The sequence below is a fragment of the Deinococcus soli (ex Cha et al. 2016) genome (assembly GCF_001007995.1).
Lineage (GTDB): Bacteria > Deinococcota > Deinococci > Deinococcales > Deinococcaceae > Deinococcus > Deinococcus soli.
In genome coordinates, this window is record NZ_CP011389.1 from 1,284,564 (window position 1) to 1,340,376 (window position 55,813).

Annotated in this window: 51 protein-coding genes and 4 tRNA genes (2 of these 55 only partly in view); 24 read left to right on the plus strand and 31 right to left on the minus strand. The window is 71.1% G+C overall.

Annotated features, from left to right (window positions below; translation table 11 throughout):
- The 7 genes in view from SY84_RS16175 to SY84_RS06400 are tightly spaced (at most 45 nt apart) and all read right to left on the minus strand, a layout consistent with a single transcriptional unit that may run on beyond the window.
- Nucleotides 1-1,328: the 5' end (the start) of an N-6 DNA methylase gene (locus SY84_RS16175; RefSeq protein ID WP_046843318.1), read on the minus strand. 1,828 nt of this gene lie to the left of the window's left edge; 1,328 of the gene's 3,156 nt are visible here — the first part of the coding sequence; its start codon is at nt 1,326-1,328; the stop codon falls past the left edge of the window.
- A complete protein-coding gene (locus SY84_RS16455) occupies nt 1,325-1,792 on the minus strand; it encodes a hypothetical protein (RefSeq protein ID WP_157882910.1) in 468 nt (155 codons plus the stop codon). The genes SY84_RS16175 and SY84_RS16455 overlap by 4 nt, the downstream gene beginning before the upstream one ends.
- 36 nt (nt 1,793-1,828) lie before the next feature.
- Nucleotides 1,829-3,865 (minus strand): 3'-5' exonuclease, encoded by a 2,037-nt coding sequence (locus SY84_RS06380; protein WP_081424525.1) that lies wholly within the window; start codon nt 3,863-3,865, stop codon nt 1,829-1,831.
- An 8-nt stretch (nt 3,866-3,873) separates the two neighbouring features.
- Nucleotides 3,874-7,329: a BREX system P-loop protein BrxC gene (brxC, locus tag SY84_RS06385; protein ID WP_046843320.1), complete on the minus strand. Its 3,456-nt coding sequence runs from the start codon at nt 7,327-7,329 to the stop codon at nt 3,874-3,876.
- A 10-nt stretch (nt 7,330-7,339) separates the two neighbouring features.
- Complete coding sequence (locus SY84_RS06390; protein WP_046843321.1) at nt 7,340-7,888, minus strand: hypothetical protein; 549 nt, start codon at nt 7,886-7,888, stop codon at nt 7,340-7,342.
- Nucleotides 7,885-8,547 (minus strand): hypothetical protein, encoded by a 663-nt coding sequence (locus SY84_RS06395; protein WP_046843322.1) that lies wholly within the window; start codon nt 8,545-8,547, stop codon nt 7,885-7,887. Before SY84_RS06395 ends, SY84_RS06390 begins: the two co-directional genes overlap by 4 nt.
- A 45-nt stretch (nt 8,548-8,592) precedes the next feature.
- Nucleotides 8,593-9,246, minus strand: a complete 654-nt coding sequence (locus tag SY84_RS06400) for a hypothetical protein (protein ID WP_157882912.1) — start codon at nt 9,244-9,246, stop codon at nt 8,593-8,595.
- Nucleotides 9,247-9,501: 255 nt separating this feature from the next.
- Between SY84_RS06400 and SY84_RS06405 the strand changes: the two genes are divergently transcribed.
- The 4 genes from SY84_RS06405 (at nt 9,502) to SY84_RS15830 (ending at nt 14,570) form a co-directional block, all read left to right on the plus strand.
- Nucleotides 9,502-10,080, plus strand: a complete 579-nt coding sequence (locus tag SY84_RS06405) for a hypothetical protein (protein ID WP_157882913.1) — start codon at nt 9,502-9,504, stop codon at nt 10,078-10,080.
- A gap of 119 nt (nt 10,081-10,199) precedes the next feature.
- On the plus strand, nt 10,200-10,379 hold the full coding sequence (locus tag SY84_RS06410) for a helix-turn-helix domain-containing protein (protein ID WP_052751064.1): 180 nt from the start codon (nt 10,200-10,202) through the stop codon (nt 10,377-10,379).
- Complete coding sequence (locus tag SY84_RS06415; protein ID WP_046843326.1) at nt 10,376-13,087, plus strand: DUF927 domain-containing protein; 2,712 nt, start codon at nt 10,376-10,378, stop codon at nt 13,085-13,087. Before SY84_RS06410 ends, SY84_RS06415 begins: the two co-directional genes overlap by 4 nt.
- 274 nt (nt 13,088-13,361) lie before the next feature.
- Nucleotides 13,362-14,570 (plus strand): tyrosine-type recombinase/integrase, encoded by a 1,209-nt coding sequence (locus tag SY84_RS15830; RefSeq protein ID WP_052751065.1) that lies wholly within the window; start codon nt 13,362-13,364, stop codon nt 14,568-14,570.
- A 262-nt stretch (nt 14,571-14,832) separates the two neighbouring features.
- Here SY84_RS15830 and SY84_RS06425 read toward each other — a convergent pair whose 3' ends face one another.
- From SY84_RS06425 to SY84_RS06450, 6 genes are all read right to left on the minus strand, one after another.
- Complete coding sequence (locus SY84_RS06425) at nt 14,833-15,021, minus strand: hypothetical protein (protein ID WP_046843327.1); 189 nt, start codon at nt 15,019-15,021, stop codon at nt 14,833-14,835.
- A 226-nt stretch (nt 15,022-15,247) separates the two neighbouring features.
- Nucleotides 15,248-15,324, minus strand: a tRNA-Arg gene (locus SY84_RS06430).
- Between the two features lie 151 nt (nt 15,325-15,475).
- Nucleotides 15,476-15,552, minus strand: a tRNA-Arg gene (locus SY84_RS06435).
- Nucleotides 15,553-15,591: 39 nt separating this feature from the next.
- Nucleotides 15,592-15,679: transfer RNA gene (locus tag SY84_RS06440), tRNA-Ser, on the minus strand.
- Between the two features lie 18 nt (nt 15,680-15,697).
- Nucleotides 15,698-15,785 (minus strand) — tRNA-Ser (locus SY84_RS06445).
- 80 nt (nt 15,786-15,865) lie between these two features.
- A complete protein-coding gene (locus SY84_RS06450) occupies nt 15,866-17,134 on the minus strand; it encodes a nitrilase-related carbon-nitrogen hydrolase (RefSeq protein WP_046843328.1) in 1,269 nt (422 codons plus the stop codon).
- 107 nt (nt 17,135-17,241) lie between these two features.
- On the opposite strand from SY84_RS06450, the gene SY84_RS06455 reads away from it, so the two are divergent.
- Together SY84_RS06455 and SY84_RS06460 are read left to right on the plus strand one after the other, a co-directional pair.
- Nucleotides 17,242-17,874: a 5-oxoprolinase subunit B family protein gene (locus tag SY84_RS06455; protein ID WP_052751066.1), complete on the plus strand. Its 633-nt coding sequence runs from the start codon at nt 17,242-17,244 to the stop codon at nt 17,872-17,874.
- Nucleotides 17,871-18,854 carry a biotin-dependent carboxyltransferase family protein gene (locus tag SY84_RS06460; RefSeq protein WP_245621421.1) on the plus strand — a complete coding sequence of 328 codons (984 nt, stop codon included), beginning with the start codon at nt 17,871-17,873 and terminating at the stop codon, nt 18,852-18,854. Before SY84_RS06455 ends, SY84_RS06460 begins: the two co-directional genes overlap by 4 nt.
- Before the next feature lie 43 nt (nt 18,855-18,897).
- Here the strand turns inward: SY84_RS06460 and SY84_RS06465 are convergent, their stop codons facing one another.
- Complete coding sequence (locus tag SY84_RS06465) at nt 18,898-20,340, minus strand: S41 family peptidase (protein ID WP_046843329.1); 1,443 nt, start codon at nt 20,338-20,340, stop codon at nt 18,898-18,900.
- Between the two features lie 41 nt (nt 20,341-20,381).
- Between SY84_RS06465 and pxpA the strand changes: the two genes are divergently transcribed.
- The 3 genes from pxpA (at nt 20,382) to SY84_RS06480 (ending at nt 23,102) form a co-directional block, all read left to right on the plus strand.
- The gene (pxpA, locus tag SY84_RS06470; RefSeq protein WP_211117129.1) at nt 20,382-21,125 is read left to right on the plus strand and encodes a 5-oxoprolinase subunit PxpA; all 744 of its coding nucleotides are present in this window, start codon (nt 20,382-20,384) and stop codon (nt 21,123-21,125) included.
- A gap of 83 nt (nt 21,126-21,208) precedes the next feature.
- On the plus strand, nt 21,209-22,342 hold the full coding sequence (locus SY84_RS06475; protein ID WP_046843330.1) for a GGDEF domain-containing protein: 1,134 nt from the start codon (nt 21,209-21,211) through the stop codon (nt 22,340-22,342).
- A gap of 100 nt (nt 22,343-22,442) precedes the next feature.
- Nucleotides 22,443-23,102, plus strand: a complete 660-nt coding sequence (locus SY84_RS06480; protein ID WP_046843331.1) for a potassium channel family protein — start codon at nt 22,443-22,445, stop codon at nt 23,100-23,102.
- 102 nt (nt 23,103-23,204) lie between these two features.
- On the opposite strand, the gene SY84_RS16460 is transcribed toward SY84_RS06480, so the two are convergent.
- Genes SY84_RS16460 through lptB form a run of 4 tightly spaced genes read right to left on the minus strand, consistent with a single transcriptional unit; the run spans nt 23,205 to nt 27,102 of the window.
- Nucleotides 23,205-23,360 carry a hypothetical protein gene (locus SY84_RS16460; RefSeq protein WP_157882914.1) on the minus strand — a complete coding sequence of 52 codons (156 nt, stop codon included), beginning with the start codon at nt 23,358-23,360 and terminating at the stop codon, nt 23,205-23,207.
- 17 nt (nt 23,361-23,377) lie between these two features.
- A complete protein-coding gene (locus SY84_RS06490; protein WP_046843333.1) occupies nt 23,378-24,577 on the minus strand; it encodes an ABC transporter substrate-binding protein in 1,200 nt (399 codons plus the stop codon).
- Nucleotides 24,578-24,634: 57 nt separating this feature from the next.
- The gene (locus SY84_RS06495) at nt 24,635-26,314 is read right to left on the minus strand and encodes a DUF3084 domain-containing protein (RefSeq protein ID WP_046843334.1); all 1,680 of its coding nucleotides are present in this window, start codon (nt 26,312-26,314) and stop codon (nt 24,635-24,637) included.
- A 17-nt stretch (nt 26,315-26,331) separates the two neighbouring features.
- A complete protein-coding gene (gene lptB, locus SY84_RS06500) occupies nt 26,332-27,102 on the minus strand; it encodes an LPS export ABC transporter ATP-binding protein (protein ID WP_046843335.1) in 771 nt (256 codons plus the stop codon).
- Nucleotides 27,103-27,290: 188 nt separating this feature from the next.
- Here lptB and SY84_RS15835 point away from each other — a divergent pair, with 188 nt between their 5' ends.
- The 6 genes from SY84_RS15835 (at nt 27,291) to SY84_RS06530 (ending at nt 34,576) form a co-directional block, all read left to right on the plus strand.
- Complete coding sequence (locus SY84_RS15835; RefSeq protein ID WP_052751067.1) at nt 27,291-29,645, plus strand: DUF11 domain-containing protein; 2,355 nt, start codon at nt 27,291-27,293, stop codon at nt 29,643-29,645.
- 47 nt (nt 29,646-29,692) lie between these two features.
- On the plus strand, nt 29,693-30,868 hold the full coding sequence (locus SY84_RS06510) for a phosphopentomutase (RefSeq protein ID WP_046843336.1): 1,176 nt from the start codon (nt 29,693-29,695) through the stop codon (nt 30,866-30,868).
- Between the two features lie 17 nt (nt 30,869-30,885).
- Entirely contained in the window at nt 30,886-31,485 is a 600-nt protein-coding gene (locus tag SY84_RS06515; protein ID WP_245621461.1) for a hypothetical protein, read from the plus strand.
- A gap of 139 nt (nt 31,486-31,624) precedes the next feature.
- Nucleotides 31,625-32,935, plus strand: a complete 1,311-nt coding sequence (gene hisD, locus SY84_RS06520; RefSeq protein ID WP_046843338.1) for a histidinol dehydrogenase — start codon at nt 31,625-31,627, stop codon at nt 32,933-32,935.
- The gene (gene yedA, locus SY84_RS06525; protein WP_046843339.1) at nt 32,932-33,834 is read left to right on the plus strand and encodes a drug/metabolite exporter YedA; all 903 of its coding nucleotides are present in this window, start codon (nt 32,932-32,934) and stop codon (nt 33,832-33,834) included. Before hisD ends, yedA begins: the two co-directional genes overlap by 4 nt.
- A gap of 154 nt (nt 33,835-33,988) precedes the next feature.
- Nucleotides 33,989-34,576, plus strand: coding sequence for an antibiotic biosynthesis monooxygenase (locus SY84_RS06530; protein ID WP_046843340.1), 588 nt, complete (start codon nt 33,989-33,991; stop codon nt 34,574-34,576).
- A 54-nt stretch (nt 34,577-34,630) separates the two neighbouring features.
- Here SY84_RS06530 and SY84_RS06535 read toward each other — a convergent pair whose 3' ends face one another.
- From SY84_RS06535 to SY84_RS06550, 4 genes are all read right to left on the minus strand, one after another.
- Nucleotides 34,631-35,779 carry a VanW family protein gene (locus SY84_RS06535; protein WP_046843341.1) on the minus strand — a complete coding sequence of 383 codons (1,149 nt, stop codon included), beginning with the start codon at nt 35,777-35,779 and terminating at the stop codon, nt 34,631-34,633.
- A 78-nt stretch (nt 35,780-35,857) separates the two neighbouring features.
- A complete protein-coding gene (gene purK / locus SY84_RS06540; RefSeq protein ID WP_046843342.1) occupies nt 35,858-37,006 on the minus strand; it encodes a 5-(carboxyamino)imidazole ribonucleotide synthase in 1,149 nt (382 codons plus the stop codon).
- Complete coding sequence (purE, locus tag SY84_RS06545) at nt 37,003-37,488, minus strand: 5-(carboxyamino)imidazole ribonucleotide mutase (protein WP_046845000.1); 486 nt, start codon at nt 37,486-37,488, stop codon at nt 37,003-37,005. The genes purK and purE overlap by 4 nt, the downstream gene beginning before the upstream one ends.
- A 160-nt stretch (nt 37,489-37,648) precedes the next feature.
- Entirely contained in the window at nt 37,649-37,906 is a 258-nt protein-coding gene (locus SY84_RS06550) for a hypothetical protein (protein ID WP_046843343.1), read from the minus strand.
- 167 nt (nt 37,907-38,073) lie between these two features.
- On the opposite strand from SY84_RS06550, the gene SY84_RS17010 reads away from it, so the two are divergent.
- From SY84_RS17010 to SY84_RS06565, 3 genes are all read left to right on the plus strand, one after another.
- Nucleotides 38,074-39,066, plus strand: a complete 993-nt coding sequence (locus tag SY84_RS17010) for a hypothetical protein (RefSeq protein WP_046843344.1) — start codon at nt 38,074-38,076, stop codon at nt 39,064-39,066.
- The gene (locus SY84_RS06560) at nt 39,059-40,156 is read left to right on the plus strand and encodes a [LysW]-lysine hydrolase (RefSeq protein WP_046843345.1); all 1,098 of its coding nucleotides are present in this window, start codon (nt 39,059-39,061) and stop codon (nt 40,154-40,156) included. Before SY84_RS17010 ends, SY84_RS06560 begins: the two co-directional genes overlap by 8 nt.
- A 100-nt stretch (nt 40,157-40,256) precedes the next feature.
- The gene (locus SY84_RS06565) at nt 40,257-41,993 is read left to right on the plus strand and encodes an SLC13 family permease (protein WP_046843346.1); all 1,737 of its coding nucleotides are present in this window, start codon (nt 40,257-40,259) and stop codon (nt 41,991-41,993) included.
- Nucleotides 41,994-42,057: 64 nt separating this feature from the next.
- Here SY84_RS06565 and SY84_RS16710 read toward each other — a convergent pair whose 3' ends face one another.
- Nucleotides 42,058-42,216: a hypothetical protein gene (locus SY84_RS16710; RefSeq protein WP_168927151.1), complete on the minus strand. Its 159-nt coding sequence runs from the start codon at nt 42,214-42,216 to the stop codon at nt 42,058-42,060.
- Between the two features lie 82 nt (nt 42,217-42,298).
- A complete protein-coding gene (locus SY84_RS06570) occupies nt 42,299-43,582 on the minus strand; it encodes an MFS transporter (RefSeq protein ID WP_046843347.1) in 1,284 nt (427 codons plus the stop codon).
- 163 nt (nt 43,583-43,745) lie between these two features.
- Here SY84_RS06570 and SY84_RS06575 point away from each other — a divergent pair, with 163 nt between their 5' ends.
- A complete protein-coding gene (locus SY84_RS06575; protein WP_046843348.1) occupies nt 43,746-44,798 on the plus strand; it encodes a C40 family peptidase in 1,053 nt (350 codons plus the stop codon).
- 155 nt (nt 44,799-44,953) lie between these two features.
- On the opposite strand, the gene SY84_RS06580 is transcribed toward SY84_RS06575, so the two are convergent.
- Entirely contained in the window at nt 44,954-45,178 is a 225-nt protein-coding gene (locus tag SY84_RS06580) for a hypothetical protein (RefSeq protein WP_046843349.1), read from the minus strand.
- A 285-nt stretch (nt 45,179-45,463) separates the two neighbouring features.
- Here SY84_RS06580 and murA point away from each other — a divergent pair, with 285 nt between their 5' ends.
- A complete protein-coding gene (murA, locus tag SY84_RS06585; protein WP_046843350.1) occupies nt 45,464-46,747 on the plus strand; it encodes a UDP-N-acetylglucosamine 1-carboxyvinyltransferase in 1,284 nt (427 codons plus the stop codon).
- Between the two features lie 145 nt (nt 46,748-46,892).
- Here the strand turns inward: murA and SY84_RS06590 are convergent, their stop codons facing one another.
- Genes SY84_RS06590 through SY84_RS06605 form a run of 4 tightly spaced genes read right to left on the minus strand, consistent with a single transcriptional unit; the run spans nt 46,893 to nt 50,130 of the window.
- Nucleotides 46,893-47,906, minus strand: a complete 1,014-nt coding sequence (locus SY84_RS06590; RefSeq protein ID WP_046843351.1) for a 4Fe-4S dicluster domain-containing protein — start codon at nt 47,904-47,906, stop codon at nt 46,893-46,895.
- Nucleotides 47,907-47,915: 9 nt separating this feature from the next.
- Nucleotides 47,916-48,338 (minus strand): YbaN family protein, encoded by a 423-nt coding sequence (locus SY84_RS06595; RefSeq protein WP_046843352.1) that lies wholly within the window; start codon nt 48,336-48,338, stop codon nt 47,916-47,918.
- A gap of 41 nt (nt 48,339-48,379) precedes the next feature.
- Nucleotides 48,380-48,910 carry a ribonuclease E activity regulator RraA gene (rraA, locus tag SY84_RS06600; RefSeq protein ID WP_157882915.1) on the minus strand — a complete coding sequence of 177 codons (531 nt, stop codon included), beginning with the start codon at nt 48,908-48,910 and terminating at the stop codon, nt 48,380-48,382.
- Between the two features lie 35 nt (nt 48,911-48,945).
- On the minus strand, nt 48,946-50,130 hold the full coding sequence (locus SY84_RS06605) for an XdhC family protein (protein WP_081424527.1): 1,185 nt from the start codon (nt 50,128-50,130) through the stop codon (nt 48,946-48,948).
- Between the two features lie 109 nt (nt 50,131-50,239).
- Here SY84_RS06605 and SY84_RS15840 point away from each other — a divergent pair, with 109 nt between their 5' ends.
- Nucleotides 50,240-50,920: a hypothetical protein gene (locus SY84_RS15840; RefSeq protein ID WP_052751068.1), complete on the plus strand. Its 681-nt coding sequence runs from the start codon at nt 50,240-50,242 to the stop codon at nt 50,918-50,920.
- Between the two features lie 58 nt (nt 50,921-50,978).
- Here the strand turns inward: SY84_RS15840 and SY84_RS06615 are convergent, their stop codons facing one another.
- Nucleotides 50,979-51,764, minus strand: coding sequence for an enoyl-CoA hydratase-related protein (locus SY84_RS06615; RefSeq protein ID WP_046843353.1), 786 nt, complete (start codon nt 51,762-51,764; stop codon nt 50,979-50,981).
- 56 nt (nt 51,765-51,820) lie between these two features.
- Between SY84_RS06615 and ruvX the strand changes: the two genes are divergently transcribed.
- The 3 genes from ruvX (at nt 51,821) to SY84_RS06630 (ending at nt 55,441) form a co-directional block, all read left to right on the plus strand.
- Nucleotides 51,821-52,240: a Holliday junction resolvase RuvX gene (gene ruvX / locus SY84_RS06620; RefSeq protein ID WP_046843354.1), complete on the plus strand. Its 420-nt coding sequence runs from the start codon at nt 51,821-51,823 to the stop codon at nt 52,238-52,240.
- A 336-nt stretch (nt 52,241-52,576) separates the two neighbouring features.
- Nucleotides 52,577-54,280 (plus strand): long-chain fatty acid--CoA ligase, encoded by a 1,704-nt coding sequence (locus tag SY84_RS06625; protein ID WP_046845004.1) that lies wholly within the window; start codon nt 52,577-52,579, stop codon nt 54,278-54,280.
- Nucleotides 54,281-54,436: 156 nt separating this feature from the next.
- Nucleotides 54,437-55,441, plus strand: coding sequence for an alpha/beta hydrolase (locus SY84_RS06630; RefSeq protein WP_046843355.1), 1,005 nt, complete (start codon nt 54,437-54,439; stop codon nt 55,439-55,441).
- Nucleotides 55,442-55,504: 63 nt separating this feature from the next.
- Here the strand turns inward: SY84_RS06630 and SY84_RS06635 are convergent, their stop codons facing one another.
- On the minus strand, nt 55,505-55,813 hold the 3' end of the coding sequence (locus SY84_RS06635) for a TerC family protein (RefSeq protein ID WP_157882916.1). 690 nt of this gene lie beyond the right edge of the window; 309 of the gene's 999 nt are visible here — the last part of the coding sequence; its start codon lies beyond the right edge, outside the window; it ends in the stop codon at nt 55,505-55,507.

Consider the following 55,813-nt stretch of genomic DNA (forward strand, 5'->3'; position numbering starts at 1 on the left):
TTCAAGAGGTGGGCCGCTTTGGCGACACCCTCTACTGTTTCCCCAAAAATTGCGCTTGCCGGATCCTCTTTCTTCTCGCCTTTCCCCAATTTGTCCATTAGGCCCGCAAGGTCTTGCAAAGCATCCTCACCAAACATTCCCAGCGCTTCTACAGTTTGCCTCGGGTTGATGAGGCTGCCGAGGTCGGTGGCGTTTTTGAATTCGGCGTGCAGGTCGCGCAAGACCATCTTCGTGTTGGTGTCGTCTACCAGGGCAAGCCAGTCGTTGACGTCCGCGCCGACGGGGATGCCGCTGCAGGCCACGTGTGGCACGGGCACTTCGCGGTAGCCGCCGGCCTTCCAGGCCTCCAGGGTGAGGTTGAAGGCGGCGAGCTGGGTGCAGCGGGGGTCGAGTTCCAGGCCGTGCAGGTTGTCGCGCAGGACGGCCTCGGCGGCTTCGGCTTCGCTCAGGCCTTCCTCGATCATCCGCAGGCGCCGGAGCAGGGCGAACGCCGCGACGAGGAAGTGCCCGCTGCCGCAGCAGGGGTCGATGACCTTCAGCTCCTTCACGGTGGCAGGCCAGCCGTCGAAGGTGCCTGCGGCGGGGGTGCCGTCCTCCAGCGTCCGCAGGTAGCTTTTCTCGGTGGGGAGGGGCTGGTCGGGGTGCCGCGCCGTCCACCACGCGCCGATGGTGTTGTGCAGCATGAACTGCACCATGTAGTGCTCGGTGAAGAGCTGCGTGACCGGGCTGATGTCCGCACCGGCGATCTTGCGCCCGCTGTCGTTGACCTGCTTCTTGCGGCGGGCCTGCCAGAACTGGTACACCCAGCCCAGGCCGTCATCGGCGGTGTAGGCGGGCTTGGGGATGCCGTCCAGCAGGGCTTCGAGCGTCTGCCGGTGCTCGGGCGCGAAGCGCACCTGCAGCAGGGGGTCCTGCGGGCGGAAGATGCCGGGCAGCATCAGCGCGGCGTACTTCGCGGCGACCGCGTAGGCGTCCGGCTCGCCCTCATCGGCGGCCAGCTCCGCGCAGTCAGTCAGGCTCACGCTGACGCCCTCGGGGTGCATCAGCAGGCCGTTCGCCTCAAGGAAGCGCGCGAAGAGCATGGTGTGCCACTGCTCGTACGCGCACTCCCGCACGAGAGCCTCCCGCCCCCCGAGCTGCTTCTCCTTGGCCTGGAGGCGGCGCCGCAGCTTGCGCGCGTCGTCATCCAGGTGATCCAGGTCACCCGTGCGCTGGTTGTGCAGGAGGAGGGTGTCGAGGGCCTGCCGCGCCGCTTCCTCGGCCGCGTCACGGGCTTCGATGATGGCCCTTTCCAGGGTTCGGCGCAGGGCAGTGTCAAGTGCGGTCATTTCGTCCTCCAGTCCGCCAGATCATCCACGCGAAGGGTCCAGGTGTCTCCACGGAGATATTTAACTAAGTACTCGTACAGTGCCGAATCTTCACGAACATAAAGCTTTAACCCATGTCGCATCGGAAAGCCATTCTCATGGTCCGATTTGCTGGTAAGCCAACCAAAATCAGATACGTCTCCGCTTCTTTTGAATTTTTGATCGATTATTCTAACTAAAAATGGATTTATGGATGACAGGAAAAACAGCTGGAATTTTCTTGGAGTAGCTGCACACTCAATACATTTGTGATCTAAACCATAATCTGGATCCATATCAATGAAATGCACATCTTCGTGACCTAATTCTTTCAGAACAGATATACCCATAGGCCTTAAGGAGCCAGCAAGGCATCGCTCACATATACAATCAGATCCATCTTTTTTAATCCCATTTTTCCAATTAGATTCATCAATTTCGTACATTATGTTATCGAATCCACCCATTAAGTCCTCCGATCTTCATCCTTTAAGCATTTCCCAGTGGCTCTCTTGCAGTTCGTACAACAACTCCGACTCCTCGCCCTCTCGGGTGAACACCGCGAGGTGGCGCATGGCGCGTGAGCATCCGACGTAGAAGAGGCGGCGGTCCTTGAGCTGCTCCTCGGTCTGCTCCTCACTCGGCAGTTCCGTCACGTCGCGGGGCATGACGCCATCCACGACGTTCCAGAGGATGACGATGGGGAACTCCAGGCCCTTGCTGGTGTAGAGGTTCAGCACCTTGATGCAGTCTGCGTCGAGGCGCAGGCCGCGGCTGGACATGTAGTTGGCTTTGACCTTGTGCGCCTTCAGGGCCTTCGCGAGGCTGACGCCGACATCCTGCGCCTGATGCTGGGTGCCGGCGACGAGGATGGCGACGTTGCGCTGGGGTTGCTTCTGAGTGCGGCAGGCTTCGCGGATCTCGTCGAGCAGCCGCTGTACCTCGGTCTCCGCTGTCACGGTGATCACGCGGGGTTTGGGGCCGCTGGCGAGGCCTTCGGTCAGGGCGGCTTCACTGTCCTCGAGGGCGAGGCTCTCGCGGATGTCGGCGACCGCCCGGACGATCTCGGCGGAGTTGCGGTAGTTGCGTGTCAGGACGTGCACCTGCGCCTGGGGCCAGCCCTCCTTCAGGGCGTCCCAGGTGAAACTGCTCTCGTACAGCGTCTGATTCGCGTCGGCTGTGACGTACAGCCCGCCGGGGGTCTTCACCATGCTGGCGAGCATGCGCAGCGTGATGGGGCTGAGGTCCTGCGCTTCGTCGATGATCAGGAAGTCGAAGTCCGGGGTCAGGCGGCCGTCCTCGTAGGCGGTGAGGGTCCGGCGGCGCAGCGTCGCCCAGGTGAGCGCCCCTTTGTCCTGTACGGCCACCTGGAAGTCGGTGTACAGCCGCCAGATCAGCTTGCGGTGCGCGGCGGAGATGGGGGATTTACGTCCGGCGCGGGGCGAGGCGAGGTAGGCCTCCTCGCTGTCGACCCCGGTCAGTTCGATCACGTCGAAGAACTCGGTGAGCAGGTAGCGGGCACTGAATCGGCGCAGGGCCGGGGGCTTGTTCGCAGCGATCCCGTCGAAGATCTGCGCCGTGAGGGCGTCGGTCGGGCCGAGGATCACCCCGATGTCCTCCACCTGGTCGAGCATGCCCTTGGCGAGGCTGTCCACCGTACTCACCCGCACGGCGTGGGGATCGTCGGGGAGGAGGACGGCCAGCTGCTCCTTGCTGGCCTCGACGAGTGCGTTGGTGTAGGTGGTGTAGGCGATGCGGGCGTCGGGGTAGCGCTCGACCAGAAGCTTGGCGCGGTACAGCGCCACGGTGCTCTTCCCGCTGCCTGGGCCGCCCTTCACGACGATCGGCGCGCTGCCTCCCTCCACCCCGACGGCGCTGAGGTGGCGCTGCTGGTCGTCGAGCTTGAGGAGTTGCGTGGTCAGTCGCCCCTCGACGAGGTCTTCAAGGTCGGTCGGTTTCGCGAGGATGTACGCGGCCTGCCCGAGGCGTTCCTGCCACTTTTTCGAGTACAGCAGGTCGACGACCTTGCTGAAGACCGGGTAGGGCAGGTCGACCTCCAGCAGGTCGTCCTCGGTGCGGCAGGCGGAGAGGACGGCTGCGTCGTGTCCCCGGATGCGCCACGCCTCCAGCAGCTCTGCGGTGAGGGGGTGTGGCAGCGGGGTGGGCTGACCGGGAGCCGCCACGGGGGTGAGGGTCACGTCCGGCACGACCGTCAGGCCGTCCTCGTCGGGGATACCGAGCTTGCGGTACACGTCCTTGCGTGGCAGCACGCTGATGAAGGTCAGCACGTGCCCTTGCTGCTGGTACAGCACGCGGTAGTCGTCGATGCGGATCCGCCAGGCGTCCACCTGCTGCAGCTTCCGGATGTCCAGCTGCCGCTCGGCGTTGGTGGGGTCGCGCTTCAGGATGGCGAGGGCCTTCTCGACACGCTCGTGGACGCGCCTCGGGAGGGCCCCGAGCTCGTGCATGAAGGTGGGGGTGACCGTCTGCTCGGCAGTCATGGATGAAGTGGTCGTCATGTCGCCTCTCAGAGGATGACGACGGGGTTCCCGGCGTCGAGGTGCGCCATCAGCTCACGGCGCAGGTCGTCGAGGTAGCGCTCCACGTCCGCGGCGTTTTCGATGCTGGCGCCCCTGGGCGTGACGTGCCGGGCCTGCGGGCGGGCACGCTCGATGACGTCCTTCTTGGCCTTCTGCAGCAGCGCGGTCAGGGCGTCGGTGCGGCTGTGCCACTCGCTGATGGGCGTCCGGTCGAGTTCGCCCACCACGTCCAGGATGGAGCTGAGCTTGAGCTTGGGGGCTTCCTCGATCTTTGCGCTGCGCAGGACGGCCGCGTGCGCCGATTCGTCCAGGCGGTTCCACTCCGGCATCGCGCGCAGCTCAGCCAGGCAGGCCGCGTGCCGCTCGTCGTACGCCGCGAGTGCTCCTTTCAGCTTCTCGCGGAGGTCGTTCATGATGTCGGTCGCGAGCGGCTGCACCGGATCGACGTCGTCGAGCAGCAGGCGCCCGGTCTTGATGGCTTCCGCCTGGGCCGCGAGTTTCTCGGTGCGGTTGTGCTTCAGGAGGCGCTGCAGCAGTTTCCAGTTCGGCAGGCGCTTCTCGGCCAGCTCGGCGGCCGCGCTGACCTCCTTGTGGAAGGCCAGGAGCTCGTCGCGTTTCGAATGGGCCCACGCGAGTTGTTCGTTGCCCTGCATAGATGCCCCGTCCTTCAGCCAGCTCGTGTCCCGGCGCTCGGGGAGTGGCGCTTCTCCCCCTGCGCGGTCCGCGAGGCCCTGGAGGAGGGTCAGCAGCTGGGTGACGCCCTGCCCCTCCTGGTTGGGGCCGACGTGAATGCCGGCCTCGGTGAGGAGCTTGCGGATCTGGATGCGTTGAACGGGCGAGAGGGTGACGCTTTCCGGCTTGAAGTCCGTCTGGCTAATCTTGCCTGCCTCGATGGCCTTGGCATCCACTGGGCTGCCGTTCAGGCTGGCGCGCAGGTGTCCGGTGAGGGTCAGCAGGATCAGCGGGCCGTCGATGGCGTCCTGGGGCCAGCCGTAGGGGACGCTGCTGAACTTCCGTCTCACCTCGCTGCCTTTGACGCCCGGCCCGACCGCCTCGAGGACGGCTTTGCCGACGGGGTGCTGCTGCGGCTCCCCCGTGTATCCGACGGCCTCCAGGGCGCCGTTGTTGCCTGCGCGGGCCTGCTTGAGCACGGAGGCCCAGCCGGTGTGGTCGGCGGTGCCGAACTGGGGGTAGAGGCGCACGAGGGCGGCCTGCACGGCGGTCTGCACGCTGGGGCGCAGGCCTCCTTCGCTCAGCTCGTTCCCGCCCCCCTGGTAGACGCGGGCGTGATCCACGACCTCCGCGACGATGGCGTTCACTTCAGCGTCGGCCTGCTCCGCGCGGGTGCGCATGGCGGCCTGGGCTTCGCGCGCTTCGGGGGTGCTCACGGCCGTGCGGGCGGTCAGCACCTCGCTGGCGGCGAGCTTCACGGCGAGGGCGCGGCGCAGGTCGTCGGCGCGGTGGCGTGGGAGGTGCACGTGCACGACCGCGCCGCGCGCGCCCTCGACGCCGAACGCGCGGGCTTCGGCGCGGACCGTGTCGAGGGGGGTGCTCCACTCGTCGCGCACCCACACGGCGACCATGCCGCTCTCCAGGTCGGGCGTGTCGTCGGCGTAGTGAACGTCGACCTTACGGGGCGTCTTCGAGTTGCCCTGCACGGCACTGACGCCCCTGAGGGTGGCCTGTACCCGCTCTCGCAGCAGGCGCCCGCGTTCCTGCGCGAGGCGGACGTCGTCGTTCACGATCTTGTTGTTCGCGGTGTTGAACGCGCCGGTCCATTCGGACCCTTCGCGCGTCTGGAGGCGGTACGCGTCTCCGACGAGCATCACCTCGCCGCGCTCCACCAGCTCCGACAGGACCTCGGGGATGCGGGCGCGCAGGCCGGAGCTGCCCGCGTTGAGGTCCTCGACCACGAGGTCAGCCAGGGTGGTGGCGTCGGCCTTGACGCCCTCCTCGGTGCCGAGCTTGCCGATCAGGAAGATGGTCTGCGCTAGGCGGTGGCGGAGGCGCCCCGTGTCGCTGCCGTCGTTCAGCTTGGCGATCATGCTGTCGGTCTCGGGCAGCAGCACCCCCGACTGTTTCATGTGCGCGACCTGCTCGCCGTAGATGAAGTCCGCGCCGACCACATGTCCGATGGGCTGGCGGGCGACGGCCTTGCTCGCCTCGTGCGTGATGCGCAACTGGCTGCGCAGCTGCCCGCTGCTGCCGCCACGGTCGATGGAGCGCAGCACCCTCTCCCAGAAGCGCCTGCGGGTGGGCAGGAGGGGGTAGTCCATGGAGAGGATCGCCTTGTCCTCCATGCGCGGCGCGATCTTCGTCCCGGCCAGGTGGCGGTCGATCTCACCGCTCGTCGCGTCGAGGGTCGCCTTGAGCTGGCCGAGCTGGGCGGGGTCCTTGCGGAGGATGACCTGCCGGATGACGTTCTCGACGTCGGCGTCGCTGAGCTCGACCGAGAGCGGGAAGCGCCCCCGGATGCGCGCCAGCTGCGGCGTGGCCCCCATCGCCGACTGGCCGGTGGCGATCACGAGGACCTTCCCGCCGAAGCGTTTGCTGCAGGTTTCGACCAGCTCCTGCACCTGCATGGCCCGCTCGTTGCTGTCCATGATGTACTGCTGCAGCTCGTCAAGGACGAACAGCGTGCAGGGCACCCGGTCACTGCCGGTCTTGAAGCGGAAGACGGCGGCCAGGGCGTCGACCAGCTCGTCGTTGCTGACGTCCTGCGTCTGCGGGAACTGGTGGCGCAGCGCCTCGAGCGCCGCGTCGTCACTGCTCAGCGAGGTCAGCGCGTGCGTGCGCACTGCCGAGGCCAGCCGCGGCGAGACGAACATGTTCCGCAGCTCGTAGGCCCAGTCGCCGCCGGCCTCCTCGACCATCGCTCGGGTCGCCTGAAGCGCTTCCCGCTCGTGCAGCCACAGCACGAGCCGCGCCTGGTGGTACTGCTCGGGCAGCTCCGCGGCGCGGAAGGCGATCTGCAGGAAGGCCATGCGGGCGAACTCGGCCACGCCGCTGTTCAGGGTGCCGGCGGCTGACCACACGCCGCCCGCCTGACGGCCACGGGTGTTGAGCTCCTTGAGCAGGCGCTGGATGTCCTCGGGGAGGTCCACGAGGTCGCGGGCCTGGCGGCCAGCCTCGGCCGTGCCTTCGGGGAAGGTCGGGTTGCGCCAGAGGTACTCCAGCACCCGCACCAGGTGGGATTTACCGCTGCCGTAGAAGCCGCTGACCCACACCGAGGGTTGCTCGGGGGCGTCCACGTGGTCGACGTACGACTGAAGGATCTGCGTGAGGCCGTGAGCGTACTGGCCCTCACAGACGAAGGAGGAGAGTTCCCACTGCAGCACGCGCCATTCATCGGGCGTTCGGGGCGTGCCGAGGGTGGAGACGCCCTGGTTGGGGATGTCGGTGGCGAGCGGGTCACGGGCGAAAACGGCGGAGTTGGTCAGCATATGCCCTCTTTCAGACGGTGATCGGCGTTGAGAGGTAGTTCCAGCCGTCTCCCACGCCGAGCAAGTGATACGAGTGATGGGTGTAGGTACCAGGGAAGAACAGCAGCAGGCGGCCCGGGATGTCGGTCACCACACGGTCCACCACGCGCGAGACCTTGGTGAGGCTGTACAGGGACGCCACGCCGGTCACCGCCAGGAGGCTATTGGGCCCTCCCTGGCACAGCTCAGTTCTGAGGAGGTCGGCCACGTGCGCCTCGAAGTCCTCCAGCGCGCCGTCGACGAGCTGGGGGCTCTTGAAGTAGGCCTCGCGGTAGGGGTGGGCCGCCATCCAGTGGGCGAACACGTCGGTCAGGTCGATGTGCCGCCACTCGCGCCCGTGCTTCCTGGCGGCCAGTTCGAATTCGGTCGTGCGGGTGCGTAGCCGCCGCTCGTGCTCAGGGGGGTAGACCGCGAACCACACCCGTTGTGGCCCGGCGAGGTTCGCGGGCCAGGGCAGGTCACGGTGCACGTGGTGCTTCTCGAAGGCGGCCAGCAGTTGGTCGAGGGGACTTGGACTCATGCGGCCCGGAAGGTGATCTCGAGGACGTCGGCGATGCGGCGGTAGCCCAGGTACCCGAGTGTGCTGGCCCGGTAGGCCAGGTCGTCGAGTTCGCCCTCGGCAACATCGAGCGCCTGGGCGTACGCCGTGCGGTAGAGCATCACCCCGCGCGCGCCCTCCAGGTACCCGAGGTAGAGCGCGAAGGCGACCGCTTCCGGCGTAGGCCTAGCCTGCGAGCGGCGTTTGATCCGCACACCTTGCAGGTGACCGGCCTGTGCCCAGCTGGACATCAGGTTTCTCCCCATGCTGCTTTGGGTTTTGTTGGATGGGGCTGGCCCCCAGCGCTCCGTCATCCACCTGCGGAGCGCCTCCTGGTCGATGACAGTGCCCTGCGGCAGGGGCAGCAGGTACTCGGCGCTGTCTCGCAGGCGATGGTCGTGCGCCAGACCCAGCAGCAGGGCCAGCAGGGGGAGAGCGTCGGGGTTGGCACGGCGCAGCGCTGCCAGCTTCTGGAAGGTGGGTCCTTCGAAGCTGTACAGGCGTTGCAGATACTTCCAACTCACGGTGCGCGTCCGGGCGGTTTGCTTCAGCAGCGCGTTGTCGTCAATCACCGCCGCTCGGTAAGCGTCACGCGTCCCTTCAGGCACCGCATCGAACAGGCTGCGCAGGTCCTCGATCATGAGGGTGCGGCTGTCGTGAACGGTAGATACAGGGGGCATGGTCCTTCAGGATAGCGTGTCGGACGGCATTCCCTCCCACACTTTGCCGTAGGTGGCATGGACGGCTTCGGCGTCCGCGAAGAACTCGAGCGGATGACCCAGGAAGCCGGCGAACTTCCCATAGACCTTCGTGAAGCGGCGCTCGTCGCGGGCCTGGGCGCGCTGCAGGGCGGCTGGGCTCGCGACGTACCGGCCGTGAAGCACCGCCTCGTCACCCCGAAGCGTCCGGTGGCGGCTCTGGCTGGGGTAGACGAGCCCAAGGCAGCGCCTGCACCCTGTGACGTCCTCTTCCCTGGTGTGCACGGCGTAGATGCGGCGGGTGGGGCGGTTGCAGGCGGGGCACAGGTACAGCCAGCGCACTCCCCGCCGCTGCTGCTGAGAGCGAAGACGCACCTGTGGCCAGCCGGGCACGGCCCAGGGTGTCAGCAGCCCCTCGGCCGGGTTGAATGACCAGGGCAGCCGGGCGGTGTCCTCCGGTGAGTGGGCGCAGCCCCTGGCGAGCTCATCGGGAGAGATCGAGCCGATCGCTTCGGTGATCAGCACCCGGCGCAGGCGGCCCGTTCGGCTGCACTGGGCGGCCACCGACACTTCAGCGAGGGCTGGCCTGAGGACGACGCCTTCAGCCTGGATGGCCGCGCAGGTCCGGAGGTCAACGGTCAAGCGGGTGGGCATACGCCCACTGTGCAGACGATGGTCTGTCACTTCACGCGAATTGCCCCAGTCGCGCTACGCCATCAACATATCGGCCTGAATTTATCTGGTATCCACATGTTTTTTCTACCCTGGTAGCACGGGGTTCGCAGCGAGGTCAAGACCGCCGCTTTATGCCGTGCAGGACGCATCTCATCCCTCATCTCTCTCATGTCGTTTGTTACCTCTTGACATCCCTGGTGTCGTCTGACAATGCTCTTGCCCGTGAGTACGAACGGAGGCCAAATAAAAACGAGCAGGCTCGGGGATCCCGACGCCCTCGCCCCGGCCGACGCTTGGCTCATCGACGAGTTGGATGGCGACCTCACCGCCTGCCTGCACGAACTGGACGAGAGCGTCACATACATCGACCTCACACCCGCCTGGGGCAGGCAGTCGAGCCGCCAGGCGCGCCACACGGCCAACCGGTGCAACGTCCAGGCGGCCTACCGCCTGCGTGCTGGACGTTCCCGCCACGGGCTCCAGAGCCTGATCCGGCGTCACCGGCGACAGGTGAGCCGACTGCTCCAGCACCCGGACCTCGTCACCTACACCGAGGCGGCGTACACCGGAGAGGCCATCTGGGAGGAGCTGTTCTACACCCTCCAGCTCTGGCTGCTGGCCCGGTTCTGCGTCTCCGTCTGCCTGTTCAACGCCTGGGTCGAGGAGAGCGCCACCCTCTGGCGCGCCCTGATCGAACGGCTGATGGGGAGCGCGCACGAGCGCCTCAGACTCCCACCCAGGCGAAGTCGCCCCGCCGTTCAACCCCGCGCCCCCGCTGCAACTGAGTTGGCCTTCGTGTGACCCCCCCGGGTTCCTCGCCTTCTTAGTCACAACACGCCGTTGCCCCCCGCAGGCCGCCCACCATGGGCTCGCCTGCCGGCAGGGCTCGCCTCGATGAGGCCAGCGGCGGGGAGCAGCCCATGAGCAAAACGGAATATTTCACCGTCCTTGAAGTCGCCGAGCGTTACAAACTTTCCCCCCGCGTCATCTACGCCGCCATTCATTCGGGCGACCTGCAGGCCCTGCGACTCGGCCGCAAGCTGTTTCGCGTCAGCGAGGACGCCCTGCGCGCGTGGGAACAGCAGGGGGGGCAGCGATGACGGCCGAAACCTGGCAGCGCCGCAGCCAGGAGCTGACAGCCGCCATCAACGCCATCCGCGACCTCAGTCAGGTGGAAGCCCTCATCCGCGATGTCTGCCCGAACTACCGCTTTAAAGAGTGCTCCCCCAGCGAGCTGCGTGGGTCCAGGCCGCAGGTGCCCGGCTCGGACAGCGACGGCTTCGTGGTGCGTTTGGACGGCGGGAGGCCGGTCTTCACGAGCTTCGTCGACGGAGCGAAGGGCGGCCTCTATGAACTGCTGCTCTACCTGGGTGTCCCGAGGGCAGACGCCGCAAAACGTCTGATCACGTTTGCCGGCACTTCAGTCTGCCCTGCTCTGCCACGTGCCACGGCCGCCCGCCGAGGGAAGCATCAGCTCCCTGCGGTCGTCACGGACGACGCCCTGCTGGCGGTGCTCAGAGAGGATCAGGACCGGCTCACTGACTCCAACCTCCCCAAGTCCGCCACCGGCCGGGGCATCCACGCCGCTGAGTACCGGCAGGCCGGGATGGGGGTGACCGAGGACGGCTGGCTCTCCATGCCGCTGTACGGGCCTGACGGGGCCCTGCTGGACGTGCAGAAGCGCCACCCAAAACCGGAGATCAAGGGGGGGAAATACCTGCCGCGGCTGGGTAAGCGGGAGGGCCGGAGCCCCTCCCCCATCGGCTGCTACGGCGACGCAGGTCAGCCTGGAGAGGTCTACCTTGTCGAAGGGCCTCTGAACGCGTTTACCGTTCATCTGGCGACCGGGGCGTTCACCATCGGGATGGCCGGCGAGAGCCTGAGCGTGCCCGCCCTGAAGGAGGTCGTGAGGCGCTCAGTCATCGTCTATGCGGACAAGCTGGATATCGCCATGCGCTGGAGGGACCAGCTGATCGCACACGGCGCGGGGGACGTGCTGCCGCTCCCTCCGCTCGAAGGGCGCGTAGTCGTGGGCCGCGAGGAGCGTCAGGAGGACTTCTGCCACCTGCATCACCGCCTGGGCCGCGACGGGTTCCGCGCGTTCATAGGTAACCAGGTGCGGGCCGCGCAGCGTCAGGCGGGCTACAACAGCCTCTGGGAAGAGGTGCAGACCAGATTGGATCTCGACCGCCTGGGTGAGCGGTACGAGGTCACGGCCAGGGGCGTCAGGGCGCAGACCACGCGCGAGAGAGCCCAGTCCCTCACCCCGCGGCTGCTCGCTCCCCTGCAACTGGGCCGCGCCGTCTCGGCTGGCGCCGCCGGCACACAGCCGCTGTACGTGCAACTGGGCTGGATCACCCCCGGGGGCGAAGCATGCCGGACCTGGGTGCTGCACCGCGAAGCGCGCGCTGGAACCTGCTTCTTCTCTGAGGCCCTGGAAGGCCTGCCTGTCACCGAGGCCTCGCGCCGGCAGGTGTCGTCTTACCTCGACGAGGCCGTGACGCACTTCCGCGACAAGAGCGAGGTCCGTCTCGCCACCCGCCTCGGCTGGAACGGCAACGTCTTCGCCCTCTACGAGACGCAGGAAGTCGCCTTCATAGGGACCCTCCGGCGGCCAGAAGGCCGTCTCGACACGTGGCTCGACGGGCTGAACGCCATCCTCAGCCTGGGTGAGGCCGGGCTGATCGCCCTGATCTTCCTCGGCTTCTCGGTCGGGAGCCCGCTCGTACGGCAGCTCGTGATCGCCAGAGACATCCGCCGCCCGTGGATCGGCCTGATCGCATCGACATCCACAGGGAAGAACAGCGTGATCGGCTTCGTCATCAGCGTGTGGACGCGCGAGGAGGAGATGCGCATGTCGAGCGGCAGCACGGTCAAAGGAGCCCAGGACGCCGCCACACGCTTCCCCGACCTCCCCGTGTTTCTCGATGACCTGCACACGCTGTCCGAGACGCCGGAGGGGCAGCAGGCGCTGCGGCAACTCTCGCTGGGGTTCGGCGGGGGCCAGCAGCGCCGCACCTCCACCCCGACCCTGGAGGCGCAGGGGGGGCAGGAGCGCTTCGGGGTGGCCTTTTACGCGGCGGAGCACGCCATGGCAGAGAAGATCACGGGCGGCGCCCAGATGCGCACCGTCGAGCTGGTCGGGCCTCCCCTGCCCGCCGACACCAAGGCCGTCGCGGACCGTCTCAAGCGGGCGGCCCGCGCACATGGGCAGCTCGGGGCCCTGCTGGCCGAGCAGTACAACACGCGGACACCCGAGTTGCTGGCACGGGTATACCGGTGGGAGACGACCTACCAGGCGAGGTATCGGGCCGTCGCGGACGACGCGGTCACCCTGGCGCTGCTGCACGTCAGCCTGGAGCTGTTGCAGGAGGTCACGGGGGGGACGGTGCCTGTCGAGCAGGCGGTGAGCCTGTTCGCGCAGAGGGCCGAGGAGCGGCGAAGGGAGGCCGACGATGCGCGCCGGGTGATGCGCGACCTGCTCTGCGCCCTGCAGGAAGGTGCGTGGGTTCAACGCCGCCGGGGCGACGGGAAGGCGCAACGGGTGTTGATGGATAGCGAGCAGGTCGTGGCATTCGACGACGAGACGGGCTACGACGTCCGTCCGAGCGCCGCGCTGGCGAATCAGGTGTTCGACAGCTACGGAGGCCTGATCGACCGTAAGGACATCCTCCGCAAGTGGCAAGCGCGCGGCTGGATCGTGACACGCGGGAAGGCTTTCACCATGCCGCGGTCGACCGGAAAAACCACCTGCGAGGTGTGGCGCATCACCCGCAAAGCCCGGGATGAGGCAGATCGGAAGGACTGAGGAAGGCACCCGCCACCCGGTCGCGCCCCACCCACACGTAGATATGGCAGGTTCAGGAAGTCTAGGAAGTTTAGGAAGTCAATTGCTTCAGGGGGAAAAACGACACCGCAAGCCGCGAGTGCGCCTCCTGGCCTTCCCAGACTTCCTCCCGATCTGCCTTGCATCACACCCGGCCTTATGGCATTTACATAACACGCCTCGCCCCTCGGGCCTCAGGCAGAACAACGCGAGGAGCAAGATGACCCCCAGAGTATCGCCGCAGCAAGAGATCGGAGTGCGCCCAGCGCGCAAGAACAAGCGCACCCGCGCCAACAACGCCGGCTCGGTCCGCCAACTCCCCAGCGGCACGTGGCAGGCCACCTACACCATCCCCGGCACAACCCGCCGCAAGACCTTCACCTGCCGCACCAAGCGTGAGGCCGAGAAAAAACTCAACCAGGTGCTCGCCGACCTGGACCGCGGCATGCTCGCCATCCCCGACGACATCACCCTCGAACGGTGGATGGAGCTGTACTTCGCCAACAAGCTGCCGACCCTCGCCGCCTCGACCGCCGCCGACTACGAGTGGGTGCGGGACAAAATCATCATGCCTGCCCTCGGCAAGCGCCCCATCCAGGCGCTCAGGCCCCTGGACATCGTGGGCTTTTACGCGCAGCTCGCCACGAAGTACCAACGCTCGATCCTCGTTCAGGTCCGCGCCATCCTCCGCGGCGCGCTGCGCGAGGCCCTCATCAACGAGCTGGTGATGCGCAACGTCGTCGAGGGTATCCCCCTCCCCGCCCGCAAGGCCCTCCCGGACACCGAGGACCCACAGGAGGTGAGCCGGGCGCTGACCCCAGAGGAAGTCACCCGGTACCTCGGGGCAGCCCAGACCCTGCGCGGCCGCGCCTACCGCTGGCGACGGCTGTTTCACCTCATGCTCGCCACCGGCCTTCGACGGGGCGAGATCTGCGCCCTGCGGTGGGAGCACGTCGACCTTGACCGCGGCGAGCTCAAGGTCAGGCGCTCGGTTGGCGTCGGTAAGGGGGGAAAGCCGGAAGAAGGCCCACCCAAGACGCTGAAATCCCGCCGCACCGTCACCCTCGACGCTGAACTGGTCGCCCTGCTGCGCGATCACGCCGAGGAGCAGGCGACCGAACGCGCCGCCCTGAAGGCCTGGCGTGAGCACGGGATGGTCTTCACCACCCTAAGGGGCACCCCCATCCACCCGGACGACCTCTCGAAGGTCGCCCGTGAGGTGGCGCGCGCCGCTGGAGTCGACGTGCGACTCCACGACCTGCGGCACACGCACGCCTCGCTCCTGCTCAGTCGGGGTGTGCCGGTCGAGATCGTCAGTGAGCGCCTCGGCCACGCCGACCCCGCCATCACCCTGCGCATCTACCGCCACGTCTACTACACCGAACACCTCCACCACACCTACAGCCTGCAGGACCTGCTGCATGGCGGACCTCAGCAGACGGCTCACCCCCGCCCCCTGAACTGACCCGGCAGCGCAACATCAGCAAAACATCCGAAAACTTATACAGCGCGCCCAGGGCCGCCCACCGCAGCCCCGTGGAGGCATATATGCAGAGCCAAGCGCATCACGCTGACATGCACACGCCTGCCAGGTTCCCGCCGAACATCGCCGACAAGGTCACCGAAAGGTGGCCTTTTTTCTGAGGGCTGAAGGCTCAGGTGGCCACCATGGCCTGGGCCAGCGCGCTTCAACCGTCAAGGCGACACGCCAGGGCGCGGGCGCGCAGTCACCGCGTTGTGGATGGTGTGTCGAAGGCACGCATGAGCGCCACGAAGCCCTCGTAGTGCCTCTGCCAGGCCTCGTCAGGCTGGCCTTCGAGCGGGTGGCAGACCGCCTCTCCGGCCTCGCGAGCCTCCCGCAGGCTGGCGTCCTGTTGCGCGCGCCACTCTGCGTAGGTCGGCAGCTGACTCGTCATGGGGTTCAGCTTAGCCGACTACGGCTACAGGGGCAGTTTTGTTCGGCGTGCAGCCAGACGCTCGGGCTTCGGCGTGCCCCGCGTGAGGTCGCGATGTGCGGTGGCCGTGGGTGGTCAGGGGGCGGGCACTTAGGGCTGTTGCGCACGCGTTGCGCACGGCCTTCGATCGGGGCCTTTCGATGAGGTGGATACAATAGAAAAAACTCCCTCTGGGAGGGAGTTTCTGTGGTGTGCCCGAAGGGATTCGAACCCCTGGCCTTCTGATCCGTAGTCAGACGCTCTATCCAGCTGAGCTACGGGCACGTCCTGTGTGGTGCGGTGCAGAGCTCGTTGCTCAGCCGAAAGAGATTACAGGGTCCGGGCGGAAATTGCAAGTGGGCATGAACGAGCCCGGGCAGGCGTACTCGGGCGGGGTGAAAACAGCGAACCCCCGCGCGGGGCGGGGGCTCTTGTCTGGTGTGCCCGAAGGGATTCGAACCCCTGGCCTTCTGATCCGTAGTCAGACGCTCTATCCAGCTGAGCTACGGGCACATCCTGTTGGCTGCATTCAACGTGTGGCGCGTTGAATGGTGGCGAAGAGGGAGGGATTCGAACCCTCGATACCTTGCGGTATACACCCTTAGCAGGGGTGCGGTTTCAGCCACTCACCCACCTCTCCAGTCCGGTTGTCATGTGTTGGCGAGGGGTGAGGGATTCGAACCCCCGGTAGGTTGCCCTACTACGGTTTTCAAGACCGTTGCCTTCAACCACTCGGCCAACCCCCCCTGCGTGGCGGGGCGCGCCGTCGCTGAACTCAGGCGCGAGGGGAAGTATAAGAGGGGGGGCGCGTCCTGTCAAATGCCGGTCAGGGGCGGCGGCGCAACCACGTGAGGAGGGGCAGGGCCAGCAGGGGCAGCGCGGCCAGTGCCCAGGGGCTGGGGCGGGGTGCGCGGGCCTCGCCGCGCAGCAGGGCGTGCAGGGCGTCCTCGTGCGGGGTGCGGGGGGGCGCGGGGCGGGTGGCGGGCGGGAGGGTCAGGTCGGCGTGCAGGGTGTCCTCGCGGTACCGGTTTTCCAGCGGGTGGCCGCTGTGCGCGGCGCGGTCCAGTCCGGCCTGCCGCAGTTCGTCCGGGGTGCCGTCCGTGACCCAGGGGCTCAGGGCCAGGAAGCCGGGGCGCGGGTCGGTCAGGACGTAGCTGCGCGCCCCCGGAGCCTCCTCGGCGGGGCCGGTGATGCCGCTCTGCCCGTCGAAGGTCAGGTCGAGGAGGTTCCCGACGACCATGGGGTTCACGGCGTAGGGGATCTGGCGCTGGGCGGTGACCTGCCAGCTGCTTTCCAGCCACGCGACGGGCTGGTCGCGCAGGTGCGCGGGATCGGGTGGGAGGCCTTCCTTGGCCGTCCAGGGGGAGCCGTTCGCGTCGGGTTGCAGCAGGACGGTGCAGCCCTGCGCGGCGAGTGACCCGATGACGTCCGCGCGGAATGCGTCGAGGCTGATGGCGACGCCCAGGTCCCCGGCGGGCGTGGGAAACACCCGCAGGTCATTGAGGTGGCCGGGAGTGAGGTCCACACCTCCGGCCTCCTCGTCGGGCGTGAGGTGCACCTTGTCGGTCACACCGATCAGGTCGCCGTGTGGGTCGAGCAGGACAGTCTGGTTCGTCAGGACGCCGGGCGCGCGGCGCAGGGTGGTGCCGCTGCGCGTGTAGCGGGGCATGGGTGCGCTGCCGCAGCACAGGTACACGCCGTACTCGCGGGCCAGGTCGCGGCAGGTGTGCAGGTACAGTTCGGTGTTCGCGTCGATGCCTGCGAGTTGCAGCGCGCGGATGGGTGACACCCGCTCGCGCAGCAGGACCGGCAGGGCGCGCGGCAGCCGCGCGAGGAACAGCGCCAGCGCCACCCGTTCGAAGGTCCGCAGGCGCAGCGCCCACCCGCCGCCGCGCAGCACGAGCGGCAGGCCGTTCAGTTCGGTCAGCACGACGAGGTTCACGCCGCCCGGCTTCAGGTGCGGGCGGGCCATGTCCAGCTGGGCGCGCATCCAGCGGCGGAACGCCTCGGTGGTCGTGAAGTCGCGCGCACTCCAGTGGGGTTGCACGGCGACCGCGCGGACGTGCCTCGGGGCCTGCGGGGTGGGGGCAGTCATGGTCCGCAGCGTAGCGGGTGCGGCGGGGAACGCGGGGCGCGAATCCGTGAGGAGGGGTGGCTGCACAGTGGCCCGGCGCGGCCCCGCGCGGGTCCGTATGCTGGGGCATGCCTGCACCTTCCGGCCCGGACCTGCCGACCTTCGAGTGGCTGGGGGACGCCGCGCTGACCGTCCGCACGCCGCTGGCGCGCGAGCTGTACGCCAGCCTGCGCGCCCGGCCGCTGAGTGGCGTGCAGGAGGCGGTGCCCGCGCTGAACCTGCTGACCCTGCTGCTGGACGCCCCCACGGCGGGCGAGGCGGTGCAGGAGGCCATAGCGGCCCGACTGGCGACCCTGACCCCAGCGCCGGGCGGGTCCGGGCGGCGGGTGGTGGTGCCCGTGACCTTCGGCGGCCCGGACCTGGACTGGTGCGCGGCGCACGCGGGCCTGGACCGCGCGGCCTTCGTGGCGGCGCTGTGCGCGGCGCAGCTGGAGGTGGCGTTCCTGGGCTTCACGCCGGGCTTCGCGTTCCTGACCGGCCTGCCCGAGCCGCTGCGGATGCCACGCCTGGACGCCCCGCGCGAGCGGGTCCCGGCGGGCAGCGTCGCGCTGGGCGGCCCGTGGGCGGGCGTGTACCCGCGTGAGACGCCGGGCGGCTGGCGGCTGGTGGGCCGCACCGCCATGAATTTCTTCGACCTGTCCCGCGCGGCCCCGGTGCCGTGGCAGCCCGGTGACCGCGTGCAGTTCGAGGCGCGCGCGTGACCGCCCCCCTGCCCCGGGCGTCCCGGCCGGTGGCCGGCGGGCCGCTTGCCACCGGCGCGACCGTCCTGCGTGCGGGCGTGCAGACCACCGTGCAGGACGCCGGGCGGCGCGTGCGGGCGCTGGGTGTCCCGGCGGGCGGCGCGGCGGACCCGGTCGCGCGGCGGCTGGCGAACGCCCTGGTGGGCAACGCGCCGGACGCGGCGGGCCTGGAGGTCACGCTGGGCGGCCCGACGGTCCTCTTTCACGAGGCGGCGCTGGTCAGTCTGTGCGGCGCGCCGTTCGACGCGACGCTGGACGGCGCGCCGCTGCCGCCGTGGCGGGCCGTTCCGGTGCAGGCCGGGCAGACCCTGACGGTCGGCGGGACTGCGCGGGGCCTGCGGGCCTTCCTGGCGGTGCGCGGCGGCCTGCACGGGCACGAGGTGTTCGGCAGTCGCGCCACGGACCTGCGCGCGGGCTTCGGCGGGGTGCAGGGGCAGGCGCTGCGGCCCGCCGATCACCTGACGTGGTCTCCCCTGCCCGCGCAGGCGGCGCGGCGGGCGTTCATCGCGCCGGACCTCCGCACGGCCACCGGCCCGCACCACGAGCTGCGGGTGCTCGGCACAGGCGACCTGACGGCCGACCTGCGCGGGTCACTGCTGGCGCGGCCGTTCACGGTCAGTCCGCAGGCGGACCGCATGGGCGCCCGCCTGACCGAGTCCGTCGCGGCCCCGCGCGACCCGGCGCGGCCCAGCCTGCCGAACGTGCCGGGCCTGCTCCAGCTGCCGCCGGACGGCCGCCCGATCCTGCTGCTGCCCGACGCGGGCACGCACGGCGGATACCCGACGCCGCTGGTCGTGATCACGGCCGACCTGCCCCGCCTGGGTCAGCTGCGCCCCGGCGACACCCTGACCCTGCGCGAGGTGACCCGCGAGGCCGCCCACGCCGCGCACCTCGCGCAGGAGTGGGGGCTGCGGCAGGCGGAGTGGATGCTGAGACAGTGAGTGGGGAGTGGGCCAGATGCCGTGCCACTCCCTACTTCCCTCTTTACTTCAGCGCGGCGTCCAGGGGCAGGTCGCGGCCGTGCGCCAGGGCGCGCAGGTCGTCGGGCGTGGTGGGGCTGGGGGTCACGTCGGGCGTCAGGGGCTGGCCGCGCAGGTCGTTGGCGCGGCCGATGGTGACGCTCAGGCCCCGGTCACCGCTGATGGCGCCGATCACGGTGACGGTGTTCCCGACGCCGGAGGTGCGTTCCCCGGTCAGGGTGGCACCCGTCTGCGCGGCCAGCTGCGCGACGATCTCGGAGGCGCTGGCGGACCCCTCGTTCACGAGGATGGTCAGCCGGCCCGTCCAGCGGGCGGGGGTGCCGACGCCCAGGACCGGGCTGGTCGGGGCGCAGTTGTACCCTGCAAGGACCTGACCGCCCCGGTACGCGAAGGTGACGTCCTGCCCGTCCAGGGTCTCGATGGTCTCCCCAGCGCGGTCGCCGACCAGGGCGCCGGCCACGCCGATCGCCTCGGACAGCAGGCCGCCGCCGTTGCCGCGCAGGTCGAGGATCAGGTGGGTGGCGCCTGCGCGCTGCGCGCCCCCGATCAGGGCGTGAACCTGCTGCGCGACGCCGGTGGTGGCGAAGGTCGGCAGGCGCAGGAGCACGGTGCCGGGCGCGGGGGTGCGCGCGTACGGCAGGGGCGCGCTGCTGAGGACGCGGGGCGTGACGGTCGTGCTGGCGGTGGTTTCCGCGCCCGCCTGAACGCGGCGGTACGTGACGGTCACGGGCTGACCGGCGGCGCTGGCCTGCCCCAGCAGGGCATTCAGGCGCGCGGCGTGCGCCGCGTCGCTGTCCCCGGGCTGGCGGGTCAGGGCCTGCCCGCCGATGGCCAGCAGGGTGTCGCCGCGCGTCAGTCCGGCCTGCGCGGCGGGCCACTCCGGGAACGCGTCGAGCAGCACCGCGCCGTCCTCGCCGGGCACCGCGGCCCAGCGGACACCCAGGCGGGGCGCGGGCGTGGGCGCCGCGCTCAGGCTGTCCCGGAACGCCCTGAATCCGGCGGCGTCCAGGACGTAGGTGTGCCCGTCGCGCACGCCGTCCACGTACTCGTTCATGAACGCGTCGGTCCGGGCGGTCAGGTCGGCGGCGCGCAGGTTCCCGAACGCCGCGCGGGCCGTCCTCTCGGCCTGCTCGTGCAGCGCCTGGAGGTCCACGCCGGACTCTCCCCAGTAGCTGCCGTTGATGGCCTCGCGCACGTCCAGCAGCTGGTCGAACAGGCTGGGGGTCACCTGGGCACGCAGCGGCGCGCGGAGGTTCACGCCCATCAGCCGCCCCGGGCCGCCCAGGCCGGACAGCCACGCGGGCGTCAGGGCGCAGCTGGGCTGCGCGGGGCGGGTGGCGCGCGCGACGGTGGGCACGTCGTCGTCCTGCGTGGCGCTGGGAGGCGTGGGTGTGGGGGTGCAGGCGGCCAGCAGCAGCGGCAGCAGCAGGAGTCGGGTGCGGGTCACGTCCGCATTGTGGCGCGCGGCGGGTGGATACACTGACGGACATGACCCTGAGCATCGACCTGAACGCCGACCTGGGCGAGGGCAGCGCGCACGAGGAGACCGTTATGGGCGTGGTGAGCAGCGCGAACATCGCCTGCGGCGGGCACGCCGGGGACGCCGGAACGATGCGGGACTCGCTGCGGCTCGCGGCGCGCTTCGGGGTGGCGGCCGGCGCGCACCCGGGCTTCCCGGACCGCGAGGGCTTCGGGCGGCGCGAACTGCACTTCCCCCCGGACGACGTGCGGACCTTCGTGCGCGAGCAGATCGAGGCGCTGAAGGCCGTCGCGGCGCGTGAGGGAGTGCCGCTGCGGCACGTCAAGCCGCACGGGATGCTGTACAACATGGCCGTGCGGGACGAGACGCTGGCGCGCGCGGTGGCACAGGCGGCCGCCGACAGTGGCGTGCCGCTGTACTTCGGGCTGGCGGGCGGCGGCAGCGTGATGCTGCGCGAGGCGCGCGCCGCCGGGCTGCGCGAGATCGGCGAGGGCTTCGCGGACCGCGGGTACGCGCCCGACGGGAGCCTGTGGCCGCGCGGGCAGACGGGCGCGCTGCTGGACGCGGCCGCGGCGACCGCGCAGGGCGTGCGGATCGCGCGGGACGGCGTGACGACCGCCGTGACCGGCGAGCCAGTCGCCGTGCCCGCCCGGACGCTGTGCCTGCACGGTGACGGCGCCGAGGCCGCCGAACTGGCCCGGGCGCTGCGCGCGGCCCTGGAGGCGGCGGGGCTGCGCGTGGCTGCACCCTGACCGGGCCAGCGGGAGACAGCTGACCCGGCGGGCACTTCCTGTCAGGTCCGCGTGAGAGCCGCCGTGCTGCAATCGACCCTGAGATGCTGCCCGACTTCCGCCCCGGTTCACTGAGTGCGTCCGCCCGCGAAGCCCGCGGCGGGGTGTTCCGCACCACGCTGGACCGCCGGGTGCTGAACCAGAGGGTGCTGGGCGGCGCGCTGCTCGCCACGCTGCTCGCGGCGCTGTACCACCACAACGACCCTTTCGAACGCGTCGCGCTGCCCACCATGGCCGTCCTGCTGGGCACGCTGCTCGCCACGCTGGCGTTCACCCGCGCGCCTCTGCTCATCACGCAGACGGTCGGGCTGGTGGTGGGCTGGGTGTACCTGCTGGCCAAGGTCGGATACGTGCTGTTCGTGATGGGCGACGCGGGCCTGCCGATGCTGCTGAACCTCGCGCCGTGGGCGGGCGTGCTGCTCGCCTCGCACCTGTGGACGCTGGGCCCGCAGGGCAGCGCGCACCTGAACGTCGCCGCGCTGGGCAGCCTCGCGGCCCTGCTCGCCATCAGGGTTGCGCTGGACCCGGCGTCCGCGCAGGCGAGCGTCACCGGCACCGTCCTCCAGATGCTGCTGGCGGGCGGCGTGCTGCTGCTCGGGCAGCGCGGGGCCGCGCACCGCATGACCGGCGACGTGCGCCGCGCGGTACTCGGCCAGGACACGCCGGGCCTGGACGCCCTGACCGGCCTGCCCGACCGGGTCACGCTGGAACGCCAGCTGGAAGGCGCGTACCGCCAGTCCCCAGAGCATCTGGTCGTCGCCGCGATCGCCGTGGACACCCAGGAACCGCCCGACCTGACCGGCCCGAACTTTCAGGTGCGGCTCTCCGCGCACGTGTCACGCGTCATGATGAGCACTGTGCGCGACCAGGACCTGCTGGGCTGCCTGGGGGACGGCGTGGTCGCGCTCGTCATGCGCGCCCCGGACGCCCGCTCGGCACGCGCCGCCTGCGAGCGGCTGCGCGTGCGGGTCGCGTCCCGACCGCTGGACGGCGTGAACCCCACCGTGACCATCGGGCTGGTGTACGCCGACGGACACCTGGATCCGCAGGCGCTGCTGCGCGCCGCCGAGGACACCCTGGGTGCGGCCCGGCAGTTCGGCCAGAACCGGGTTCTGCTCGGCCCGGCCCGCCCAGACCCGGACGGGAACGCCGAGAACCTCGACGCGCTGTTCGCCTGACCCGGGGTAGGGGCGCCCCTCCCGGCGCGCAGGCTTTTACGGCACAATCAGGAGGCACTTGCCACCCGTCCGCTTCCGGCGGCAGAAAGGACCTCTTCTGATGAAAAGCAAACAATGTCTGGTGATCGGCCTGGGCCGCTTCGGCACGGCCGTCGCGACCACCCTCTACGAGATGGGGCACGAGGTCGTGGCCATCGACCAGCACGAGGAGAACGTCGAGCGGGTCATGAACCTGGTGACGCACGCCGCCATCGTGGACGCCAGCGACGAGCGGGCCCTGCGCGCCCTGGGCGTCGGGGATTTCGATGTGGTGGTCGTCGCGATCGGCACGGACGTGCAGGCGAACATCCTGGCAACCATGAATGCCAAGAGCCTCGGCGCGCCGTACGTGGTCAGCAAGGCCATCGACGAGATGGCGCGCCGGGTCCTGGAGCGCATCGGCGCGGACCTCGTGATCCGGCCCGAGCATGACATGGGCGTGCGCCTGGCGCGCCAGATCGCCACGCCGAACATCGTGGACACCCTGGACCTGGGCGGCGACTACGCCATCGTGGAGATCGAGGCGAACGAACGCCTGAAGGGTACCCTGCGGGACCTGAACCTCACGGGCCGCTTCAACGTGCAGATCATCGCGATCAGCCGCGCCGGGAAGATCGAGGTGACGCCCCGCGCCGAGGACGAACTGCGCCCGCACGACAAGCTGGTCGTGATCGGCACGAGTCACAACATCGACGATCTGCGCCGCTACCTGGGCGAGTAACCCGCACACCTCCCCCACTGCCAACCGCTGTCTTTCTCAGATGCTCGCTCTGCTCGGTTCAGAGGTCTCGAAGAAGCCCTTCACGACCTCTGAACTCTGCTGTCAGCGGTGGTTGAGGGCCACGACCATCGCGGCCAGCAGGGGCAGCAGCGCGCTCAGGCCCCACACCACCATGGGGCGCGCCGCGCCGGGCCGCAGCAGGAACAGCAGCAGCAGGGCCGCGCAGGCCAGCGTGACGATCAGGTAAAGGACTCCCACGCCGCTCAGGATAGCCCTCAGCGGTCCGCGCGGGTCTGCGCGGCGTCCAGCGCGGCCTTCGCGCCGAGTTTGCCGGTGGTGGCCTGCGTGATGGCGTCCTCGATCAGGGCGGTCCACCCGGCGTACTCGGGCGTGGTGGGGCGCGGCACGGCCCGGCTGATCTGGGCGTGCGCGGCGCGCAGCTGTGGGTTCTTCGCGTACCAGTCGTCCAGCAGGGGCACGGCGGCGCGGCGCGGCGGGACGTACGCGGTGGTCTTCACCCAGTCAGCCAGCCGGGCGGGCTGCATGAGGTACTGCCAGAACGCCACGGCGCCCGCCTGCTCGGCGGCCGGGGTACCTTTCGGGATGGTCAGGGTCGCGCCGCCCAGCGGGACGGTGCAGGCACCCTCCTTCTCACAGGGGAAGGGCGCGACGCCCAGGTTGAAGAACGGCAGCTTGCGCGCGTCGGTCCAGTTGGCGACGCTGGCCAGCACGAAGATGTTCTGCCCGCGTGCGAAGTCGAACGCGGCGCGGGTCGCCTCGTTCAGGGTGCGCGGCTGGGCCTGCCCGGCGGCGCTCATGCGGGCCAGCTGGGTCAGGGCGTCCACGGCGTCCGGGCTGTTCAGGCGGGGGCGCTCGCCGCCCGTCAGGGTACCGCCGCGCGACAGGACGTTCGCCTCGAAGGTCCAGGCGTCGGCCGCGGCGACCAGCGGGCGGCGGCCCCCTGCGGCCAGGGTGCGGCTGGCGCCTTCCAGCTGCGCCCAGGTGTCGGGGGCGCTCAGGCCCGCTTTCTTCAGGGCTCCGGCGTTGTACATCAGGACGGGCACGCTGACGTTCCACGGAAGGCCGTAGGTGCGTTCGCCCAGCTGCCCGGTCTTCCACACGGCGGGGTAGATGTCGCCGCGCAGCGCGCCGGGCAGGTCGTCCACGCGGGCACTCAGGTCGGTGAGCTGCCCGGCCTGGGCCAGGGTGGGGAACTGCGTGAATTCCAGTTGCGCCAGGGCGGGCGCCGAGCCGCTGCGCAGCGCCGCCTGGAGTTTGGGCAGCAGTTCGCGGTAGTTGCCCTGGTTGACCGGCACGATCTCGTAGGCACTCTGGCTGGTGTTGAACTCGCGGGCGTAGGCCTGCACGGTCCCCTGCACGCCGCTCATGGCGTGCCAAAATTCCACGCGGACGGGCGCGGCGTGCGCGGCGGTGGTCAGCAGCACGGCGGTCAGGGGCAGGGCGGAGGCGCGCATCGCGGGTCAGGATAGCGGGCCGGGCTGACCCGCGTCTGTCCCCGCGGCGGGTGCCGGTCAGGGCAGCACGGGGTACAGGTCCACGCGGCTGCCGGGGCGGACGTCGGTGCGGGCCGCGATGCCCACGACGGCGGCCGTGCCGGGCCGGTCGTTCAGGCGGGTGATGAGCGGCACGAGTTCGCCGACGTCCAGGCCCTGCACGTACTCGCTGGGCACGCCGCGCGTGGTGAGGTCAAGCGTGACGTCCTGCACGAGTTCCCCGATCTGGTCCTGCATGCGGCGCAGGTCACCCAGCGTGACGGTCGAGCGGCGGATGACCTGCCCGGCGCGGTACAGGACGGCGTTGGCGCGCGCGTCGCAGGTCAGGTCGACCGGGAAGCCCACGGCGGCGTTCTGCGCGGCGCGGCACTGCACGAAGGCGCTGACGTTCAGGCCGCGCAGTTTGGTCTCCAGGGCGCCGCGCGCGGCGGGGGTCAGGCGCGCGGCGGGGCTGCCCTTGGCGCCGCGGGTGGCGGCGCTGCGCGCGGCGTCGAGCAGGAACTGGTCGAGGTTGCGCACGCCGGGGACCACCGCGGCGTACACGAGGTCGTTCTTGGGGTAGGCGAGGTCGGTGTTGCGCGTGGCGCTCAGTTCGGCGCGGCTGCTGGAGTACTCGTCCTGCAGGCGGCCCAGCGTGGCGCGCAGGGCGTCGTTGCTGTCGCGCAGCTGCTGCTGCTGGAGTTGCAGGGCGCTCAGGTCGGCCAGGATGCGGGTGCGGTCGCGGGCGGCCTGGTCGCGGGCGGTGATCAGCGCGGCGCGTTCGCTGCTCAGGCGGTCGCGTTCGGCGCGCAGGGCGTCGCGGGCCTGCTGCGCGGCGCGCTGCTGCGCCTGCGCGTCCAGCAGGGCCTGCCGGGCGGCGCTCAGGGCCTGCTGGGCTTCGCGCAGGGCGCGGTCGGCCTGCGCGCGGTCCCGGGCGAGCGTGTCGATCTGCGCGCGGGCCTGCTGCGCCTGCGTCTGGGCCTGCTGCGCGCGGGTCTGCGCGTCCCGGGCGCGGGTCTGGGCCTGCTGGGCGAGGGCCTGCTGCGCCTGCGCGCGGGCCTGCGCGGTCTCGGCGGCCGCCTGCGCGTCGCGCGCGCGGTCCTGGGCGCTGCGCGTTTCCTGTTCGGACAGCGCGATGCGCGCGCCGAGGTCCACGACCTGCGCGTCGAGGTTCTGCGCGCGGGTCTGACTGGCCGTGAGGGAGGTTTCGGCCGCCTGGAGTTTCGCGCGGGTCTGCGCGGCGCGCGTCTCCAGTGTGCGCTGCGCGGCGGTGAGTTCCTGCACGCGGGTCTCCAGGGTGCGGGCCTGCGTCTGCACGCGGGCCTGCGCGGCGCGGGCGTCCGTGAGGGCCGTCTGCGCGGCCTTCAGGGCGCTCTGGGCGGCCGTCTGCTGCTCGCGCAGGCGCGCGGCTTCCTGCTGGGCGCGGTCGCGGTCGGCCTGCGCGGCGCGGATGTCCTTGCGCAGTGCCTCCAGCTGGGGGCGCAGCTGGTCGGCCTGCGCGATGGTGTTCACGGCGCTGCTGTTCAGGATCAGGAACGCCGCGAGACTGGCGGCGCTGATGCCCATGCCGGACAGCACCGCCACGACGAGGGCGGTGGTCTTGGGGCGCATGCCGAACCAGCGCAGGTGCTTGCGTCCGGCCTTGCGGGCGATGGTGTCGGCGGCGTACGCGACGACCCCCGAGAGGATCACCACGAAGGGCAGGAACAGCCACAGCACCTAGCAGACTCCCCGGGTCACAGCTCGAAGTCGTCGCCGAGGTAGTGCGTGCGGGCGTCCTCGTCCTGCGCAAAGCTCTGCGGGGTGCCCTCGAACTTCACCTCGCCGTCGTACATCAGGTACACGCGGTCGGTCAGGGCGATGGTCTCGCGGACGTTGTGGTCGGTGATGAACACGCCCAGGCCGCGGCGGTCGCGCAGGTCGCGGATCAGCCGCTGGATCTCGCGGATGCTCTTGGGGTCCACGCCGGTGAAGGGCTCGTCCAGCAGCAGGTAGTCGGGGTCGGTGGTCAGGGCCCGGGCGAGTTCCAGGCGGCGGCGTTCCCCGCCGGACAGCTGGTACGCGAAGCTGCCCGCCAGGTGGCTCAGGCCGAATTCGGCCAGCAGCGCGTCGGCGCGGGCCTCCTGCTCGGCGCGCGGCAGGCCCTGGTATTCCAGGATGGCCAGCAGGTTGTCGCGGGCGGTGAGCTTGCGGAAGGCGCTGGGTTCCTGCGGCAGGTACCCCAGGCCCAGCCGGGCGCGTTCATGCATGGGCAGGCGGGTCAGGTCGCGGTCTCCCAGCGCAATGCGGCCCGCGCCGGGTCGGATGAACCCCACCAGCATGTAGAAGGTGGTGGTCTTGCCCGCGCCGTTCGGGCCGAACAGCGCGACGATCTCGCCGGGCTGCACGCGCAGGTTCACGTTCCGCACGACCGAGCGGCGCCCGTAGGTCTTGCCCAGGCCCTCGGCGTGCAGGTCCGGACGCCCAGGCGTGACAGCCGGTTGCAGCGTGGAGGTGGTCGCGGTCACGTCCGGCAGCGTATCACCCCGGGGGGGCGCCGCCCGTGAAAGAACGGTGATGCGCGCCCCTGCGGCCGAACTGACAGCCCGTCAGACGAACGTGACAAATTCAACATTAAGGTGGGTGCGGGGGGACTTCTGCCACGTCCGAAACGGCAGCGCCGCCCGCCACCTCCTAACACCCACCGGAGACTTCCATGACACGCGCCCGATTCGCCCGCCTCCTGCCGAGCCTGCTGCCCAGCCTAGTCCTCAGCCTCAGCCTGCCCGCCGCCGCCCAGACCGTCTGCGCCCAACCCGCCGCGACCGGGAACGTCAGCGGTCTGGGCGGCGTCGTGAACACCTACTTCCCCGGCCCGGTCACCGACACCACCCTGAGCGCCGGGACGACCGCCGTCACCTTCGGCACGGTCCGCCGGGGCGCGGCGCAGACCGTCGCCGCCGGTGACCTGCTGCTGCTCATGCAGATGCAGGGCGCGGACATCGACGCGACGAACACCGACAGTTACGGGGACGGCGTGGCGGGCGGCGCGGGCAGCGGGCAGCTGAGCAGCAACCTGTTCGCCGGACGCTACGAGTTCGTGCGCGTCACCGCCGTGACCGGCGCGGGCAGCGTCACGGTGCGCGGCCAGGGCGCGGGCGGCGGACTGGTGAACACCTACGTGAACCGCGCGGCGACCGCCACGCAGGGGCAGGCGCGCTACCAGGTGATCCGCGTGCCGCAGTACGGCAACCTGACGCTGGGCGCCGCGCCCGTCACCGCCGAGGCCTGGGACGGCACGGACGGCGGCGTGGTCGTCCTGGACGTCGCCGGCACCCTGAACTGGAACGGGGGCAGCGTGAACGTGAACGCCCTGGGGTTCCGCGGCGGGGCGGGCCAGGGGCTGGGCGGGGTGGGCGCGGCGACCGGGTACACGAACCTCGACTACCGCAACGTGACCGCCGGGGCTACGCACGGCAACAAGGGCGAGGGTCTGGCAGGCACGCCACGCTTCGTGCTGGACCCCGTGACGTCCACGCTGATCGACACGGGCGCCGAGGGCTACCCGAACGGCAGCCGCGCGCGCGGCGCACCCGGCAACGCGGGCGGCGGCGGCACCGACGGCGCCGTGAACGTCAACTCGCAGAACAGCGGCGGGGGCGGCGGCGCGAACGGCGGGGGCGGCGGACAGGGCGGCAACAGCTGGAGCAGCAACCTGGCCATCGGCGGGTTCGGCGGCAAGGCCGCGCCCGCCAGCCTGGGTGCCCTGTTCATGGGTGGTGGGGGCGGCAGCGGTTCGCGCAACAACGGCAGCGGCGTGCAGGGCAGCGGCGGCGCGGGCGGGGGGATCGTGATCATCCGTGCTGGACAGAGCACCGGGACAGGCACCATCACTGCCAGCGGACAGACGGGCACCGCCACCCTCAACGACGGTGCGGGCGGTGGCGGGGCGGGCGGCACGGTGATCGTCATGACCGGCAGCGGCACCCTGAGCGGCGTGAGCATCACCGCCAGCGGCGGGAACGGCGGGAACGCCTGGCCCGCGCAGGCCGCCGGGGCGAACAATGTGAATGCGCACGGGCCGGGTGGGGGTGGCGGCGGCGGGATCGTGTACACGAACGTGTCGGGCGCCAGCATCACAGCCGCGCCGGGCGGGAACGGCACGTCCACGTCGGGCGCCGTGGCGTTCGGCGCGCAGCCGGGCGTGACGGGTACCATTCCCGGCGGCAGCCTGACCGGGCTGCCGGGCATCCGCGAGGGCGCGGCCTGCCCGGTCCTGAGCGTCAGCAAGTCCACCAGCACGCCCACCGTGTGGCGCGGCGCGAAGGCCACGTACACGCTGACGGTCACGAACGCCGGCGGGGCGAGCAACAGCGTGCGCGTGCAGGACACCCTTCCGGCAGGCTTCACGCTGAGTGGCACGCCCACGGTCACCCCCACCTCGGCGCGGGTCGCGGCTGCGGACACCAGCACCGCGACCGCACTGGACCTGAAGACCTTCCGACTGGCGTACGGGGAGAGCCTCACCGTGACCTTCGACGCGCTGACGCCCACCGACCCGGCGCTGCGCGGCACGGTGTATCAGAACAGCGCCTCGGCCAGCACCACCGACGCCGCCGGAAACGCCGTGACCGGCACGTACCTGGGGAGCAGCAGTTCCGCGGAGGACGTCCGCCTGCTGTTCCCCAGCCTGAAGGTGACGAAAGCCGTGCGGAACGTGACACAGGACGAGAAGAAGACGCCTGCGGTCCGGAATTTCGGCACGAGCGGCGGCGGGTACCCGGGCGACCGCCTGGAGTACTGCCTGACCTACCTGAACGACGGGGATGGCCCGCTGAACGGCGTGAGCCTCACGGACAGCATCCCGGCGAACACGTCGGTTCTGCCCGACGCCTACGGGGTCGGGCTGGGCGTGCAGCTCACCCCGGCGTCCGGCACGGCCGAGACGTACACCAGCGCCGCCGACACGGATGCCGGGCAGCTGAGTCAGGCGGGCGGACTGAGCGTGGCGTTGGGGACCGTGGCGCAGGGCGCGTCCGGCACCGCCTGCTTCCAGGTGAGCGTCCGCTGAGGCGCCCGCCCGCGGCGGGTGGGCGCACGCAGGGCTAGACTGGGGGCATGTTGCTGACGATTGTCGTGCTGGATTCCGTGGGCGCGGGTGAACTGCCCGACGCCGCGAGCTTCGGGGACGCCGGGGCGCACACCCTGAACCACACCCTGCGGGCGGCGCCCGTACGCCTGCCGAACCTGGCGGCGCTGGGCCTCGCCCAGGTGCCCACCATCGAGACCGGGGACGCGACCGTGCCCGCCGGACCGGCCGCCGGCGCCTTCGGTCGCCTGCGCGAGGTCAGCCCCGGCAAGGACACCAGCACCGGCCACTGGGAATTCATGGGCATCCAGCTGGAGCACGCCTTCCAGGTGTTCCCGGACGGCTTCCCGCCCGCCGTGATGGACCGCTTCGACGCGGCGACCGGGCGCGGGCACCTGTGCAACAGGCCCTACAGCGGCACGGACGTCATCCGGGACTTCGGCCCGGAGCACATGAAGACCGGCGCGCCCATCGTGTACACGAGCGCGGACAGCGTGTTCCAGATCGCCGCCCACGAGGACGTCGTGCCGCTGGAGACGCTGTACGCATGGTGCCGCGCGGCCCGCGAGATCCTGCAGGGCGAGTTCGCCGTGGCGCGCGTGATCGCCCGGCCCTTCCGGGGCGAGTTCCCGTTCGAGCGGGCCAACGAGCACCGCAAGGACTTCAGCCTCGTGCCGCCACCCACCGTGCTGGACGCCGTGAAGGCCACCGGGCAGGCCGTGGTGGGCATCGGGAAGATCCCGGACATCTACGCGAACCAGGGCTTCACCGAGGAGATCCACACCGACGACAACGCCGACGGGATCGCCAAGACCCTGGCCCGCATGCATCAGGCCGCGCAGGACGGCACCTCTGGGCTGATCTTCACGAATCTCGTGGATTTCGACAGCAAGTTCGGCCACCGCCGCGACCCCGAAGGCTACAGCGCGTGCCTCGCGGCGTTCGACGCGGCGCTGCCCGACCTGATCGCCGCCGTTCCCCGGGATGGCGCGCTGATCGTGATCAGTGACCACGGGAACGACCCCACCTGGAAGGGCTCGGACCACACCCGCGAGCACGGGCTGCTACTGGTGCACAGGGCGGGCGCGGCGGGCGTGGCCCTGGGCGACCGCGCCACCTTCGCGGACGTGGGCGCGACCGTCGCCGAGGCGCTGGGCGCGGCGTGGGACGGGCCGGGTGAGAGCTTCTGGACACAGCTGACCTGACCCCCGAGGCGTTCAGCCTGACCCTCTCGCTGGGCGGGCGTTACGCGGGCGAGCAGCAGTGGGCACTGCACGGCGAACGCAGCGCCCTGGTGGCCCGCGTGCAGACCGACTTCGGCGGGGTGCTGCCCGGCGTGCGGCGCGTGCAGACCAGCCGCATGCACCCCCGGCTGCTGACCAGCCTCGGGTACGCCGAGGGCGACGGACGGGGGCGGCCCGGCTTCGAGGTGAGTTTCGACCGCCGCGCGGGCCTGATCACCCTGCGGCAGGGCCGCGACGAGGCCACGCAGCCCCTGACGACCGAGTACCACGACCCGGTCAGTCTGCTGCTGTGGCTGCGGCAGCTGACCGCGCAGGACGGCGGCGGCCCCGAACGGACGCACGCCCAGCTGACCGGCGGGCGGGTCCTCATCCAGCGCCTCCCGGACGCCGAGGTGGACGGCACGCCGTGCAGCGGGTTCTTCCTGCGGCCCGGCAATGCCTACGTGTACGTGGAACAGGACGCGCCGCACCGCCTGATGCGGCTGATCCAGCCGACCGACTTCGGTCCGGTCGAGGCGAACGCGCAACCCGCCGGGCGCCGCACCGTCCAGGGCCGCGAACGCCGCCGCCGCGTGTAATTCCCTCCTGCCCCGTCCGGCCTGCCCAGACCTGTGGGTGGGGCGGGTGGGGCGCGAGGTGCCACGATGAGGTCCGGCGCGCCCCGTGTGTGGGCGCCGGTATTCCCACCCTCCTCTCCCCTGCTTCCCTGGAGTGACGATGCAAGTGCTGCAAGGCCCTGAGGCCCGGTCCGCCCTGACGCGGACATTCAATGAGATTCCCGTTCCCGACGCCGTCCTGGCCCGCATCGAGGCGACGTTCGGCGAGCCGCTGAGCCCCGCGCAGGTCGTCGAGCGCATCCTGAGTGACGTCCGCGCGCGCGGGGACGACGCGCTGCGCGACTGGACCGAGCGACTGGACGGCCACCGCCCGGGTGAGCTGCGCGTGCCGGAGGCCGAACTGGCGGCCGCGCAGGTCGCCCCGGACCTGCACGAGGCGATCCTCACGGCGATCCGGCGGGTGCGGGCCTTCTACGAGCAGCAGCCGGCGCACGGGTTCCTGAACCACGGCCCGGACGGCGCGCTGGGGCAGCTCGTGCGGCCGCTCTCGCGGGTGGGCGTGTACGTGCCGGGCGGGCTGGCCCCGCTGATCAGCACGCTGATCCACACGGCGGTGCCCGCGCAGGTGGCGGGCGTGCCGGACATCGTGGTCACCACGCCGCCCGCGCGGGACGGCAGCGTGCACCCGGCGATCCTCGTTGCGGCGCGCGAACTGGGCCTTGAGCAGGTGTTCCGGGTGGGCGGCGCGCAGGCCATCGCGGCGCTGGCGTACGGCACGGCGAGCATCGGCGCGGTGGACAAGGTCGCGGGCCCCGGGAACCTGTTCGTGGTGATCGCCAAGCGGATGGTGTACGGCCAGACCGGCATCGAGAGCCTCCCCGGCCCGACCGAGACGCTGGTGGTGGCGGACGACAGCGCCGACCCGCGGTTCGTGGCGGCCGATCTGCTCGCGCAGGCGGAGCACAACGGCGCGGAACCCGTGCTCGTCTCCACCAGCCGCGAGCTGCTGATCCGGGTGCAAGCGGAACTGAATGGGCAGCTGGAGGCCCTGCCGGAACCGAACCGCGGCTGGGCGCGCGACAGCGTGCAGGCCCGCATGAAGGTCATCCTGGCGGGCACGCTGGAGGAGGCCGTGGAGCTGGCGAACCTGTACGCCCCCGAGCACCTGTGCCTGCTGACCCGTGACCCCTGGAGCCTGCTGGGGCTGGTGCAGCGCGCCGGGGGCGTGTTCGTCGGTGAAGCGAGCATGGAGGCGCTGGGCGACTACGTGGCGGGCCCCAGTCACGTCATGCCGACCGGCGGCACGGCGCGCTTCATGAGCCCGGTGAACGTGCGGGACTTCCAGAACATCATCTCGGTGGTGGGGCTGAACGAGGGCGCGCTGCGCCGCATCGGCCCGGCCGGGGCGACCCTGGCCCGCGCCGAGGGCCTCGAAGCGCACGCCCGCGCGATCGAAAGCCGCCTCTCGTGAGTGCCGGGGCAGCCCCCGCCAGCGCCGCGCGCCTGACGCCCCTGGTGCTGCTGTGCCTGGGGCTGGTGTACGTCGTGTGGGGCAGCACGTACTTCGGGATCAAGGTCGCCATCGAGACGCTGCCGCCGCTGGGCATGCTCGCGGCGCGCTTCGTCCTGGCGGGGGCGCTGCTGCTCCTCGTGCTGCGCGCCCGGGGCGCGGCGCTGCCCACCGCGCGCGAGTGGGGCGCCAGCGCCATCGTGGGCACCCTGCTGCTGGGCGGCGGGACCGGGCTGGTCACGCTGGCCGAACGGGACGCGAGCAGCAGCGTGGCGGCCATGGTGATCGCGGTCTCCCCGCTGTTCGCGGCGCTGTTCGCGAGGCTGTGGGGCGAGAAGACCGGCGGGCGCGAGTGGCTGGGCATCAGCGTGGGCCTGATCGGCATCGCGCTGCTGAATGTCGGCGAGCTGCACGCCACGCCGCTGGCGGCGCTGCTGCTGATCCTCGCGCCGCTGTGCTGGACGTTCGGCAGCCAGTGGTCCCGCCACCTGCCCCTCCCGCAGGGGCTGATGGGATCGGCCGCCGAGATGCTCACCGGGGGCGGCGTCCTCCTGCTCCTGAGCGTCCTGACGGGCGAACGCTGGGGCACCCCCAGCGCCGCAAGCCTGTGGGCGCTGGCGTACCTGACGGTGTTCGGGAGTCTCATGGCGTACAGCGCGTACATGTACCTCGTGGCGCACACCCGCCCCGCCCTGGCCACCAGCTACGCGTACGTGAACCCGGTCGTGGCGGTGCTGCTGGGCGTCGGCTTCGGCGGCGAGCAGCTGGGCCCGCTGGGCTGGGCGGCGCTGCTCGTGATCCTCACGGGCGTCGCGCTCGTCGCGTGGCCGCGCCGCGTGCCGGACGCGGAGGCCGTATGACAAGGATTCCGTCTGCTTCATTGACAACCCGGAGCACCACTGGGTTGCCAATTCCACGCCCGGAATCCTTTTTTCTCCTTCTCTGCAGAGCAGCTCTACGAGTCGCATCCGCTCGGATTGAACGGTGTTCACACACCATTCAATCGGAGGCCGTATGAGCGAGCAGCTCCAGTTCGAGGGGCATCAGCCCAGCGACCCGGTCAGTCTGGTCGTCCGCCGCCGCATCCGCCCCGGTCAGGAGGCCGCGTACGAGGCGCTGCTCGCCGAGGCGAACGCCCTGCTGGCCCGCCTCCCCGGCCACCGCGGCACCGGCGTGATCCGCCCCGCGCCGGGCGAGCAGGAGTACACGCTGCTGGCCCGCTTCGACACGCTGACCAGCGCCGCCGCCTGGGAACTGTCGCCCGAGCGGGCCGCGTGGCTGGACCGCATCGCGCCGCTGGTCGATGAGCACGTCAGTTTCGAGAAGCAGCCGGGCCTGGACTTCTGGTTCACGCCACCCGCCGCCGCGACCCTGCGCCAGCCGCCCCGCTGGAAGATGGCCCTGCTGACCCTGGCGGCGCTGTACCCGGTGAGCGTCAGCACGTCCTGGCTGTTCGGCGAGGCGCTGAAACCCTGGCTGGGTCACCTGGTGATGCCGGTCCGCGCCATTCCGCAGATGATCGTGGTCGTGCTGCTCATGACCTATCTGGTGATGCCCGCCGTGACGCGTTGGGCGACGCCCTGGCTGCGCGGCGGGAAGTAACCGCAGCACAGTGAAGCCCCCCTCGGGTCCAGAGGGGGGCTTTACTATGGGCGTTCACTTCAGGCGTTTGTCCTTGGGGTTCACGCCGTACACGGCGCCCCAGGGTTTGTAGACGCTCTTGAGGGTGTCCCTGCTGGTGACCTTGCCCTGCACCTTGATGGTGCGGGTGATGACGCTGGTCATGCCCTGCATGGGCGTATCGAGCAGGCGGCGCCCGCCGGGCGCGACGCGGTCGTCCGGGGTGTAGCTGGGGTCGGCGGGAGCCTTGAAGTCGCTGATGACGGGCTTGCTGATGTTGACGGTGCGGCCGGTATTCGCGCCGAACACGTCGAAGCGCAGGGTCTGGGCGCGGGTGTCCCAGGACGCCTGGATGAACAGGTGCTTGCCGGTGTCGTTCTTCATGCGCAGGTTCTTGCTGGGGGCGTACACGGTGGCCTCGAAGCCCACAGGGTCGTAGTACTTCACGCGGTGGCTGTGCTCGTGCCGTTCGGTGATGGGCAGGCCCGCTGTGTACAGCGCGCGGAAGATGGTGGTGCTGACCTGGCAGATGCCGCCGCCGTCCTCCTTGCTGAGCGTCCCGCCGCTGATCACGAAGCCCTTGACGAAGCCAGTACTGGCGTCGATCTGGCCGATCTCCTCGTTGAAGTTGAATTCGTGGCCGGGCGCGATGAAGAAGTTGTCGAGTTTGCTGGCGCCGACCAGGATGTTCCTCTCGCGGAAGTCGGGGCTGCCCGCGTAGTTGCTGCTGCCCGCCGCGACGTGCCACAGCACGCCCCGCTGGGCGAGGAGTTTCACGCTGCGGTCGGGCACGGCGCGCCTCACCTCGACCTGCGCGGTCTGTTTGCCGCTCAGGATGGCTTTCAGGAGGTTGGCCTTGGTGGCGGCGCGGTCCAGGGTCCAGCCGGTCTGGTCGGTGGCGACCCAGCTGCCCTTCACGTTGCGGAACACGGCGGGCCTGGGTTTGCGGGCGTTGATGGTCTTTTCCATCCGGTCGAGGATGGGCGTGATGGTGGTGCTCAGGCGTTTCACCTTGCGGGTCGCTTGCACGCTGGCGGCGGGCACGTTCCAGGATTTCACGATGGGGGTGGTCTTCAGTTCACCCTTACGGATGGTGCTGGCCTCATCCTTCAGGATCAGTTTGAACTCGGCCGCGTGGGCCGAGGCGACCAGGGCGAGGGTCAGGGTGGTCAGGAGACGCTTCACGTTTCTCAGCGTAGGCGGGGCCGCCTGACGGGCCGTGAGGCGAGGTTACGCGAATCCTGACCTGCCTTTACGGCGGGCTTAGGGAACCAGGGGCTCCAGGCTGGCCAGCCGGGCGCGCAGGGTGTCGGCATCCGGCGCGACGAGGTTCACGTGCCCCACCTTGCGCCCGTGCCGGTGCGCCTTGTGGTACAGGTGCACGCGCGTGCCGCTCATGGCGTCGATGGCGGCCCAGTCAGGTTCGAGGGGCTGCCCGTCCGGGCCGTCCATGCCGACGACGTTCAGCATGGCGGTGGGGTGCAGCGGCGCCCAGTCGCTCAGCGGGAGGTCGAGCACGGCGCGCACCTGCGCCTCGAACTGGCTGAGGCCGCCGCCGTCCTGCGTGAGGTGCCCGCTGTTGTGCACGCGCGGCGCGACCTCGTTCACCAGCAGGTCCCCGCCGGGCAGCTGGAAGAACTCCAGGGTGATCAGGCCCTCCAGCGCCCAGGCGTCCGCGACGGCGCGGGCCAGGTCGCGGGCGCGGGCCCCGGTGCCGTCCGGGACGCGGGCGGGGTACACGCTGGCGCGCAGGATGCCGTCCCGGTGGACGTTCTCGACGAGCGGCCCGAAGGCCACCTGCCCGGACGGCGTGCGCGCCACGGCGAGGCTCACCTCGCGCTCGAAGGCCACGAAGCCCTCCAGCACGCACGGCACGCGGTTCAGGTCATCCCAGGCAGCGCGCAGCTCAGCGTCCGTGTTCACGCGGGCCTGCCCCTTACCGTCGTAGCCGAGTTCGCTGGTCTTCAGGATGCCCCGGCCCCCAACCCGCGCCAGCGCGCCGTCCAGGTCCCCCTCGGCCTCGATGATCTCGAAGGGCGCCGTGGTCGCCCCGGCCTCCCGCAGCGCCTGCTTCTCGCGGGCGCGGTGCTTGCTGCGGGCCAGCAGCGCGCCCGCCGGGCGCACCGGCACGCGGCCCTCCAGGGCGGCCAGCGCCTCCACGGGAATGTTCTCGAATTCCAGCGTCACCGCGTCGCACGCAGCCAGCTGCTCCAGCCCGCCCGCGTCGGTGTACGGGGCGTGCAGGTGCCGGGCGCACAGGCGCGCGGGGGCCTGCGCGTCGGGTTCCAGCACGGTCACGCGCACGCCCAGCGGCAGCGCGGCCAGCGCCAGCATCTGCGCCAGCTGCCCGCCGCCCAGGATGCCCAGCGTCAGGTCGCGGCCCAGCGTGGTGCCGGATGTGGGCGGGGTCATGCCTCGCCCGCCTGCGGGTGCCCGTCGAAGAACGGCTCGTCCAGCACGCCCTGGGTCTGCGCGGCGCGGAAGGCGTCCAGGCGGGCGCGCACCGCCGCGTCGGTCGTGGCGAGCATCGCGGCGGCGAACAGCGCGGCGTTCTTCGCGCCCGCCGCGCCGATGGCGAAGGTCGCCACCGGAACCCCGGCGGGCATCTGCACGATGCTCAGCAGGCTGTCCTGCCCCGACAGGGCGCGCGACTGCACGGGCACGCCCAGCACCGGCACGCGCGTGAACGCCGCCAGCATGCCCGGCAGGTGCGCCGCGCCGCCCGCCCCCGCAATGATGCACGTGAAGTTCAGCCGCTCGGCGCGCGCGCCGTACGTGGGCAGCAGCGCCGGGGTGCGGTGCGCGGACAGCACCCGCACCTCGTACGCCACGCCCAGGTTCCGCAGGACGTCCAGCGCACCCTGCATGGTCTCGAAATCGCTGCGGCTGCCCATCACCACGCCCACCCGGGGGGCGGCGTCGGTCACGGGGGTCAGGTCGGCGGCACTCGTCACGCCCCGCAGCTTACCGGGACGCCCCGACCGGCCGGGCGGGTCCGTCCAGAAAAGCGGCGCGGCCCGGGACGGGGTCCGGGCCGCGCTGACAGGAAGGGCTTCAGCTCTCTTCGCTGACGTCGCGGTTCTCGCGGGCGCGGCCATCGTCGGCGTCGTCACCGGACTCGATGAGCGCGTCGGGGCGCACGGCGGCGATCACGCCGCTGCCCGTGCCGGTCACCAGGGCAGGCACGACGGGCGCCTCCTGGGCGCGCCGGGCCTCGCCCTGAACGGGGCTGTTCACGACGTTGCCGCTCTCCTGCTCGATCTCCTCGACGCTCTTGCCCAGGGGCGCGTCCCCGTACCTGTTGTCGGTCATGCTGCCCAGTCTGGGCCGCGCGGGCGGGCGGCGGGGTGAGAGGCGCGCCCCGCGTCCCTTCATGCTGCCCCGTCCCCACAGGCGCGCGCCGGGCGGGGGCCGCTATGCTGTGGCGCAGCAAGCAGCGAGTCCGGGCAGCTGGCCCGGCCGCGCCGAAGGAGCCGACCATGACGCAACGCCCCAGTGACCGCGCCGCGCAGACCCTGCGCGACCTTGGACTGACCGACGCCCCCCTGAGCGCCCTGGAACGCGAGGACGCGCTGTTCGTGCTGACTCCCGACACGCTGCTCTTTCAGGATGCGGGCGGCACGCGCCGCGTGACCCTGCGGGACCTGACCCGCATCCACAGCGATCAGGAGGGCACCCTGCGGGTCGAGACGCCCGCCGGGACGGCCCTGAGTGCCAGTCTGCTGGGCTTCGATCCGGGCGCGGTGCAGACCTTCTTCGGCGGGGTGCGCGACGCGACCGCCCGCGCCAAGGAGCAGCCGGCCTCGCCGCTACCGCAGCCGGACGCCGCGAAGACCTTCGCCCCGGCGCCCAGCCCAACGCCCACTCCTGCCCCGGCGGCGACCCCAGCGCTCCGACCGGTGGAACCTCGGCCGGAACCGCAGCGTCCGGCCCCTCAGCCCACGCGGGCGCCCGAACCGCAGGTCATCCAGTCCCCGGTGCACACCGACCCGGCCCCCACCCCGGTGCAGGACGCGCCGGCCCCGGCGGTGCAGGAGCGGGCTGCGCCCACGCCGGTCGTGATCTCCTCGTCGGCGTTCTCTCCCACCCGGACTGAGCCGAAGGGGCCTGAGCTGACCAGGACCCCCGACCCCCGTCCCACCCCGGCCCCCGGCGCGCCGGTCACGACTCCGGCGCCGCCTGCCCCCGCGCTGCGGGGCTCGGCGGGCGCGGCGGCGACCCTGGCGCGGCAGGCGGACCTCGCCTCGGGCCTGCCGGGTCGCCTGCGGGTGCTGGGCGTGGTGCTGTTCCTGGGCGCGGTGGCGCTGGCCTTCTTCCAGTTCACGGGCGGCGAGCGGACGGCGGGCCTGTGGACGCTGCTGGCGGGCGGCGTGGGCACGATCGCGCTGGTGAGCCTCGCGGACATCGCGCGCCTGCTCGTCAGCCTCGCGCACGCGGCCGGGGACGGCTCCGGCGTGATGGACGTTGACTGACGTGCGGGCGCCCGTGCAGGACGCCCGTGACCTGCTGGTCCGCGCGGTGGAGATCCCCTCGCTGTCCGGGCAGGAGGGCGAGGTCGCGGCGTTCCTGCGCGACTGGATGGCCGCGCGCGGCTTCGAGGCCCGCGTGGACGAGGCCGGGAACGCGGTGGGCGAGCGGGGGCACGGACCGCTGACGGTGGCGCTGCTGGGCCACATGGACACCGTGCCGGGCGAGATTCCCGTGCACGTGGACGACGCGGGCGTGCTGCACGGGCGCGGCAGCGTGGACGCCAAGGGGCCGCTGTGCGCGTTCATGGCGGCCGTGGCGACCCTGCCCGACGAGGCGCTGGCGGCGGCGCGGTTCGTGGTGATCGGCGCGACGGAAGAGGAGGCGCCGAGCAGCCGGGGCGCGCGGCACATCCGCACGCAGTTGCAGCCGGACGTGGTCCTGATCGGTGAGCCGAGCGCTTGGGAGGGCCTGACCCTGGGGTACAAGGGGCGGCTGGTCGTGAAGGCGCAGGCGGTCAAGGAGAACTTCCACACTGCCGGGGACGGCAGCAGCGCCGGGGACGACCTGACCGAGGCGTGGTTCCGCGTGCGCGCCTGGGCGGCGGGGGCCGGGGAGCCGGGCGGCGTGTTCGGCGGGGTGCAGGCCACCATTCAGGACCTGGGGGCGGGCACGGACGGGCTGCATCAGCGGGCGTGGGGCACCTTCGGGCTGCGCCTGCCGGTCAGCGTCGCGCCAGCGCAGGCCGAAGCGGCGATCCGCGCGGCGCTGACCGATCTGGAGGGGGTGAATCTAACCTTCGTGGGGCACGAGACGGCGGTGCGGCACCCCAAGGATAATGCGCTGACGCGGGCGTTCCGCGTGGCGATCCGCGAGCAGGGCGGGAGTCCGGTGTTCAAGGTGAAGACCGGCACGAGTGACATGAACGTGGTCGCCGCCCACTGGCCCGTCCCGACCCTGGCATACGGGCCGGGCGACAGCGCGCTGGATCACACGCCTGAGGAGCGGCTGGATCTGGCGGAATTCGACCGCGCGGTGGCGGTGCTGCGCGGCGCGCTGACGCGGCTGGCGCTGGGCGCGGCCAAGGCGGATTAAAGAGCGGTTCATGTGGGTCACCCGGGGTGGCCCGCATGATCGGGGGCAATGATTCCTCTGCCCTTTCCGCCCCTCCTGTCCCACCTGCGGGGGCGCTGACGTGGATCCCGTCACGCTGATCCTGATCCTGTTCGTCGCCGCGCTGGTGCTGTTCGCCACCGAGTGGTTGCCGGTGGACGTCACGGCGCTCGGCCTACTCTCGGCGCTGCTGCTGTTCGGGCTGCTGACACCCAGGGAGGCCTTCGCGGGGTTCGGCAGCGACACGGTGCTGACGCTGGCGTCGCTGTTCATCCTGACGCGGGTCCTGCTGCGCGCCGGGGTGATCGAGTGGATCGGCGCGGCGCTGGCCCGGCGCTCGCGCAGCGCGACAGGCACCCTGAGGGGGCTGCTGGGCAGCGTGGCGGGCGTCAGCGCCTTCACGAGCAACACCGCCACCACCGCCGTGTTCCTGCCGGTCGTGGCGGGCATGGCGCGGCGCGCGGGCCTTCCCGCCAGCCGCGCCCTGATGCCGCTGGCGTTCGCGAGCATCCTGGGCGGCACGATCACCCTGATCGGGACGACCACGAACCTGGTGGTGTCGGGCGCGCTGCCCGCCACGGGCCAGAAACCGCTGGGTTTCTTCGAACTGGCCTGGGTGGGCGTCCCGGTGGCGGTCGTGGGGCTGGCCTACCTGTTCTTCGTCGCGCCGCGCCTGCTGCCCGCGCGGGACGCGCAGCTGGAGGACTCGCTGCGCGCGTACCTCGCGGACCTGACGGTCGCGCCCGGCAGCGCGCTGGAGGGCGTCACGCTGCGGGAAAGTGGCCTGGGACGTGATCACGGCCTGACGGTCGTGGCGGTGCGCCGGGGCGAGGAGACGGTGTACGCCCCGCCTGCCAGTTTCCGCCTGCTGGAGGGCGACACCCTGACCGTCGAGGGGCCCACCGAACGCATCCTGGCCGGGAAGAACACGCTGGGCATCGTCAGCAAGAGCGAGCAGAAACTCCAGACCGGCGGGGACGTGCGGCTGGTCGAGGTGGTCGTGATGCCGGGTTCGCCGCTGCTGGGCCGCACGCTGCGCGAGGCGCGCTTCCGCGAGCGCTACGGGGCGTCCGTGCTGGCGCTGCACCGCCGCGCCCGGCAGGTCGAGCGGCTGGGCCGCCTGCGGGTGCAGGTCGGGGACGTGCTGCTCGTGCAGGGCGGCGCCGAACGCATCGACGCGCTGGGCGACCACCTGGTCGTGCTGGGCGACCTGACCGAACGTCAGAGTGACCTGCGGCGCGCCCCGCTGGCCGTGCTGCTGTTCGCGGGTGCGGTGCTGCTGGGCGGCCTGGGCGTCCTGCCGCTGGGCGTGGCGGTCGTGGTCGCCGTCGCCCTGAGTCTCGCGCTGCGCCTGATCAGCCCCGAGGAGGCGTACGGCGCGGTCGAGTGGCCGGTCATCGTGCTGGTGGCCTGCATGCTGGCCTTCGGCACGGCGTTCGAGGCGACCGGCGCCGCGAGGGTCCTGACCGGCGCGCTGTCCGGCGTGCTGGAACCGCTGGGGCCGTACGGGCTGCTCGCGGCGCTGTTCGTGGTGACGGTCGCCCTGACGCAGCCCATGAGCAACCAGGCGGCGGCGCTCGTGATGCTGCCCCTGGCCATCGGCACCGCCAAGGCGCTGGGGTACGACCCCCGGCCCTTCATCATCGGGATCACGGTCGCGGCCAGCAACTCCTTCATCACGCCGCTGGAGCCGTCCTGCATGCTCGTGTACGGCCCGGGCCGCTACACCTTCCTGGATTTCGTGCGGGTCGGCGCGGGCCTGACCCTGCTGACCTTCGTGGTGTCGCTGCTGATCATTCCGCGCATCTGGCCGTTCTAGGACCTGTGAATGCCAGCGGGGCACCGCCTCCGGGTCGGAGGGGTGCCCCTTTCAGGTGCCGCGTTCAGATGAACAGCGGCGCGTCGGGATCGTCGGGCAGCGGGCGGTCCTTGCGGGCCAGCAGGGCGGCGGCGGTGCCAATCCCGATGATCGCGCCCAGGGCAATCACGATCAGCGCCCAGGTCAGGGCGTGCGACGTGTCAGGATTGCGTTCTGAAGCCATGCGCGCAGGATACCAGCCTCCTGCCCACACGGCCCTTACACCGCGTTCAGGGTTCCGCCTGGGCGGACGGACACCCGAGCGGTCAGTCGTCCCCGGCGGGTCTGTCCAGCTGGCGGGGCAGGCGCGTCCAGAGGAGCAGCACGGCGATCAGGCCCAGGGTGGCCAGGGTGATCAGGCCTGCGCGGGGGCCGAGGATCCAGTCGCGGCTGATCAGGGTGCTGGCGATCAGGGCGCCGGGGGGGCCCATGCCGACGAGCACGAAGGAATACAGGCTCATGACGCGGCCGCGCAGCGCGTCTGGGATGGTGAGCTGCACGGTGCTGTTGGCGCTGACGAGCAGGCTCAGCATGCCGAAGCCGCAGGCAGCGAGGACCGGGAAGGCCAGGGTGGGGCCGGGCGTGAGGGCCAGCAGGGCGGCGCTGACGATCAGGATGATCGCGCCGAGGCGCAGGTTGCGCAGGGGGTTGGGGCGGCTGGCCTGCCACAGCGCCCCGGCCATCGCGCCGATGCCGAACGCGGCGGACAGCGCGCCGAAGGTCGCCTCGCGCGCGCCGAAGACCACGCGGGCGTAGTAGGGGATGATCACGTTGAAGTTGATGATCGTCAGGCTCAGGGCGCCCACGAGCAGCATGACGTTGCGCACGGCGGGCGTGGCGCGCACGTAGCGCAGGCCTTCTTTGACGTCCCCGAGCATGCTGCCGCGCGGCCCGAAGTCGCGGGCCGGGAAGGGCAGCGTGGCAATCACGTACAGCACCACGAAGAACGACGCGACGTTCAGATAGAAGGGCAATGCCAGCCGCGAGATGTTCTCGCTGTTGCCGCCCGCGAGCAGGGTCACGCCCAGCGCGGCGACCACGCCGAACAGCGCCTGCCCCAGCGTGCGGCTCACGTTGAACGACAGGCTGTTCAGCGCCACGGCGTTCGGCACGTCGCTGCGGGGCACGAAGTCCACGACCATGCTCTGGCGGGCGGGCATGTCAAAGGCGTTTGCGGTGCCGCTGATGAACGCGATCAGCATGACCAGAGGCAGGGTGACCACGCCCAGGTGCGTGGTGACGGCCAGCGCGGTGGCGGTGACCAGCAGGGTCAGTTGCGTGGCGAGCAGCACGCGGCGGCGCGGCACGCGGTCGATCACGGCCCCCGCAAACAGCGACAGCAGGAGGCTCGGCAGGAACTGCGCGACCGTCACCCAGCCCAGCGCGGCGCTGCTGCCGCCGGACAGTTCCAGCACGAGGTACTGCTGCGCGGTCGCCTGCATCCACGAGCCGATCAGGGAGAGCAGTTGCGAGAACCAGTAGCGGCGGTAATGGGGGTGTCGCAGGGCGCTGAAGGTACGCGCGCCCCACGCCTGGGTGCGGGCGATCACCCGCCCACCATACGCCCGCACCCGGCCCTGGCCATGTGGGCGTTCCCCCTGACGGGACTACGCGGGGGTGGTGGGGGTGGGCTTGTCGGGCGCCAGGAGGCGTGTTACGGTGCGCGGAGTTCCTGTTGACATTCACCGGTTTCTCACGGTGCGAACTGCTCTCATGCCTGATCTCCGTTTCCTGCCCGTCTGTCTGCTGCTCGGCGCGCTCCTCGTGGGCGGCGCGGACGCTCAGGCGGTCTTCACGGACGCCACTGCGGCGCCCCACGCGGCCCCAGCTGTCCCCGGCGGGCTGGACAGCGTCACGGTGCAGCCCGGCGACACGGCCTTCAGTCTGGCGCGCCGCGCTGGCCTGAGCGTCGCGGAGCTGCTGGCCCTGAACGGCCTGAGCAGCCCGGACCTGCGGGTGGGGCAGGTGCTGCGCCTGCGCGTCCTGCCCGTCACGTATGCGGTGCAGCCCGGCGACACGCTGTACGCCCTGGCGCGCCGCTTCGGCGTGACGGTGGACGCCCTGAGCGCTGCCAGCGGCCTGACGGCCGGCGCGTCCCTGCGGGCCGGGCAGGTGCTGACCCTCCCAGCGGGTGTAACTGCGGCCCCGACTGTTCAGGCGCAGGCCCTGGGCACGGCGACCCCGCCGGCTGCCCCCACACCTGCGGCGCCGGGTGGCGTGTCCCCCTTCCAGCCACTGACCCCCGCGCAGACCATGCCGGTGCTCCAGCCGGTCAGTCCCATGCCGCGCTCGCAGATCCAGAGCGGCCCGTCTCAGGCCGGCCAGTCTCCGATCGGTCCGGTGCAGGACAGTGCGCCTCCACAGGCGGGGGCGGGCGACTGGCGGGCCGCCGCGCTGAGCCTGCTGAACACCCCGTACGTGTTCGGCGGCGTGACCCGCGCCGGGACGGACTGCAGCGGTCTGGTGCTGCAGGTGTTCACGCCGCTGGGCGTGACCCTGCCCCGCACGAGCGCCGAGCAGGCCCGCGCGGGGCTGGGCGTTCCGGTCGACGCGCTGGAGGCGGGCGATCTGGTGTTCTTCGACACCGAGGGCACCGGTCGCGTGTCCCACGTGGGCATCTACCTGGGTGAGGATCAGTTCATCAGCGCCAACTCGTACCAGGGGCGCGTGACGGTGGATCGCCTGCGCGCCGACCGTTACTGGGGGCCGCGTTTCGTCGGGGCGCGGCGCGTGCTGGGCCTGAGCGCCCTGGCGCCCGCCCGCTGATCGCCACCCCACGCGCGGAACGGCTCTGGACAGTCGCTGGCGACGGCGCCTGCGCTCCGGGTGTTCTCATCGGCTGTGGGTGATCCGGCTGCGCGGGTTCACGCCAGCAGGCCGCGCCTCCCGGGTGGTCCCTGGCGTGGCGCGGCCTGCGGCCATCAGGTGTCGTCGGCGACCGAGTCGTGTTCGAGGATGGAGCGGTACTGTTCGAGGTTCTCGCCCTCGCCGAGTTCACGGGCGATCTTCTCGATGGCGAGACGCACGACCTCGCTCTTGCTGATCAGGCGTTCGGGGCTGGACAGTTCGTAGGCGGTGCGGGTCAGCAGGGCGTCCTGCTCGTCGCTGATCACCACCTGGAGCCGTTTGCGTTCCTTCTTGGGCATGCCTCTCCTGAAACGGGGCCACGCCGCGCCGCCGGGGGGGCGGCAGAGCAGTGGCCGAGTCCGTGCGGGCAGCGTAGCACGCTCCCCGGAAGCCCCTCAACATGAGCCGCACGTGACTCCAGGCGCACCCCGCCGCTCATCCAGCGTGCCGGGGTGGCCTGTATGGTCAGTATGGACGACCGGTGAGCACGATGTGTAACATGCACCCATGCCGCGCCCTGTCCGGCCCACTCCACTGACCCCCACGGCGCGTCCTGCGCGGCCCGCCTGCTGAAAGGAACCAAGATGCACCTGACCCCACTGCACGTCCAGGGCGGCCGCCCGCTGAGCGGCCAGATCACCGTTCAGGGCAGCAAGAACGCCGCGCTACCCGTCATCGTCGCCACCCTGCTGACCCGCGAGAAGGTCACGCTGCACGGCGTGCCGCGCCTGAGCGACGTCCGCACCATCCTGGACCTCATGGCGCACCTGGGCACCCAGCACACCTGGGTAGGCGAGAACAGCCTGGAACTGCACACCCCGGAGATCCTGAACACCGACGCGCCCTACGCGCTGGTCAGCAAGATGCGCGCCAGTTTCATCGTGATGGGCGCCATCCTGGCCCGCGCCGGGCGCGCGACCGTGTCCATGCCCGGCGGCTGCGCCTGGGGCCCCCGCCCGGTCGATCAGCACGTCAAGGCCCTGCGTGCCCTGGGCGTGGACGTCCACGAGGACAACGGCAACTTCGACGCGCACCGCACCGGAAGCCTCAACGGTCAGTTCATCTTCGAACTGCTCACGGTGGGCGGCACGCACAACGCCATCCTGGCCGCCACCCTCGGCGACGGCGTGGTCACGCTGGAAAACGCCAGCATCGACACGGACGTCGTGGAACTCATCGAGTTCCTGAACCACCTGGGCGCCGACATCCAGGGCGCGGGCACGCACACCCTCACCATCCGGGGCGTTGCCGCGCTGCGCGGCGGAGAGTACCGCGTGATTCCCGACCGCATCGAGGCCGGGACGTTCATGCTGCTGGCCGCTGCCACCCGCAGCCGCTTCACTGTGGACAACGTCCGCACCGACCATCTGCGCGCCGTGATCGGCAAGCTGCAGGAGATCGGCGCCGACGTCACCGAGGACGGCCTGAGCGTCACCGTGGACGCCCGGGACCGTGACCTGAAGCCCGTGAACATCACCACCCAGAGCTACCCGGGCTTCCCCACCGACCTGCAACCGCAGATGAGTGCGCTGCTCGCCACGATTCCCGGCACCAGCGTCGTGCAGGACCCCGTCTACCCCGACCGCCTGACGCACGTGGCCGAACTGCACCGCATGGGCGCGACCATCACGGTCAGCGGGTACACGCAGATCATCCAGGGTGGCGCGCTGCGTTCCGCGCCCGTGAAGGCCGCCGACCTGCGTGCGGGCGCCGCGCTGTTCATCGCGGGCCTCACCTGCGAGGGCGATACCGTCATCGACGGCGTGCAGTACCTCAACCGCGGCTACGAACGCCTCGCCGAGCGCCTCCAGGGCCTCGGGGCGAACGTCACCCAGAACGAACCCGAACTCGTCCCTGCCGCCGACTGAGCATCAATGGAGCACGCCGCCCCAGGTCCGCCGGGGCGGCGTGCTCCGTTGATGGGTGATGGGTGATGGGTGATGGGTGATGGGTGATGGTCAACAGCGTGTGCGCGGCGGACCCGCCCGCGTCAACCCCACCCACTTCTCCCCTTCACATCACGCTGTCACTCTCGCGCAGCAGCAGCGGCGCGTTGAAGGCGGCGGGGCGCCAGTGGGTCTGGGCGTGGATGGCCTGCGGGGGGCAGGAGTGCAGGCAGCCCATGCAGCCGGTGCAGGCGCTGAGGTTCAGGAGGAGTTTCACGCCGCCGTCGGGTTGCAGGTCGCGGGTGATGGCGTCGGTCGGGCAGACGTTGGTGCAGACGGGGCAGTCGATGCAGGTGTCGTCCACGAGTGGCGCGGGCCAGGGAATCGCGGCGTCGTCGGGCGGGGCGGGTTTGAGGCTGCGGGCGCGCCACGTCCATTCCTGGGGGGTGCGGTCCTCGGGGACGCTCCAGTCCACGAACGGGAGGGGGCTCTCGGGGACACTCTGCGCGAGGTGCTGCTTGCCCACCCGGAACAGGGCGCCGAACGCGCCGCGCCGCGAGACGGTCAGGGAGCGGCTGGCGTCCTCCGGCGTGGCGGGGCGGATGGTGACCCGCGCGGGTTTCCCGGTGGGGGCGCGCAGGGCCTGTGCGGTGTCGAGCACGCGCTCCAGCCGTTCGGGAATGTCGGGCGCGCCGACCGGGCACGCGGCGCAGTCCCCGTGGATGAGGGTCAGGGGCGCGCCCCACGCGCCTGCGGCGGACAGCAGGGCGGGCGTGACGCGGCCCAGGCACGGCAGACTGGGGCCGCCGGCGCCGCTGCGGGCGCAGGTGAGGCTGGCGTCCGGCGCGGCGCGACTGGCGGCGTCCTGCTGGTCGCGCACGCTCTGGAGGGCCGGTTCGAGGTTGTATTCGAGCGCGCCGCTGGGGCAGACCTGCACGCACAGGCCGCAGCCGGTGCAGAGGTCCGGGTCGATCTGGATGCTGCTGCCCAGCATGCCGAGGCTGATCGCGTCGTGCGGGCAGGTGGCATGGCAGGCGTCGCAGCCACCCACCGCCTGCCGTTCGAGGAGGCAGCGGGGCGCGGTGAAGCGCGGCACATGGTTCCCGGCGTCGTCCAGCCGGGCGAGGACACCCTGAAGCATGCGTGGAGTCTACGCGCCCGGCGCGGGCGGGCGCCGGGTGGGAATCTTCATGGTGATGTACGCCACGCCCGCCAGCCCGACCAGCACCCACGCGACCTGCCCGATCAGGACGGGAATGCGGCCCACGCTGAACGCCACCGCCACCGCGATGCACGTGCAGGCGATCCACTTGGCGCGCAGCGGCATGCCCAGCCCCGCGCGGTAGTCGCGCACCAGCTGACCGATAACCGGCCGGGAGAGCAACCACGCCTCCCAGCGGGGGTCGCCCCGGGAGAACGCGGCGGCGGCCAGCACGAACCACACGGTGCCGGGGAAGCCGGGGAGAATCAGGCCCAGCACGCCCAGTCCGGTCAGCAGGAACCCGGCGGCCACCCACAGCGGGCGGCGGCGGGGCGGCGCGTCTGGACGCGGGGCGGGGTCGGGGGCGGTCATGACCGGCAGCGTACCGCGTGGCGCGTCCCCGGGTGTCCCCGTCAGGCCGGGAGGATCAGGATGCCGTCCTCGTCGGCGTGTACGGTGTCACCGGGGTGAATGGTCACGCCCGCGAAGGTGACGGGCACGTCGCGTTCGCCCAGGCGCTCCTTGCCGCTGCGGCGCGGGTGGGCGGCCAGGGCGCGCACCCCGAGATTCAGCTGCGCCAGTTCGCTGGTGTCGCGCACGCAGCCGTTCACGATCACGCCCGCCCAGCCGCCCGCGACGGCCAGTTCGCCCAGTTCCCCGCCCAGCAGCGCGCAGTCCAGCGTCCCGCCGCCGTCCACGACGAGGACGCGGCCCGCGCCGGGCTGACCGAGCACCTCGCGCACCAGGGGATTGTGGCCGGGCACGCGCAGGGTGACCGCCGGGCCGTTGAAGCGCGGGCGGCCCCCGAACTCCCGGAAGATGGGGGCGAGGATGGGCGCCCCAGGCCGCAGGTCGCTGAGGTCCGTGACAGGCAGGTCCTCGGTGGGCAGCGTCTCGGTGGTGAGGTCCAGCTCCGGGATGTGGCCTTGGGCTGTGCGGGTCATGCCGCAGTACAGCAGCCTCCGGGCGGGCGGGGTGTTTACCGCGTGGGGGACGTTCCCGCGCCGGTGACGGGTTCCGGCCCGGCAGGGGGTTCGGCAGGCACCTCGGCCGGAAGGGGGGGCGTGACCGGGTGGGTGGGTTCGTGGTGGATGCGCCCCGCGTGCCCGCTGAGGAACGACCCGTCGTAGCCGCGCCGCCACGCCATGAGTTCCGCCAGGATGCTCAGCGCGACCTCCTCGGGCGCCTCGGCCCCCAGACGCAGGCCGATCGGGGAGCGCAGGCGGCCCAGCTGAGCGGGCGTGAAGGTCACCCCCTCCTCCTCCAGGGCACTCAGGAGGTCCAGCGCGCGGCTGCGCGGCCCCAGGACACCCACGTACGGCGCGTCGGAGTGCAGCGCGTGCGCCAGACACACCCGGTCGCGGTCGATGTGGTGGTTCATGACGATCAGGTGCGCCCGCTCGCCCGGCGTGAACGCCGTGAGGTCCTCGGGCGCCAGGGCGTGCAGGGTCGCGCCGGGAAAGCGGCCCGGCGTGAGGTACGCGCCGCGCGGGTCGATGACGTGCACGTCGTAGCCCAGCGCATGCGCCTGCGCCGCCAGGGGCATGGCGTCGTGCCCGGCGCCGTACAGCACGAGCTGCGGCGGCGGGGTGCTGACGTCCACGAACACCGCCGAGCCGTCCGGGGCGGTCAGGGTCGCGGCGCGCGGCTCCAGGTGCGTCAGGCGCTCGCGGGCGGCCGCCAGCGCGAAGGGCCGCAGGTCCGCCCGCAGGTCCCCCAGGGCCGCCCCGTCCAGGGTGACCAGCAGCCGCCCCGCGCCGGGGCGCAGGGGCACGATCAGCGCGGCCTTCTGCCCGGCCTCCAGCGCCCCCAGCCACGCCGCCGTGACGGCGTCGTCCGGGTCCACGCGTTCCACGCAGACGTCCACGCTGCCCCCGCAGCCGATCCCCAGGCCCCAGGTGGCGTCCTCGGAGAGGTCGTAATGCGTTAGGGCGCTGTCGCCGGTCCGGATCACGTCCAGCGCGACCTCGACCACCTCGGCCTCCAGGCAGCCGCCGGAGAGCATGCACACCTGCGCGCCGTCGTCGAGGATCAGCATGCGGGTGCCCTCGCGGCGGTAGGCGCTGCCCCGCACGCCCACGACAGTGGCGATCGCGGCGCGCTGGCCCCGGGCGTGGGCGGCGCGCAGGGCGCCCAGCAGCGCTCTGGTCTCGGCAGCGTTCATGATGAGGTCACTGTAGCAACGCGCAGGTTGGCAGAAGGTGGAGGGACACCCAGGATTCCCCTAAGCCGCGCCTCACGCCCCTCCCCGCCTGACCGTGCAGACTGGGGACATGCTGGACAACATCCTGAACACCGTCAAGCGCGGCGCCGAACGCGTGCAGCGCCGGGGCGAGGAGGTCGCGTCCGCCACGCGGCTGCGCGTGGAGATCTTCAGCCTCAGCCGCGAACTGGACGCCCTGTACGGCCGCCTGGGCCGCTCATACCACGCGGGCGCCGACCTGGACGTCCTGGGCGGCGTGCAGGAGGAGATCCGCCGCGTCGAGGAGGAGATCCGCGCCCGTGAACGCCTGATCGAGGAACTGGGGGAGCACGAGGACGAGCCCGGCGCACCCTCCGCGACCGCGCCGGCTGGCACTGGCCCGGCAGGCGCGGCGCCGGCGGCCACAGGAGTGACGGCCACCGCCGCGTCCAACAGCCCGGCGTTCACGTCCAACCCGCCCCCCCGCACGGAACCCACCGTGCCCGCCAGCGTCCCTCACCCCGGCCAGGAGGCCCGTATGCCTGACAACGATCCCTACCGCACGCCCGCCGACCAGACGCCCGAGCAGCGCCCCGCCGGGACGCCCACCTCGCCCGACCCGACCGTGCAGCACAGCGACGAGCGTCTGGAACCCGGCGACGACCGCGCCGGCGTGGCCCTGGAAGCCGAGCGGGAGAAGGTCTTCCGCCACGACAACATGATCGAGGAAGGCAAGATGGCCAGCCGCAACCCCGACCCGCTCGACAAGTAAAACTCTCCGCTGGAACGCGGGCTGCCCTCATCGGCAGCCTGCGTTTTCCTGCCTGCTGTTACTGCGCGTCGCGGACGAACTGTGCGGGGCGCTTCTCCTTGAAGGCCGTGACGCCTTCCTCGTGTTCCCAGTGGTCCCCGGCAATCTGTTGCAGCGCGGCTTCCTGATCTAGGGCCTCGTCCAGGGTGCTGGTCTGCGCGAACACCAGCGCCTGCTTGGTGAGCTTCAGGGCGTTCGCGGGGCGCGCGGCGAGGCGTTCGGCGTAGGCCTGCACGTCCTGCGCGAAGGTCTCGTCGGGGAACACCTGCTCGCACAGGCCCAGGCGCAGCGCGTCCTCGGACCGCACCCGCTCGGCGAGCGCCATGAGTTCGAAGGCGCGGTGGTACCCCACGAGGCGCGGCAGGAACCACGTGCTGCCCGAGTCCGGTACCAGGGCGATGTTCGAGAACACCTCGATCAGGCTGGCGGACTGCGCCCACAGCCTGAGGTCCCCGGCGAGGGCGAGGCTGGCCCCGGCGCCCGCCGCGACGCCGTTCACGGCACTGATCACGGGCTTGTTCAGGCTGCGGATGGTGCGGATCAGGGGGTTGTAGGTGTGGTTCAGATGCTCGGTGAAGGTCATGTCGCGGCCCGACACGTCCCCGAGGTCCTGCCCGGCGCAGAAGCCCCGCCCGGCGCCGGTGATGACGACCACGCGCACGCTCTCCTCGGCGTCGGCGCGGCGCAGGGCGCCTGTGAGGGCCAGCAGCAGGGCGTCGTTCGCGGCGTTCAGTCGGTCCGGGCGGTTCAGGGTCAGGGTGCGCACCCCGGCCTGGGTGGTTTCGGTGATCACGGCTTCGCTCATGCCCATCAGCCTAACGCGCGTTTGGCCGCTGGGGGCCGTTTGCTACACTCCGGCGCATGAGCGCCCCCACCCCCGACGACGCGCCGAGTCCAGCGCCGACCACCGTACCGGTCACGCTGGCACTGGACGTCAGCAAGCACCGCATCGGCTTCGCGGTCAGCGCCGGGCGGCTCGCGTTCGGGCGCGGCAGCGTGGACCGCAAACGCCTCCCCCTGGACCTGAAGGCCGTGCGCCTGAAGGTCGAGGAGACCGGCGCGCAGCAGCTCGTGCTGGGGCTGCCGCTGCGCACCGACGGCGCCCAGAGTCCCAGCGCGGACCGCGTGCAGGCCTTCGGGCGCGTCCTGACCGAGAAGGGCTACCGCGTGACCTACCAGGACGAGCGCTTCACCACCCGCCGCGCCCGTGACCTCGGCGCGCAGGACGAGGACGAGGCGGCCGCCGTGCAGATCCTCGAACTGTACCTGCTGGGCCAGTAGGCCCCTCCTGACGGGCCACGCCTCTGGACGCCCCAGTCCAGCCGGGCGCACCGTGGAGCAGGTCCCCTGTTCCGGAGGCCCTGAACGCGTGGTGGTTACGCCGCGCGGACACCCGACTGGCACGCCTGCCTCCGCGCCGGGACGATCCGGGGGCAGCAGGCGTGCCGGTCCCGACCGGGCCGCGTCCCCGCACAGGCGGCGTGCAGGCGACGCGGCTGCGTGGGCCTGCTGACTGATCCGGGTTCAATTTTGCCTATACTTCCGGCATTCACAGTGAACCGGTGGGCCCGGCGGTGAACCCGTCACCGCTGTCTCGGGCGCACCACGGAGGTGTTCATGCAGGGCAACATGATGGACGTTCAACTGACCGTGCCGACCATTCTGGAACGCATCCGCACGCAGTACGCCGGGCGCGAGGTCGTCAGCCTCCTCGTGGCGGGGCGCGACGAGCAGGGCAATCCCGTGCCGCACAAGCACCGCACCACGTATGGGCAGGTCGCCGACCGCGCCCGGCGCCTCGCGGGGGGCCTGCTGGGCCTGGGGCTCACGAAGGGCGACCGGGTGGCGACGCTGGCCGTGAACTCCTTCCGGCACCTGGAGGCGTACCTGGGCGTGCCCAGCGCGGGGCTGGTGCTGCACACCGTGAACATCCGCCTGCACCCCGAGCAGATCGCCTGGATCCTGAACCACGCCGAGGACCGCGTGCTGCTGATCGAGAACGTGTTCGCCGCGATGATCCCCGCGATCAAGGCCGCGTGCCCGCACCTGGAGCACATCCTGGTGCTGGGGCCCACGCCGCAGCCCATCCCGCTGCCGGGCGTGCGGGACTACGACACCTTCGTGCAGGAGAGCGAACCCCTGACCCGCTACCCGGAGCTGGACGAGCGGGACGCGGCCGCCATGTGTTACACGAGCGGCACGACCGGCAACCCCAAGGGCGTCGTGTACACGCACCGCTCGACGGTGCTGCACTCGCTGGCCAGTGCCCCGAAGGACGGGCTGAATGTCGGTGAGGCCGACACGGTCCTGCCCATCGTGCCGATGTTCCACGTGAACGCCTGGGGCCTGCCGTACACCTGCGCCATGTACGGCGCCAAGCAGGTGTACGCCGGGGTGTTCGCGGACGGCCGCAGCGTCGCCACGCTGCTCCAGGACGAGGCGGTGACGATCACGGCGGGCGTGCCCACCATCTGGATGGGCCTGCTGGCCGAACTGGACCGCGCCGCGCAGGCCGGGCAGCCGTACGGGCTGGGTGGCCTGGAGCGCCTGATCGTGGGGGGCAGCGCCGCGCCCGAGGCGATGATCCGCGCCTTCCAGACGCGCCACGGCCTGTCGCTGCTGCAGGCGTGGGGCATGACCGAGACGCATCCGCTCGGTACCGCCAGCGGCGTCCCGTACGGCGTGGACCCCAGCAGCGACGAGGGCTTCGCCCTGCGCGCCAAGCAGGGCCGGACCGTGCCCTTGATCGAACTGGACGTGCTGGACGACCAGGGCGCGCGCCTCCCGCACGACGGGAAGACCATGGGCCGCCTGATCATCCGCGGGCCGTGGGTGGCGAGCAGCTATTTCAAGGGCGAGGGCCAGAGCAACTTCTTCGACCTGGACGGGCAGCTGTGGTTCGACACGGGCGACATCGCCACGCTGGACGAGCGCGGGTACATGCACATCCAGGACCGCGCCAAGGACCTCATCAAGAGCGGCGGCGAGTGGATCAGCTCGGTGGACCTGGAAAACGCGATCATGGCCCACCCGGCCGTGAACCTGTGCGCCGTGATCGCCATGGACGACCCGAAGTGGGACGAGCGGCCCCTGGCCGTCGTGACGCCCAAGCCCGGCCAGAGCGTCACGCATGACGAACTGATCAGCTTCATCGCGCCCCGCTTCGCGAAGTGGTGGCTGCCCGACGCGACCGTCCTGACCGACAGCATCCCCATCGGCGCGACCGGCAAGATCCTCAAGCGTGAACTGCGTGACCAGTACCGCAGTTACAGCAGCACCCAGGGGCTGGTGACGCCCGCCGCACCCGACCGCAGCGAGTGATTGGGGAGTAGGCAGTGGGGAGTGGGCTGGCGTGCCGGACACGTCAGCCCGCTTTCGTTGTAGTGAACGACAGAGCCGCCGCGTCAACCTCCACCACCTACGAATCCACTTCCCACAACCCACTGTCCACAACCCCCTCGCCGTACACTTGCGGGCATGGCTGTTTCGGTGGATGGGCAGTGGGTGACGTTCTCGCCTCCGGCGGGTGCCGTGGGGTTGATCGGGGACGTGACGGACTGGCGTAAGCGTGAGCCGATTCCGGTGGTGGACGGCGCGCCGCTGCGGTTGCGGCTGCCGCGTGGGGCGTGGGTGGAGTACGCCTGGGTGGACGCTTCGGGTGAGGCGTTCGCGGACCCGGACAACGCGCAGCGGTCCCTGAATCCGTGGTGGCCATACCCGCGCGCGGCGGTGGTGGGCGAGTACGCGCGGCATCCGCTGTGGCAGATGCCGGACGCGACCCGGAAGGGCACGGCGCACCGCCTGACCTGGGAAGGCACGGTATTCCCGGGGACGCGGCGGGTGATCGTGTACACCCCGCACGGGTACGCGGGTGGGCCGCTGCCGGTGTACTACGTGCAGGACGGCGTGGCGTTCTACCGCACCGGGAAGCTGGGGGACGTGATGGACCGCGCCGCGGAGGCCGGGCTGGCGCCGGGCGCGGCGTTTGCGTTCGTGGAGCCGGGCGACCGGAACGAGGAGTACTACCTCAACCCCCGGTACCTGGAGTTCCTGACCACCGAGGTCATGCCGCGCGTGGAGGGCGAACTGGTCACGGCGTCCGTGCGGGGCCTGTGGGGGGCGAGCCTGGGCGGCCTGATCAGCCTGTTCCTGGGCGCGCGGCACCCGGAGCTGTTCAGTCGCGTGGCGGCGCACAGCGGGGCGTTCATCGCGCGGCCCGGCGCGACGCGGGAGGGCGTGATCGACACGACCACGGCGGGTGAGTGGCTGCTGGACGAACTGCGCGCGAACCCGCCCACGCACCTCACGACCAGCCTGGACACCGGGACGCTGGAGTGGCTGACCGGCCCGAACCGCCGCATGGCGGGCCTGTTCGCGGACCTGAGCCTGGCGCACCAGTACCGCGAGTACCCCAGCGGGCACAACTGGGTGACGTGGCGCGAGGCGCTGCCCGAGGCGTTCCTGTACCTCCAGGGCGGGTAATGGGACACAGGAGCTGGAGGATGGCAGCAACGGCCATCCTCCAGCTTCTCTATGCGGTCTGCGTCAATCGGCGGCCTGGGCCGCGTTGCGGGTGCGCCACAGGCTGACGAGCACGCCGCCCGCGAGGATCGCCAGGGTCACACCCAGGCTGATGGCCGGGTCGAGCTTGCCGTAGAACTGGTTGTAGAAGATCTTGCCGCCGATGAACACCAGCACCAGCGCCAGCGCGGGCTTCAGGGCGCTGAAGCGGTGAATCAGGGCGTCCAGCGCGAAGTACAGGGCGCGCAGTCCCAGGATGGCGAAGATGTTGCTGGTGTACACGATGAACGGGTCCTGCGTGATCGCGAAGATCGCGGGGATGCTGTCCACGGC

Bases quoted from the DNA above. Each gene is read 5' to 3' on its own strand.
- SY84_RS16455 (WP_157882910.1), bottom strand. From the start codon at position 1,792: ATGTACGAAATTGATGAATCTAATTGGAAAAATGGGATTAAAAAAGAT.
- SY84_RS06380 (WP_081424525.1), bottom strand. From the start codon at position 3,865: ATGACGACCACTTCATCCATGACTGCCGAGCAGACGGTCACCCCCACC.
- brxC (WP_046843320.1), bottom strand. From the start codon at position 7,329: ATGCTGACCAACTCCGCCGTTTTCGCCCGTGACCCGCTCGCCACCGAC.
- SY84_RS06390 (WP_046843321.1), bottom strand. From the start codon at position 7,888: ATGAGTCCAAGTCCCCTCGACCAACTGCTGGCCGCCTTCGAGAAGCAC.
- SY84_RS06395 (WP_046843322.1), bottom strand. From the start codon at position 8,547: ATGATCGAGGACCTGCGCAGCCTGTTCGATGCGGTGCCTGAAGGGACG.
- SY84_RS06410 (WP_052751064.1), top strand. From the start codon at position 10,200: ATGAGCAAAACGGAATATTTCACCGTCCTTGAAGTCGCCGAGCGTTAC.
- SY84_RS06415 (WP_046843326.1), top strand. From the start codon at position 10,376: ATGACGGCCGAAACCTGGCAGCGCCGCAGCCAGGAGCTGACAGCCGCC.
- SY84_RS06425 (WP_046843327.1), bottom strand. From the start codon at position 15,021: ATGACGAGTCAGCTGCCGACCTACGCAGAGTGGCGCGCGCAACAGGAC.
- SY84_RS06450 (WP_046843328.1), bottom strand. From the start codon at position 17,134: ATGACTGCCCCCACCCCGCAGGCCCCGAGGCACGTCCGCGCGGTCGCC.
- SY84_RS06455 (WP_052751066.1), top strand. From the start codon at position 17,242: ATGCCTGCACCTTCCGGCCCGGACCTGCCGACCTTCGAGTGGCTGGGG.
- pxpA (WP_211117129.1), top strand. From the start codon at position 20,382: ATGACCCTGAGCATCGACCTGAACGCCGACCTGGGCGAGGGCAGCGCG.
- SY84_RS06475 (WP_046843330.1), top strand. From the start codon at position 21,209: ATGCTGCCCGACTTCCGCCCCGGTTCACTGAGTGCGTCCGCCCGCGAA.
- SY84_RS06480 (WP_046843331.1), top strand. From the start codon at position 22,443: ATGAAAAGCAAACAATGTCTGGTGATCGGCCTGGGCCGCTTCGGCACG.
- SY84_RS06490 (WP_046843333.1), bottom strand. From the start codon at position 24,577: ATGCGCGCCTCCGCCCTGCCCCTGACCGCCGTGCTGCTGACCACCGCC.
- SY84_RS15835 (WP_052751067.1), top strand. From the start codon at position 27,291: ATGACACGCGCCCGATTCGCCCGCCTCCTGCCGAGCCTGCTGCCCAGC.
- SY84_RS06510 (WP_046843336.1), top strand. From the start codon at position 29,693: ATGTTGCTGACGATTGTCGTGCTGGATTCCGTGGGCGCGGGTGAACTG.
- hisD (WP_046843338.1), top strand. From the start codon at position 31,625: ATGCAAGTGCTGCAAGGCCCTGAGGCCCGGTCCGCCCTGACGCGGACA.
- SY84_RS06530 (WP_046843340.1), top strand. From the start codon at position 33,989: ATGAGCGAGCAGCTCCAGTTCGAGGGGCATCAGCCCAGCGACCCGGTC.
- purK (WP_046843342.1), bottom strand. From the start codon at position 37,006: ATGACCCCGCCCACATCCGGCACCACGCTGGGCCGCGACCTGACGCTG.
- purE (WP_046845000.1), bottom strand. From the start codon at position 37,488: ATGGGCAGCCGCAGCGATTTCGAGACCATGCAGGGTGCGCTGGACGTC.
- SY84_RS06550 (WP_046843343.1), bottom strand. From the start codon at position 37,906: ATGACCGACAACAGGTACGGGGACGCGCCCCTGGGCAAGAGCGTCGAG.
- SY84_RS17010 (WP_046843344.1), top strand. From the start codon at position 38,074: ATGACGCAACGCCCCAGTGACCGCGCCGCGCAGACCCTGCGCGACCTT.
- SY84_RS16710 (WP_168927151.1), bottom strand. From the start codon at position 42,216: ATGGCTTCAGAACGCAATCCTGACACGTCGCACGCCCTGACCTGGGCG.
- SY84_RS06575 (WP_046843348.1), top strand. From the start codon at position 43,746: ATGCCTGATCTCCGTTTCCTGCCCGTCTGTCTGCTGCTCGGCGCGCTC.
- SY84_RS06580 (WP_046843349.1), bottom strand. From the start codon at position 45,178: ATGCCCAAGAAGGAACGCAAACGGCTCCAGGTGGTGATCAGCGACGAG.
- murA (WP_046843350.1), top strand. From the start codon at position 45,464: ATGCACCTGACCCCACTGCACGTCCAGGGCGGCCGCCCGCTGAGCGGC.
- SY84_RS06590 (WP_046843351.1), bottom strand. From the start codon at position 47,906: ATGCTTCAGGGTGTCCTCGCCCGGCTGGACGACGCCGGGAACCATGTG.
- SY84_RS06595 (WP_046843352.1), bottom strand. From the start codon at position 48,338: ATGACCGCCCCCGACCCCGCCCCGCGTCCAGACGCGCCGCCCCGCCGC.
- rraA (WP_157882915.1), bottom strand. From the start codon at position 48,910: ATGACCCGCACAGCCCAAGGCCACATCCCGGAGCTGGACCTCACCACC.
- SY84_RS06605 (WP_081424527.1), bottom strand. From the start codon at position 50,130: ATGAACGCTGCCGAGACCAGAGCGCTGCTGGGCGCCCTGCGCGCCGCC.
- SY84_RS15840 (WP_052751068.1), top strand. From the start codon at position 50,240: ATGCTGGACAACATCCTGAACACCGTCAAGCGCGGCGCCGAACGCGTG.
- SY84_RS06615 (WP_046843353.1), bottom strand. From the start codon at position 51,764: ATGAGCGAAGCCGTGATCACCGAAACCACCCAGGCCGGGGTGCGCACC.
- ruvX (WP_046843354.1), top strand. From the start codon at position 51,821: ATGAGCGCCCCCACCCCCGACGACGCGCCGAGTCCAGCGCCGACCACC.
- SY84_RS06625 (WP_046845004.1), top strand. From the start codon at position 52,577: ATGCAGGGCAACATGATGGACGTTCAACTGACCGTGCCGACCATTCTG.
- SY84_RS06630 (WP_046843355.1), top strand. From the start codon at position 54,437: ATGGCTGTTTCGGTGGATGGGCAGTGGGTGACGTTCTCGCCTCCGGCG.